Genomic DNA, 56,069 nt, shown 5'->3' with positions numbered 1-56,069 from the left:
TTAAAGAGCAGTGCAACATTCGCTGCCGTTTCCGGTCTTCTGCGTTGTTGCGAGGAGGCGTATATTACGTTATTCCTCTGAAGAGTCAAGAGTTTTTTCAAACTTTTTTCTTTTCTCTTTGCTGTCCTTCGTGGCTGTTGTCAGCTCATCGTCGGTCAGTGGATGCGCATTATAGGGAGATCTCGGATTAGCGCAAGTGTTTTTTTAAAATAATTTTCCGTTCGTTCAAAACACCAACAAGACGTATAAAAACCCAACAACCAAGGTGGAATATCACTCAATTTTGGCAAAATGAGAGGCAAATTCGCTTACTTTATTCCAATCCGTATATTCAATTTCTTTTGTAGGATCAGTTTCACCTTTAGTCATCTTCATAATTAGCTGGATCATGACTCTATCAATCCATTTATAGCGAGGATAAAAAAGTGCACCAGCAAATACACCCGTTAACGTTGGCTTCCATGGGGTCTTATCTAGAAACTTACGCATATAAGCATTCGTCTCAGGTGTGTTCTTTTCTTCTTTTCTGGCAGTAAGATTAACGCCAAAGAATGCGGTAGGCATACTATTCAATTGTGCAAGATGACGAGTGATAAATTTATCGAGAGCTTTATTAAAGTAACCATAACGAATAGAAGCACCCACTAAGACTTTATTATAAGCAGATAAATTTAAACTCTGCTGAACAGAAGTTAAATCTCTTACATCACATTCATAGCCGTGTTGTCTTAATTCATTCGCGATTTGTGTCATTATTTTTTTAGTTTGACCATCAGTACTACAATACAACAATAGCGCGCTCATACATCACTCCTTGTATTAGATTAATCACGCCAAAACGTTGGGGTAAATAACACTAATAATGTGAAAACTTCTAGTCGTCCAAATAACATTGTTACGACGAGTATCCATTTTGCAGCCGGATTCATTGTCGTAAAGTTATCAGCGACAATACCTAGTCCAGGTCCAAGATTATTTAATGTTGTTGCAATAGCAGAGAATGCAGAGAACTCATCAACCCCCGTTGCGATCAACAACATTAAGCTAATAATAAATACCAAAGCATAAGCGGAGAAAAATCCCCAGACGGCTTCAATAATACGTTCGGGTAATGCTCGATGGCCAAGTTTGATGGTATAAACTGCATTCGGGTGAACAAGACGTTTTAATTCACGATTCCCTTGTAGGAATAAAAGCAAGATACGAATGACTTTCAATCCCCCACCCGTTGATCCTGCACACCCACCAATAAAAGCAGAGCATAATAATAGAAGAGGTAGAAACGCTGGCCATTGTGCAAAACTGTCTGTTGCAAAACCAGCAGTTGTCGCCATAGAGACAACTTGGAAAAAGGCCTGGTTTATGGTTATCCATCCTGAATCATATACAGAATAAAGCCAAAGAATACCGCTGCAGATAATGACTAATCCCAATTGAATTGAGATAAACATACGAAATTCAGGATCACGCCAATAAATATTAAGGCTTCTTCCTGTTAATACAGCAAAGTGTAAGCCAAAGTTACAACCGGAAATTAAAAGGAATACACCAATAATGATGTTAATGGTTGGGCTATTAAAATAACCAATACTGGCATCGTGAGTAGAAAACCCACCAATTGCAATAGTTGAAAAGCTATGAGAAATAGCATCAAACACATCCATGCCGGCAATCCATAACGCTAAAGCACAAATGATTGTAAGTAAGACATAAATAAGCCACAGTGCTTTTGCTGTTTCTGCAATTCGAGGTCGCATTTTATTATCTTTCAATGGCCCTGGCATTTCTGCACGATAGAGCTGCATTCCCCCAACACCTAAAAGAGGAAGAATAGCGACAGCTAATACAATGATCCCCATTCCCCCTAACCATTGAAGCATTTGTCGATAAAACAAAATAGCTTTAGGTAAGGAATCTAGCCCTACTAAGGTTGTAGCCCCTGTCGTAGTAAGCCCAGAAAAAGATTCAAAAAATGCATCTGTAATAGAAAGGTGTGGTTGCTCAGAAAAAATAAAAGGTAATGCCCCTACACTGCCCAATACAGTCCAAAATAAAACCACAATAAGAAAGCCCTCTTTAGGCTTTAGCTCACTTTTCTTATGTCGGTTGGGGATCCACAGCATTAACCCAATGATTAATGCGACAATAAATGTTTGGCTAAATGCTCGTCCGGCACCATCTCGGTATATTAATGCGACAATACCAGGAATGATCATCGTGACAGAAAATAAGATAACGAGCAGTCCGACAATACGGGTTATTGAACGAAAATGCATTTAGCGATTTCCTTGGTAGCAAAGATTATTCATTTTTATCTAATGGGATTAATTGCATACTGCCACGACTCATATCGCGTAGTTTAATTTCCACTTCACCACTATGTACAGCTGGCAATGAAAGGGTAAATGTAACTTTATCAGTATATTCACTTGAGAGCACTTGCCCTTGATATTGTTCAACGACTTGTTCAAGTAATGAAACAAGTGAATATTCACACTCCACATTAAAGCGCAATTGTGGCACTTTTGTCTTTGTAGATAAGATTTTTAATGCCTGCTGAACACCACTACCATAAGCACGAACCAACCCGCCTGTTCCTAATTTGATCCCGCCAAAATACCGAACAACCACTGCGGTTACTTCCCCCATTCCACTTCCTAAGAGGGGAGCTAGAATAGGTTTTCCCGCAGTACCTGTTGGTTCACCATCATCAGAAAATCCTAATTGTTGCGAATCATCTGGCCTACCAGCAACAAAAGCCCAACAGTGATGTCGGGCATCAGGAAATTGCTCTTTGATAGACTGAATATAAGCTTTAGCTGCATCAATACCCTCAGTGTGAGCAATAAATGTAATAAAACGGCTTTTCTTTATTTCTTCACTGAATTCTACAGTTTCAGCGGGGATCAAATACGCTTTCATCAGGCTAAGTGTAAGTCTCTAGTCATATTTTCAATTTTGTTATCGTGGATAATAATATTATCTTCAATACGAATGCCACCAAAGGGTTTGAAGTGTTCAATTTGCTTCCAATTAAAATGAGTGCTGTATTTTCCTTCTTTCCAAGGCTCTAATAAAGAATCGATGAAGTAAAATCCAGGTTCAATTGTTAATACCATGCCTGGTTCAACAATACGGGTACAACGTAAGAATGGATACATAGCAGGAGCTGCTAAATGAGTTCCTTTATCATCTTGCATAAACCCAGCGGCATCATGAACTTGCAGACCTAAAGCATGTCCTAAACCATGAGGCAAAAATGGTGTCGTTAAGCCAGCACTCACCATCTCTTCTTCACTAACACCTTTCACAATACCGTATTTATTGAGTAATCCAGCAATACGTTGATGCATTTGAACATGATATTCCGTGTAACGCACACCCGCTTTCATCGTTGCGATCAACGCTTGTTGTGCATCATTCATATCTTTAACTAAAGATGTAAATTCATGATTTTCTTTTGCACTATAAGTACGAGTTATATCAGCAGCATAACCATTATATTCTGCGCCAGCATCAATAAGGAAACTACGATATTCATCTGGTGATTCATGATCTAATTTTGTGTAATGCAACACAGCCGCATGCTCATTTAATGCAACAATATTCCCATAAGGTACATCGGTATCACGATGACCTGTTGCCATTAAGTACGCCATATTAATATCAAATTCACTTAATCCCGCTTGGAAAGCTTCGCGTGCAGCAATATGTCCATTCACTGCCATTTTCTGCGCTTCACGCATACAGGCTAATTCATAACCTGTTTTATAGGCACGATAGTAATGATAATAATTAAGAAGAGATTGATTGTTAATATTATCAATACTCACACCTAATGATCCCGCTCGTTGCGAATTTGGGCCAATATAAGCAGTATTCTTATTGATATAAGGAGTAAGTTCTTTTTGAATATCATCAACATTTTTGAGATGAATTAATTCAATTTCATGCGTCCAATAGCTATTTGGTAGGGCTTCAACACTATGCCAATAATCAACTGGAGAATAAAACCATAATTTTGGTTTATTAACACCATCGACTAATAACCAGCAATGAGGTACATCAGTCACAGGTACCCATGCTTTAAAGTGTGCGTTAACTTTAAAAGGATAATCACTGTCATCAAGAAAAATACGAATAGGCTCACCAGAATGAATTAATACGGAATCAAGATGGTGTCTGGATAAAGCATCACGAGTACGATTTTGTAGAGTTTTGATATGTTCTTGGTACAGAGAGAGCAATTTTTCCATTATTAATTACCTTATCTTATTCATTGTTAATGATTCAGCTTAACACGCCAACTCTTTTAGTGGCTAACACCATAACAAAAATAGATTATTAGCGATTTATTTCACTTATTTTTATCAAATAGAGCAACAATATAAAATTCAATGAGTTAAATAATTTCACTGTGATCCCCCCTGCAGTTTTTTAATCAATTATTTGCATTTATTTAACATTGTATTCACACTCTTATTATCTGGTCATACCAGTCTATACTTTTAGGGAGAATACAAATGCTCTATCAAAGCGAAAATATTCAAGTCGATTGGGTGAAACAAGGTATTGTTGAACTCGTTTTTAACGCCAAAGGCTCTATTAATAAATTAGATACCAAAACAGTTGCGATGCTAAGCGAAGCTTTAACCGTATTAGAGGCAACACAAGATCTAAAAGGTGTTATTTTACGTTCTGAAAAACCTGCCTTTATTGTCGGTGCTGACATCACTGAGTTTCTATCCCTATTTGATGCCCCTGAAGAAGAATTGACTCAGTGGCTACACTTTTCTAATCAGATCTTTAGTCGACTCGAAGATTTACCCGTTCCCACCATCTCTGCTATCAATGGTTATGCACTTGGTGGCGGCTGCGAATGTGTACTTGCAACCGATTTCCGAATTGCATCCCCTGATTTACGTATTGGTCTCCCAGAAACCAAACTTGGGATCATGCCCGGTTTTGGAGGTTCAGTACGTCTTCCTCGTTTAATTGGTGTCGATAATGCATTAGAAATTATTACTGCGGGTAAAGATATTGATGCTCAAACTGCACTTCAAAATGGGTTGATCCAAGCTATTGTGCCACTGGAAAACTTAAAAGAGAGTGCACTTTCTCTAATAGAGCAAGCGATTGACGGTAAGATTGATTGGAAGGCCGCTCGTTATCCGAAAACAACGCCATTAAGATTGACAGAACTTGAACATAAGATGTCTTTTGGTGTGGCTAAAGGCATGGTGATGAAAGTAGCTGGCCCTCATTATCCGGCTCCGATCACCGCAGTAAAAACCATCGAAAAAGCGGCTTTCCTAAATAGAGATGAAGCACTCGCTCTTGAAACTGAAAATTTTGTCAAACTCACGCGCACTGATGTTGCTAAAGCCTTAGTTGGTATTTTTCTCAATGATCAGTATGTCAAAAATATCACGAAAAAACGGAATGCAGAATTACCTAAACAAGCAGCAGTATTAGGTGCGGGCATTATGGGCGGTGGAATTTCCTATCAATCAGCCTTAAAAGGTATTCCGGTTATTATGAAAGATATTAACCAAAAATCCCTTGAACTGGGTATGAATGAAGCGCTAAGCCTATTACAAAAACGCCAAGAAAAAGGTCGCATGACCGCTGTTGATATGGCCAAAACACTCGCCTCTATTCAACCAACACTAAATTATGCCTCTGTCAGCGATGTAGATATTGTGGTTGAAGCCGTTGTTGAAAATCCAAAAGTAAAAGCAGCTGTACTTGCAGAAACAGAAGCATTATTAGCAGATAACGCGATCCTTGCTTCCAATACCTCAACGATACCTATCTCATTGCTCGCAAGATCCTTAAAACGCCCAGAAAATTTCTGTGGTATGCATTTTTTTAATCCTGTCCATCGCATGCCTTTAGTGGAAATTATTAAAGGCGAAAAAACCAGTGAAGAGACCATTAACCGTATTGTTAGTTATGCAAGCAAAATGGGCAAAACACCTATTATTGTTAATGATTGCCCTGGCTTCTTTGTAAATCGAGTCCTCTTTCCTTATTTTGCAGGATTCTCTCTATTGCTAAGAGACGGTGCTGATTTTATTGCTGTTGATAAAGTGATGGAAAAAGTATTTGGTTGGCCAATGGGTCCAGCTTATTTACTTGATGTTGTGGGTATTGATACTGCTAATCATGCTCAAGCTGTTATGGCTCAAGGCTTCCCTGACAGAATGGGAACAATTGAACGAGATACTATTGCACTGTTATATGAACAACAGCGATATGGGCAAAAGAATAATCATGGTTTCTATAATTACACGGTTGATAAAAGAGGTAAAAAACAGAAATCCGTTGATGAACAAATTCAAACACTCATTCAACAAAATGTGGGTAAAGCACAAGAGTTTAGTCAAGACGCGATTATTGCTCGCATGATGATCCCAATGATCAATGAAGTTATTCGTTGTCTAGATGAAGGTATCATTGCTTCACCGGCCGAAGCTGATATCGCACTAGTATATGGCTTAGGCTTCCCTCCTTTCCGTGGTGGTGTATTCCGTTACCTCGATACTATTGGAACAGCGAAATTTGTTGCAGATGCACAACAATATGCGTCATTAGGGCCACTTTATCAAATCCCTGAAAGCTTAAAACAAAAAGCGCAACACAACGAAACCTATTATCCAAAACCCACAAAAGTAGATGTTAACATCAGAGAACTCGCTTAAGGAGAGATGAAATGGAAAAGGTTGTCATAATTGATGGTATTCGTACTCCTATGGGACGCTCTAAAGGTGGTGCTTTTCGCCATGTTAGAGCAGAAAATCTCTCTGCTCATCTGATGCAAGCACTACTAAAACGTAATCCTAATATTAATCCTAATGATATTGGCGATGTGATTTGGGGTTGCGTACAGCAAACCTTAGAACAAGGTTTCAATATTGCACGTAACGCTGCATTATTAGCCGAACTTCCTCATAAAGTGCCGGCGGTCACGGTTAATCGCTTATGTGGTTCATCAATGCAAGCATTACATGATGGCGCTCGCCAAATTATGCTTGGTGATAGCCAAGTGGCATTAATTGGTGGTGTTGAACATATGGGTCATGTGCCAATGACTTATAATGCAGATTTTAATCCATCACTTAATCTTTCTGTTGCTAAAGCCTCATTTTCCATGGGTTTAACGGCAGAAATGTTAGCTAAATCATTCCAAATTTCACGTGAAGAGCAAGATAAATTTGCTTATCGTTCTCACCATTTAGCGGCTCTTGCAACACAACAAGGCTATTTTGATAATGAGATAGTGGCTATCAATGGTCATGATGCAACGGGTAATTTCATCAATGTCAGAAATGATGAAGTTATACGTTATAACCCAAGTCTTGATGATTTAGCACAACTGAAACCTGTATTTGATCCCGCAACAGGCTCTGTAACAGCCGGAAATTCATCCGCAGTTTCGGATGGTGCATCAGCGATGTTTATTACCAGTGAACGTTATGCTAAAGAGCACAATTTAAAACCTCGGGCTGTTATTCGTGCTATGGCTGTTACAGGATGTGATCCCGCAATTATGGGTTATGGCCCTGTTCCTGCCACAGAAATTGCATTGAAAAAAGCAGGATTAGCACTCAGTGATATTGATATTTTTGAACTCAATGAAGCTTTTGCAGCACAATCATTAGCTTGTATGAAGAAAATGAATCTACTAAAGAGCCTAGATGACAAGATTAATTTAAACGGTGGTGCAATTGCCTTAGGACACCCTTTAGGCTGCTCCGGTTCACGTATAACAACCTCGTTACTCAATATTATGGAACGTAAAGATGCACAGTTTGGCTTAGCCACAATGTGTATTGGATTAGGGCAAGGTATTGCAACGATTATAGAACGTGTTTAATGCAATATTTTGTATATCCACGTTCTTATCGTTAGGAAAGTATTCTTTTCGATTGCATGGTTAGAAACCATTTTCCCGCCGTCAGGGGCGGGTTTTTTTTATGGTTTTAAAAACAAAATCGATAATAGCGCGGTAAAACGTTATCAAATAAATTCAAATGCATCACTAAATAAACGAGTCTTATCTGCATTACGTTCATTACAAAAGCGCTCTCTAGCTATTTTGGCCATTTCAAAACGCCCTGCAATGTAAATATCATATTCTGATAAATCACCGAAATCTTCGCTTATAGCGGTTAATACCGTACCTTTCCTACCTCGCCAAGTCTCATCTGGTTGTTCAACAACGGGGATAACGGTTAAAGAAGGATGCAACTCTGATAATTCTTGTAATTCATTGAGATCATAGAGGTGAACGCTTTCTCTTCCCCCCCAATAAATTGTAATAGGTCGCTGTGGATTTTCAGCTAATGCTGCCAGTAAAATTGAATGGGTATAAGAAAATCCCGTACCTCCAGCAATTAATAGTAGAGGACGCTGACTATCTTTTTTAAACCATGCATTTCCATGAGGAATATCAATGGTGAGTTGCTGTTTTTCTAAAATCACATCAAGCACAGCCATCGCATAAAGATTGAGTTCAGACGCACCAATATGAAGTTCAATAAAGTCTTTATTTTCAGGTATAGATGCAATAGAAAAAGGACGTTTATCACGTTCATCCATAACGGCTAAAAGATATTGCCCAGCCTGAAAATCAAATTCGCCATCGGGTAATAGTCTTACCCGATAAACCGTATCTGTCATCGGCTCAACAAGTGAGACTTTACAATTCAGTATTGCCATGTTGTTCCTCTGTTATTATTTAAGAATATCGAGCTTTTCCCAAATAGTATCGACTCGTTGCTTAACTTCATCAGACATCACAATAGGTCTACCCCATTCTCTATCTGTCTCACCAGGCCATTTGTTGGTTGCATCAAGGCCCATTTTTGATCCTAATCCTGAAACAGGTGAAGCGAAGTCTAGATAATCAATAGGCGTATTTTCCATCATAATGGTATCTCTTGCAGGGTCCATTCTGGTTGTAATTGCCCAAATCACATCTTTCCAATCTCTTGCATTGACATCATCATCGCAAACAATCACAAATTTGGTGTACATAAATTGCCGTAAATAAGACCAAACTCCCATCATTACGCGTTTAGCATGACCCGCATACTGTTTCTTCATAGTCACAACGGCTAAACGATAAGAACACCCTTCTGGAGGTAGATAAAAGTCTACAATTTCAGGAAATTGTTTTTGTAATATAGGAACAAGCACTTCATTAAGTGCAACACCTAATACTGCGGGTTCATCAGGTGGGCGCCCTGTATAGGTGGAGTGATAAATTGCATCTTTACGGCGCGTTAAATGCGTAATGGTAAACACAGGGAAAGAATCAATTTCATTATAATATCCTGTGTGATCGCCATATGGTCCTTCTGGTGCAAGCTCGCCCGGTTCAATATAGCCTTCAAGGATAATTTCAGCACTTGCAGGTACTTCAAGATCATTCGAAAGGCATTTTACAACTTCTGATTTATTTCCGCGTAATAAGCCTGCGAAAGCGTATTCCGATAATGTATCAGGTACTGGTGTTACAGCACCTAAAATAGTAGCGGGATCTGCCCCTAATGCCACGGAAACAGGGAATCGTTCACCTGGATGTTTTTGACACCATTCTTGAAAATCTAAAGCACCACCTCGATGCGATAACCAACGCATAATCACTTTGTTTTTACCCAGTACTTGCTGGCGATAAATACCCAGATTTTGACGCTCTTTAAATGGGCCACGAGTCACCGTTAACCCCCAAGTAATTAAAGGTGCTGCATCTTCAGGCCAACAATGCATAACTGGGATCTTTGTTAAATCAACATCATCACCAGTTAAAACTACTTCCTGACAAGGTGCTTTACTCAAGCGCTTCGTTGGCATATTTAAAACTTGCTTAAACTTGGGTAGCTTATCAAAAAGATCACGAAAGCCTTTCGGTGGATCGGGTTCTTTTAGAAATGCCAATAATTTGCCGACTTCATGCAAAGCTTTAACATCATCTTGTCCCATTCCCATTGCCACACGCTCTGGTGTACCGAATAAGTTACAAAGCACTGGCATATCAAACCCTTTGGGATTTTCAAACAACAGCGCTGGCCCACCGGCACGTAAAGTTCTGTCCGCTATTTCGGTCATTTCAAGGTAGGGATCTATTTCAAAGGTGATACGTTTTAATTCACCTTTTTCTTCTAATAATGAAAGGAAATCTCTTAAATCGCGGTATTTCATCATAATCTTACGAGCCAGTGAGTGAAAGAAAAGAGGGCAATGCCCTCTTTGAGACGCTATAAGCTAAACGCATAACTCACTAAAATGCAATGCTTTTTATTTGATAGCGTTTACTATACTTATAAACAACGGAATGGAACCCATTCCGAAAGTAATTTAGTATCAAACTGTTCAGGAAATGTTTTTCCATGTTGGAAGATTTTAAAACCTTCATTTTTAGCGCTGTAATAATGTAATTCTTCGCCTTGAATATATAAGTAACTTCCTTCACGGATAGCCACAACAATCTCTTCAGGGTTAATAGCACAAAATTCAGCAATACGCTCATCGCGTGTCTCACCCATATGACCACTAATAGATGCATCAATGTAATGTGGGTTAATTTGGACAGGGAATAAACCAAGCGATGGCATAATAACAGAGGAACGTACTGGCATATCATTAGTTGTACGAATTGTCGGAGTTGCAACGTTACAACCTGCGCTCCAACCAATATAAGGAATATTACGTTCACGGACAGCACGTTGAATAGGAACAACTAATCCTTTTTCATGCAACATTTGGTTTAATAACCAAGTATTACCACCGCTAACTAAAATGCATTCTGCATTATTGATTGCATCAACTTCTGAATCGAAATGCTCAATACAAGTCACTTCAATACCTAACACTTCTGATAAATCACGAGCACGTTGGTCATGATCAGAACGAATAACAGCATAGGCAATTAATACAGCAGAACGAATACCACGTTTTTTGATCATGCTATCGATATTATCTTTCGCATAACTTAACCATCGTGGATCCCCGGCAATTTTTCCGTTACTTAATAAAAAAACTTCCATGACAGAACCTCTTTATAATTATGAATAGAATTCTAAGATAATTATCTTGAAAGCTTTTTCTTGTTTTTACCATCACTTTTTTGTCAACTTGTTACCTCTATCTGAGATCCAACTGAAAGTAACAAAAACGACCTCTTTTATTGCGTATGAACACAGCTTTTCTGTTTTTTTTCCGGTATAAAATTGCGTTAGGCTATTTTTATTTAAACCCAATAGATAACTGTTACCTTAATTATAAATTTGCTATTATCACTTAAATTAAAATTAACTAACTTATTGTCTCTATTATGAAAAAATGGCACTTGCTGTATTGTAAGCGAGGACAAATTCCTCGCGCTATCGAACACTTAGAACGTCAGCAAGTGGGCTGTTTCACACCGATGGTTACCATAGAAAAAATAGTAAGAGGAAAACGCACAGCAGTAACCGAGCCTCTTTTTCCTAATTACCTTTTTATCGAGTTTGATCCTGAAGTGATCCATACCACGACCATTAACTCAACACGTGGAGTGAGCTCATTTGTTCGCTTTGGACAATATCCTGTCACCGTTCCCCAAGATGTGATTGACACATTACAAATACCCCAACTTTCATCACTCACTTATAGCGAAGAAAATGTACCTCATAGTGGAGATAGCGTATTAATTACAGAGGGTATTTTTCAAGGGATCCAAGCTATATATCAAGAGCCTGATGGTGAGGCTCGCTCAATTTTGCTTTTAAACATATTAAATAGCGAAGTGAAAAAATCAGTGAGTAATAAAGAATTTAAAAAAGAGTCTCCCTAAAAAAATTAACCCAGCTATTGCTGGGCTAATATCATATGATTTCAGGAAACTTGTTCCTAAAACTATTTTTGCTGTTCTGTTTCAGCTTCCGCCTCTGCTTCCTCAGCTTCTTCTTCAGGTGTTTTTCTTCGACCGTTACCCACATAAAAACGTGATACCATGACACCGATTTCAAACAGTAAGTACATAGGTATTGCTAATAAGGTTTGAGAGAAAACATCTGGTGGTGTCAATACCATACCAACGACAAAAGCACCCACAAGAATATAAGGACGTTTTTTCTTTAATGCTTCTGGAGTTGTTACACCACTCCAGCACAGTAAGATAATCGCAATAGGTACTTCAAATGCCGCACCAAACGCCATAAATAGCGTCATCACGAAGCTGAGATATTTACTGATATCTGGAATAAAGTTAACCCCTTCTGGGGTTGTATTAACAAAGAAGCCAAATGCAAGAGGGAACACAACAAAATAAGCAAACGCCATGCCGAGATAGAATAATACCGTACTTGAAACAAGTAACGGCAACATCAGGCGGCGTTCATGTTTATACAATGCTGGTGCGATAAAAGCCCATACCTGATAAAGGATAACAGGCACAGAAGCAAAAACGGATACCATGATTGTCAATTTAATCGGAGTCAAAAAAGTAGAGGCAACATCTGTCGCACTCATATTTGACCCTTGTGGCAACTTATCGAGTAATGGAGCCGAGACTAATTGATAGATATCGTTAGAAAAATAAACCAGCCCTAAAAAAACCACTAAAACAGAAACCAAGCTATACATTAAACGCTTGCGTAGTTCTATTAAATGGCTGATCAGCGGTTGGGTATCATTTACTGCCATGTTTTAATGCTCACCATTAACCTGATCAGTTGTTTTTTTCTCTATCGTTACTGTTTTAGTAACAGGAACTTCTGTTTTTGTAACACTTTCTGCCACAACAGGTTTATGGCTGTTAGCATCATCATTAACTTCATCAGCTTCAGCAAGCGCAGCAAGATCAGAAGGTGAAGGTTCCGTAGAGTCGGTTTTTACAGACTGCTCTGTTGTTGAGTCTGGCGTTGAAGGTGCTTGATAAGTCTGCTTTAAAGACTGTGCAGCCTCTTTTAACTCATCCATAGACGCTTTTAACTCTGGCGATAGCGTTTGTAAATTTGCTTTCTCTTCAACTTTCTTCAAACTCTCTTGGAGTTCTTGAAGCTTCAGTTCTTGAGTTAGCTCATTTTGTACATTCGCAGCCAAAGAGCGTAGCGCTCTTACCCAGCCAGCAATTGTTTTTACTGCTACGGGCAAACGTTCTGGCCCCAGAAAAACAAGACCAATCACCATGACCAATAGCAGCTGACTAAAACCAATGTCAAACACGGTTTACACCTGCTCTTTGTTTTTGCTCTCAGTTGTAGACTTCTCTTCTGTTGAAGTCTTCTGCGCTAAATTTTTAGTATCAAAATCTGCGTCGTTATTTGTTTTTTCAGCGTTGTTGGTGTCTTTATCTGCAGCTTCGTCACCAATCGCTTTTTTAAAGCCTTTTACTGATGCACCTAAATCTGAGCCCAATGTGCGCAGTTTATTTGTACCAAATAATAAGACAACGATGACAGCGATGATGAGTAATTGCCAAATGCTAATACCGCCCATTTTATGTTCCTCAACTATTTTCGGGGTTATACTTAATAACAGTGCCCATTATATACAACGAATTCAATTTTCGGGAATCTCGAATTCATCTTTTAACTTGCTCAAAGACAAACTTTGATGCGTTTTTATTGTGCATTACCAGATCTAAACCAACCCAAAATCCATGCAAGAAGACCTAAACTGATAAAAACACTGAATAATGTTTTAAAACCAGAAACGAAAAACAGGCTACCGCATAAAAACAGTGTCGTACCTATACCCAATAAAAATAGAGACTGTCTTTGTTTGACTCTTTGCGAACTTATTTGTTCCGTCAATTTGTCTAGTGTTAACTTCATATTTTTATGTTGTTTCAGACTATCATAAACCAGCTCTGGTATCTCTGGCATTTTTTCAATCCAGTAAGGTGCCTTACTCTTTATGCCATTCATTAACGCTGTTATACCAATTTGGCTATGCAACCAATCTTCTAAGAAAGGTTTTGCCGTTTTCCATAAATCTAATTGTGGATACAGTTGCCGTCCAAGTCCTTCAACATAAAGCAATGTTTTTTGAAGTAACACTAACTGAGGTTGTACTTCCATATTAAAACGCCGTGCAGTATTGAACAGATTAAGCAACACATGACCAAATGAAATCTCAGACAGAGGCTTTTCAAAAATTGGTTCGCACACAGTACGGATTGCAAATTCAAAGTCTTCCACATTGGTATCAGCTGGAACCCAACCCGAATCAACATGTAACTCTGCAACTTTTCGATAATCGCGATTAAAGAAAGCTAAGAAGTTTTCAGCTAAATAACGCTTATCTTCTTTATTTAATGAACCAACGATACCGCAATCAATGCCAATATAATATGGATTTTCAGGGTGATCATAACTAATAAACACATTACCAGGATGCATATCTGCATGGAAGAAACTGTCTCTAAACACCTGAGTGAAAAAAACTTTTACACCACGCTCTGCAAGAAGCTTCATATTCGTCTTTTGTGCATTCAACGCTTCAATATCAGAAACAGGAATACCATAAATACGTTCCATCACCATCACATTTTCATGGCAATAATCTGAATACACTTCAGGGATATAAAGCATTGAGCTATTTTCAAAATTACGACGAAGTTGAATAGCATTAGCAGCTTCGCGCAGTAAATTTAGCTCATCAAGTAATGTTTTTTCGTATTCGCGGATCACTTCTTTAGGTCGTAAACGACGACCATCAGGTAAAAACGGTAATAAGTTTGCCAAGCGATACATCAAACGGATATCCGCTTTGATCACAGGCTGAATATCGGGGCGAATAACTTTTAGCACAACTTCTTTGCCGTTTTCTTTTAATTTCGCTGTATGAACCTGAGCAATGGAAGCTGAAGCCAGAGGTGTTTCATCAAAATCATCAAACCATTGGTCGATAGGGCCACCGAATGAGTTTTCGATATATTGTCGTGCTTTTTTACCATCAAAAGGAGCAACTTTATCTTGCAATAGCGCAAGTTGATCAGCAATTTGAGGAGGAAAGAGATCACGTCGAGTTGATAACATTTGACCTAATTTAATCCAAACAGGCCCTAATGTTTGCAATGCGAGTCGTAAGCGTTCACCTAATGGTTTTTCTGGATGCTTATTTTTGATCCAAAAAAGTGCTCGGCATCCTAATCTTGCAGGTAAAGTAATTCGATGTTTAGGAATTAATTCATCAAGCCCATAAGATAAGAATACCTGAATAATATGATAGAGGCGCTTTAACTCACTAAGGAGCATTATTTTTTCTCCAATGTGCCTAACCGTTTTTCTAGTTCGGCTGTTTGCTGTGCAAGTTGTTCTATTTCATCATAAAAATGGACTGTTTCTAATGCACTAGGTGCGGTTTTCCACTCTTCAATTAACGCATCACGTAAATAACCTTTTTGGTGACTCAAGAGTGAAGAAAATAACTGAACGCCCTTTCCTGCAACAACAGTCAAACTTTGCGCTGCTATATCACCAATATAAGGCGCCAAATATTGCGCGGGTTCCCACTGCGCCATATCTAGCAATGCAGACCAATTTTGAACAACCTGCATATCACCATCAATAGTAATATCGCCACGATTGATCAGTTCTGACATTTTCTGGCGATCACGAAGCTTAATCAGTGTGAGTAATTTTGTTTTTATCAAACAATCAGTTTCATCATCCCACTGGCTTAATACATCAACTTGTTGTTCGCTAAAGACTAAGTAGATGGAACGAGGAAACTCATTGATAGAAAGCGCCAACACTTTGCCCGCAAGGCGATTGCGGGCAGGTTTAAGCACATTTTCCTGATATAAAACATGATTAAGAGCTGTCTCCATTGATGCTGTTAACAGCGGATACAGCACTTGAGAAGCAATATCATGAGAAAAAGTGGCTTTTTCCATCTCAGAATTTAAATCCTTTGTGTAGAGCAACTATACCGCCAGTCATGTTGGTATAGGTCACTTGGTCAAATCCCGCTTCTTCCATCATACCTTTTAAAGTTTCTTGGTCTGGATGCATACGAATTGATTCCGTTAAATAACGGTAACTTTCAGCATCATTTACAATCACTTGACCAATTTTAGGTAGGATATGGAAAGAGTAAGCATCATAAATCTTACTTAAGGGATCAAGAACCGGTTTAGAGAACTCCAGCACCAACAAACGTCCACCTGGTTTCAATACACGAAACATAGAACGTAATGCTTTCGCTTTATCGGTCACGTTACGTAAGCCAAAGGAGATAGTGATGCAGTCGAAATGGTTATCAGGGAAAGGTAACTCTTCAGCATTTGCTTGTACGTAGTTAACATTACCGACAATACCGTGATCGCGTAGCTTCTCACGCCCCATTTTCAGCATTGAATCATTAATATCAGCTAAAACAACTTCTCCATTTTCACCTACTAGGCGAGAGAATTTAGCTGTTAAATCACCAGTACCACCCGCAAGATCAAGAACTCGTTGGTTACGTCTTACACCACTTGCTTCAATGGTATAACGTTTCCAGATGCGGTGAACACCGAAAGACATCAAGTCATTCATTAAATCATATTTAGACGCGACAGAGTGAAAAACCCTTGCAACCATGGTTTGTTTATCATCTTTGTCAACGGTTTGGAAACCAAAATCTGTTGTTTCCTTAGTTTGTTGAGTCATATTATTTGCCCGCTAATTAATCAAAATTTAGTAAATTCAGTACTGGTCTTATTTCAGAAATCTTTGTCTCTTTATTTTTCAAATCAATCAGACGTCGATTTTTCAATGAGATCATTATCAATCGTTTTTTTTATCTCTACCCCTAGGGATTTAAAGCCTTCCGCTTGACTGATAAGATTTCCGCGACCTTCAGAGAGTTTTTTCATCGCCAATAAATAGCCAGACTGCGCTTTTTGAATACTATTTCCTAGCCCTTGCATATCATCAACGAAAAGTCTTAATTTGTCATACATTTTAGCCGCTCTATCCGCAATTTCTTGCGCATTTTGGCTTTGATATTCATATCGCCACAATGCGGCTATTGTACGCAAAGCAACAAGTAAAGTAGATGGCCCAACTAACATTATATTGTTTTTCAATGCTTCTTCTAACAAGTCAGGAGAATGACCAATTGCAACAAGATAAGCTGGCTCTATGGGTATAAACATCAAAACATAGTCTAAAGACGTAACACCCGGTAGTTTATGATAATCTTTTACACTCAATCCTTTAATATGCGTTCTAATTGAGTTCACATGTGCATAAAGCGCCTGTTTACGTTCATTATCATCATGGCTACTAAAATACTTTTCATATGCCACCAGCGACATTTTAGCGTCGATAATGACATCCCTACCATGGGGTAAGTGCACAATAACGTCAGGTTGATAGCGACCGCCATTTTCATGGCGAATACTCACCTGCGTTTCAAATTCATGGCCTTCACGTAATCCTGAAGACTCTAATATACGCGCTAATACCGTTTCACCCCAATTACCTTGGACTTTATTGTCCCCTTTTAAGGCATTTGTTAGATTCACCGCTTCTTGTGCCATTTTGACATTTAATTGTTGAAGCTGGCGAATTTCATGAACTAAGGTATGTCGCTCTCTGGCTTCTTGCCCAAAACCATCTTGAACTTGGCGTCGAAAACTTTCCAATTGTTCACGAAAAGGTGACAGCAAATGCGTTAGTCCTTGTCGATTTAACTCTTCGGCTTTACGCCCACTTTGTTCAAAAATACGATTAGCCAGATTTTCAAACTGTGTCGCAAGCCGTTGCTCACTATTGACTAATAGTCGCTGTTTTTCTTCAGCAGATAAACGACTCTCTTCCCACCGCGTTGTTACTTCTCTTAATTCTGCTTCTTGAGAGGTAATAATTTCTCGTTGAGCGCGCAATTCTTGCTCTAGTTGTTCTATATGCTGTTGTAAAGAAGGGATAATTGCTGATTTTTCTTGGGCAACGGCAAGCTGTGTGTAGTTTTCACGCAGCATGGCTTCTTTATCAGCTAAACGTTGTTGGATAGACCACCAAACAAGCGCACCACCGACGAGCACACCGCCTAATAAACCAATGATCCCATATAACAACTGAATATCCACTAAAGTGACCTTTTTACTTTCCAGCGGGCTAAGTTAAAACGCATAGGTAATATTGTCTAGCAACAATTTACATCGTGACTTGATTTGCGATAAAGGACGCAGTTATCCCACCCATTTCGCAAGCCATTGCAAACCAAAGGCACCGGGCGCCAAAATACCAAATGCCCAGATCATGGCTGATGTTAAATTAGCAATTTGAAAATAACGCTGTGGCATTGCACAAATACCCGCAACTAATGGAACAATCGCACGAAAAGGTCCAAAAAAACGCCCAATAAATACGCCCCAGATCCCCCAACGATTAAAAAATTGATGGCCTCTAACAAGCGTTTGTGGTGAGCGCGAAATTGGCCATAAGTTTCTCACGCCCTCTTTATAGTGAAAACCTACCCAGTATGAGACCCAATCTCCGAAAAAAGCGCCTAATGCAGCAGCAAGCCAAATCGGCCAAAAAAATAAGCCACTTTCACCAATTAAAGCCCCTAATCCCAATAAAATAACCGTTGCGGGGATCAGCAAAGAGATAAAAGCAAGTGATTCACCAAAAGCAAGAAAGAACACGATAGGAATAGCCCAAATTTCGTGCTCTTTTACAAAGAGAGTGATGGTATGAATGATATCTTGTACTGTCAAAATAGAGGCCTTAAATCGGTTAACCTAAGTGAAATAAAACAGACTGATTAACCGAATATAAATCACTTTATTATTCAAGAAAATAATTTTGTAAGGCATCTCGGCTAGAAGCATCTAAACCGATATCTTTCTCTAGCCAAGTATCCACATTACCGTAATGCTGATTAATACTGGTTAACGCCGTTTGTAGAAATTCTTCTTGTACGGAATAAACATAAGCAAATTTATCAACAATATTTTCACTCATGGTCTTGGCATGTTCTTCTAGAAGGTAAGCACGATAAGGTGCCAATGTTTCATTAGTCAGTAGATAGTCTTCCATCACCACATCTAAAGAAGCACCTAATGCAAACAAAACTAATGCAGAACCAACGCCTGTTCTATCTTTACCTACTGCACAATGTTGCACTACGCCCCCTTTTTCAGGTTGCTTTAATAGCGTAGCCAGTTGTTTATATGCGGGATTATTGATAGGTAATAATTTATATAGCTGAAACATAAATGCTTTGGCATCAAATTGCTCTAATATTTCAGGTGTCAATTTTTCAAGATTAGCGGAGACTTCTTTTGATAATGGATTTGCAGGTGCGTGATAATATTGAGCACCTTCCCAAACCCGATCTGGTTTATCAATAATTTCGCCTGCGTCACGATAATCAATGATTTGAAAAAGATTTCTATCGATGAGAAGAGATTGATCTGTATGGGTTAATCTATCCAGTGATCCTGAGCGAAAGAGCATTCCAGGTTTAATAACACCACCATTACTTAATTTTTTTCCACCTAAATCACGAAAGTTGATCCCACCAACTAAAGGCAATACCGAAGGATGTGTTTGTAAGATATCAGTCATAACGCCTCTTCTCATTATTATGTTGTTAAATTCTTAAAGACCTTAACAGAAATCATCTTCTGTTGTCATGTCATATTAACGTGATGAATTACCATACAAAAAAAGCCCTTAATACTTTTGTATTAAGGGCTTTAGCATTCAATTGAAAACGCTTACTTCATTAAAATACGAGCTGCTTCAATAACGATACCAAGTGCATTATTTTCTGTTTTCTTCAGTAATTCTGCATCTGGAATTTCTTGCTGAGTACGGTTTACGATAACACCCGCAACCATACCTGCACGTAAACCTTGGCTTGCACACATTGTTAGTAATGTTGCAGATTCCATTTCATAGTTCATTACACCCATTTCTTGCCACTCTTTCATAGAGCCTTTGAAACGGCGAACAACACGGCCTGTATAAGTGTCGTAACGTTCTTGTCCTGGATAGAATGTATCAGAAGACGCAGTTACACCTACGTGTACAGTTGAGCCATTGTCTTTAGCAGCTTTGTACAGTGCATTCATACATTCAAAATCAGAAACAGCAGGGAATTCCATTGGTGCGAAATGTAAGCTTGCGCCATCTAAACGAACCGCAGCAGTCGTCACAAGAATATCACCTACGTTGATATGTTCTTGAATTGCACCTGTTGTACCAATACGCAAGAAAGTACGAATACCTAATTGTGCTAATTCTTCAACTGCGATAGAGGTAGATGGGCCACCGATACCTGTTGAGCAAACAATGACAGCTTTGCCATCAATTTCACCACGCCATGACGTGTATTCACGTAAAGAAGCCAGATGGACAGGGTTATCCATTAATTTTGCAATTTTTTCAACACGCTTAGGATCACCTGGAACAATTGCTAAAGTGGCACCCTGTAGGTCATTTTTGGTTAAACCTAAGTGAAATACATCAGACATATCGGACTCCTCAATGGGACAAAACCAATGATCATTAAATTAAGACTTACTTTATCAGCTTTACAGACCTTTTTAGTGACAAACATCACTTACAAGGCACCAAATAAAGCAACAATTTCATAAAATTGTGACCATAATCACTAAAAATGGCATTCGAAATACATTTTCAGCGAATACATCACCCATATTCGCTTACTAGTATAGATGCAATAAAAACCCTAGCGAATATAAATACCCAAATACATACATACTCTAAATAGTTTAAGATATAGCTAGAAGTCAACAACGCTACGACTTGAAGTATGACGAGTAAATACTCTAAATAGTTCAAGATGTAGCTAGGCGACAAATGAACGAGTCGCTAGGAGCATACAATAGTATGTGACTAGCGCGAGAGAATGAAGTCAACAACGCTACGACTTGAAGTATGACGAGTAGCTTGAAGTATAACGAGTAGCTTGAAGTATAACGAACATAACGCGTACACTACCCGCCCTTAAAACAAACATCTTAATGTGACAAACACCTTGTCACAGGAGTAAACATGAGCTTATTTAACCAAATTGCAAGCCTATTGGGTGGCGAAAAAATCAATCAATATAAAACTGTCCTCGACTGGGTTGAGTCTCAAGGTGGCATTGAAGGCTTAATAAAGCAATTTGATACAGCGGGTTTAAGTGAGCTGATCCAATCTTGGATAAGTACAAATACAAATTTACCTATCAGTGCTGAACAAATCGTAACTGTTTTCTCATCACCTGTTATTAATGAACTTGCGTCAAAGATTAATTTAAGTGCAACTGAAGCCTCTGAAATGGCAGCACAATATCTCCCTAAATTAATTAATAAAGTGACACCAGATGGTGTGGTACCTAAAGATTTAGATTTAGTCAGTGCGGGGATGGATATTCTAAAAGCGAAGATTTTTGGTGGTTAAATAAACAAACTGTTTTAATCGTACTTATTTAATGCGTTTTCCCTTACACCCCATAAGAGAAAACGCATCACATTCTTAATAATCAAAATTGATTACAGCAAACCTTCTTCAATTAACGCGTCATGAAAACGTTGCTTCTCTTCTGGCGTTGCTTGAATACGCTCTAAAGGCACATCCAAAGCATAAGGGATATTCTGTTGTGGCGAATAAACGGCTAATACATAAGTATTTCCATTTCTTTCAATTACAATAGGCGGTGTTTTTTTATTTCCTGAATAAGCAATACGAATATCTTTACCGTCTAAATTAAGATGATAAGTTGCAATAAATTGCTTATTACTCACAACCATTTTTGCTGGGATCGCTATTAATTTTAGCGGTTGAGTTCCCACTGATAATAAGGCTTTCCTCACTTTACTCGTCAATATTTGACGATAAATAAAAAAGATCACACTAATCCCAAATAAGCCGATAAAAATAACCGTACTAATTAGGCGAAGCCAAATATTATCTATCGCTACATCAACGGTCATTTTGCTAAGATCATTTGCATCAGCAACGGGTTCAACAAGTACATCCTTTGAACCTAAATCTAAAAAGGTAAAATTACGTGAAACCTCATTACCTTTATAACGCAAATCAACACTACAGTTAGTTAAAACAAAGAGTTGTGATCGACAAGAGCCTTTTACTGTAGCATTAATAGGAATCGCATTCTCACTGATTTTATAATCATAAAGAATATTAGGGATTTGATATGCACTAAATACAGTCAATGCTAACATCACAACCACTAGAAATAAGGTGCGAAATAGTCCACCATCTCCTCTTAGTGGAACCAATGCCAAAGGTCGAGTTGGAAAAGCATCTAATACTTTATCCGAAAGTTTAATGCTAGTTTGCACAATAATTATATCCATAAAATTAGCGAGTTCTCGCAGTATAACAACTCTCTAGAATATCAATAATAAGATTTGCTCCGAGTTTTAATTAATGCTCTTTTTTATTTATATAAAATTAGCCTGCTATTTTAATGATGTGACTTTTTATCAAAGTAACCATTCAAAAATAGCAGGCTAACAAGTAATTATTTTATTATACGTTCTGGCGTAAATATTTAGCGGCTTCCACCATATTCGCTAATGCTGCGCGTGTTTCAGTCCAGCCTCGTGTTTTTAATCCACAATCTGGGTTCACCCATAAACGCTCTGCTGGAATACGTGATTGCGCTTTTCTTAATAATCCCACAATCCATTCTACATTTGGCACGTTAGGCGAGTGAATATCATAAACACCAGGCCCAATTTCATTTGGGTAATCAAAGTGTTCAAAGGCTTCTAAAAGCTCCATATCTGAACGTGAAGTTTCGATAGTAATCACATCAGCATCCAGTGCTGCAATAGAATCCATGATGTCGTTAAACTCGCAATAACACATATGCGTGTGAATTTGCGTTTCATCATCAGCGACAGCGGCACTTAATTTAAAGGCATCAACGGCCCAATCAAGATAAGTTTGCCATTCATCACGACGCAGTGGTAATCCTTCACGTAAGGCTGGTTCATCTATTTGGATGATACCTATACCCGCTTTTTGTAAATCATTCACTTCATCACGCAGTGCTAACGCAATCTGTTTTGCAATGGTTTCACGCGTCACATCTTCACGAGGGAACGACCAACATAAAATTGTCACTGGCCCTGTTAACATTCCTTTAACTGGCTTTTCAGTTAATGATTGTGCGTAAGTTGCCCAATCCACAGTAATCGCTTTTGGACGACTAATATCGCCAATAATCACTGGTGGTTTTACACAACGTGAGCCATAACTTTGTACCCACCCATTCTGTGTAAAGACATAGCCATCAAAGTGCTCACCGAAATACTCCACCATGTCGTTACGTTCAGCTTCACCATGCACTAATACATCAAGTCCTAGGTTTTCTTGCTCCGTTATCGCTTGCTTAATATGTTCACTAATGTTTTTGCGATAAGCTACTGTATCAATATTTCCTTTTTTGAAATCAAGGCGTACAGTACGAATTTCAGTGGTTTGAGGAAATGAGCCAATGGTCGTGGTTGGCCATAGTGGCAGATTAAACCGAGCACGTTGAACTTCTGCACGTTGGGTATAAGGTGAATTTCTTTCACTGTCTTGCGCTTTAATCGCCTCTAAACGAGCTGCCACTTTAGCATTATGCACACGTGTAGAATGTTGGCGTTGGCGAATTGGGGCACTGTATTGTGCCAATTGATCATCATACTCGCCTTCGGACGCATTTAGTGCCTGAGTCAACAAAGCCACTTCTTCACATTTTTGAACAGCAAAAGCAAACCAACTTTTTACTTCATCATCAAGTTTAGTTTCTGCCTTTAAATCAATTGGGCTATGCAGTAATGAACATGAAGTTCCGATCCATAATGGACGTTTACCTTTTAGCGCAATGACTTGCTGATAACGAGTGCTCAAATCAGCTTTCCAAACATTACGGCCATTAATAACACCTAATGACAGCACCCAATCTTTAGGTAATGTTTGATGTAAATGTTGCAAATCATCCTGACCTGCTGAAAGATCAACATGAAGCCCATTAATAGGTAAGTTCTTAATAATATCAAGATGATGAGAAATACTATCAAAATAAGTTGTCAGCAGTAATTTAACCTGCCCCGCTAATGTTTGATAAGCAGTTTGGTATGCGTTTTGCCATTCAATTGGTAAATCCAATACCAATGCAGGCTCATCAATTTGTACCCACTCAATACCTTTCTCTTTTAATGCATTAATAACTTGTTGATAGATAGGGAGAATTTCTTTTAAAAGCGTTAATCGATCAAATTCAGGCCCTTTCACTTTTCCTAACCAAAGATAAGTCACCGGACCCAGTAACACTGGTTTTATTTTATGACCAAGAGCTAATGCTTCATCTACTTCATCTAATAACTCTTTCCATGCAAAGGTAAATGATTGACCTTGTTGGAATTCCGGTACGATATAGTGATAGTTAGTATTAAACCATTTCGTCATTTCAGATGCAGCGGCAGGCTTACCCGTTGGCGCTCTACCACGCGCAACTCTAAATAATGTATCAAGATCTAATGAGCCATCTTCATTACGATGACGAGGTGGCACGTTACCTAACAATAAACTTGTTCCTAATACTTGGTCATACCAAGCAAAATCACCAACAGGTAATAATTCCACACCTGCATCTGCTTGTTGTTGCCAGTGACGAGCACGGAGTTCTTTACCCACTGCAATAAGTTCTTTTTGTGAAATCTTACCTGCCCAATAATTTTCTTGTGCCTTTTTTAGCTCTCTATCTAAGCCAATACGAGGGAAACCCAGTGTGTGATTGCGAATTGTCATAATTAAAATCCTGTTTTTAGCCGTCTAGATGTTTACACATCCATAATCTACAGGTAGTGTATAAATCACAAGCGCAAATTTTTCATCAACAACATGAAGGTTTCTCATGATAGAAATAAAACACTTAAAAACGATATTGGCACTAAAGCACACTGGATCTCTTGCTAACGCAGCAAATCAACTACATCAAACACAGTCGGCTCTTTCACATCAATTTAGTGAATTAGAACATCGTCTAGGTTATCGAATTTTTGTGCGTAAAAGCCAACCACTGCGTTTTACCTCACAAGGTGAAGTGTTGGTCAAATTAGCCGAAGAAGTTCTGCCTCTCGTACGCAGAGCGATTGAAGCATGTAATGAGCCAGGGAGTTCAAATTTGAATATTGCGATTGAATGCCATAGTTGTATTCAATGGTTAACACCCGCATTACAGCAATATCGCCAAACATGGCCTGAAGTCAATGTCGATTTCCATTCGGGGGTTACGTTTGATCCACAACCTGCATTACTACAACGTGAATTAGATGTAGTGCTAACCTCTGATATTTTAGATGATGCACGTTTACATTATACCCCGCTGTTTGACTATGAAGTTAAACTAGTTTTATCGCCTGAACACCCTCTCGCGAATCGATTACATATTCAGCCACAAGATTTAATTGCAGAAACCTTATTTATTTATCCTGTGCAAAGAGAGCGTTTTGATGTGTGGCGCCATTTTTTACAACCCGCAGGAATAACACCACATTTTAAACATGTCGATAATACATTGTTGTTAATTCAAATGGTTGCAGCTGGCATGGGGATCGCAGCTCTACCTCATTGGGCAGTAGAAAATTTTGAAAAACAAGGATTAGTGGTGACAAAAACATTAGGCGAAGGATTATGGAGCCGGTTATATGCAGCCAACCGTAATGGGGAGCAACATCAACCGGCAATTCGTGAATTTATTCGTTTATCAGGTCAGCACGCTGTTAACAATCTTCCTTTTGTAAAACAGGTCGGTGTATCCAGCGTCGATGGAACCAAAGTGATGCAACAATCAGGCTCGCGCCTATGATGAAACTTGGCCAATTTGGATGTTGTTGCCAAATAGAGAAATTAACTAATAATCCAGCTGGAACCATCATGTTATTCATAATAGCTAAGGTTCCAGCATCAACTTGTGTGGCACCATAGTTCCACATGAAATAACCTATTCCAGAAGCCCCTATTCCTAACCAGAATAAAACACCCCATTGCAGCGATGTTGTTGGCATTTTTTGCCAATCAGCAAAACACAACGCACCAACCAGTGAAACGGCAACTGCACCAAGATAAAACCAAGAAAACGCATGATGTTGTGGAATTGGATGTACTTCCATTAATCGCTTATAACCCACCTGACCGATAGCAAAGAAAATATTAGCAAGTTGCACTAATAACAATCCATACCAAAAATCATCACTTAAATGGTCATAACGAATAATAGCGGCCCCTAACACGGCTAATAAGGAGCTGAATGCATAACCCCAGCGTAATTTTTGGCGTTCTAATAGATCATAAATTAACGTGACATAAAGCGGTGTTAATACGGTAAATAGTAAGAATTCTGCGACAGTCAAATAGTTATAAGCATGGAAGACAAACAGATACATAATACCAAGTTGGCAAGCTCCCACACTCATATAAAGCAAAATCACCTTAAAACGAATTCCCTTCCAACGTAAGAAAGGTAAAAAGACCAAAGCCGCTAAAGAAACACGGATCAAAACAGAGAGCCAACTATCAACCTGACCCGCAAGATACTCGCCGATCAGGCTAAAAGAGGCTGCCCATAACAGTGTTGTAATAATGAGCAACCACATAATTAACTATCTTTCTCAACTAACAGTGCTTCCATTAAATCCAATTCATGTAGCAACAATTGGAGTGTTTCATTACTGATTTTTCGCGTAGCCCTTAAATGGTAAAGCTCACCACGTTCAGCACGTAATGCAGTTAGGCGAAAACGTCTTTCAAGATCTTCTTCTAACATGTTATGAACCATTTCATCTTGGTTTGCAGTACGACGTCGTAAATAGCCTGTTACCCGGGAAGCAACTTCATTAATTTCTTCTGCATCAAGTTGCTCTTCTGTACTAGCAGCTAAACGCTCTTCCATTTTATTCAAGCTGACAATCGCCACTTCTGCCATAATTTTTCGCGCATAACGAACTTCATTTTTATCGGCTTCTTTATCCGTAGTTTTCACGCCTTTCAACAGGAAAGGAAGCGAAATAATACCGACAAGGATTGACAGTAAAATAACACCCGCTGCGATAAAGATGATTTGATAACGACCAGGGAAAGTACTGCCATCAGTTAAAAAGAGTGGAATAGAGAGCGCACCTGCTAGTGTAATCGCACCACGAACACCAGCAAATGACGAAAGCCACAGTTCACGCGTTGTATAATTGGCAAAATCAAGTGGGTGTTTTCTCATAAAGATACGGCTAATTTTTTTCATCAGCCATAACCATGTAAAACGTAAAATAAGTAATGCAAAATAGATGACAAATACGGCAGCAAACAACATCCACACTTCGACTTCTGGATCAAGATCGGCCTGAATAACAGAGCTTGTCCAAATAATCGGAAGTTGTAAGCCGAGCATAATAAAGACAAGGCCGTTAAAGACAAATTCAAGCATTGACCACACGCTATCAGCACGTAAACGCATTGCGAGTGGTGCATTACGAATTACACCGGATTTACTGATAGTCATACCTGCAGCAACAGCAGCTAAAATTCCTGAAAAACCAATATGCTCTGCAATTAAGTAGGACGCAAAAGGTAGCAATAACATAAAGACGATTTGTGTAGCAGGATCATCACCACTCCAGCGACTCATTAATCGCAGAGATTTACTGTAAATCAAGGTGACGCCAATACCGGCCAATAATCCGCCGACAGCGACTTTAAAGAACTCAAGTGTCGCGCCCCCCACAGTAAACACCATAGTGCCCATTGCTACAGCAACCGCAAATTTCAAGGCAACCAGACCTGAAGCATCATTCATTAATGCTTCACCCTCTAAAATACCCATTATTCGCTTAGGTATTCGCCCTTTACCAACGATGGAAGAAAGAGCTACCGCATCCGTTGGTGAAAGCACCGCCGCTAATGCGAATGCAGAAATCAGAGGGATACTTGGCATCATCCAATAAATTAAATAACCAATACCAACAACAGTTACCATCACTAAAACAAGCACAAGAATAAAAATCTCACGCCCATTTTGAATAAATTCTCGTGTCGGCGTTTTCCAACCATCAACAAACAACAAAGGAGGGATCAATAGGACGAGGAATAATTCAGGATCAAAAGTGACATGTAAACCAAATTGAGGCCATGCCAATAAAGCCCCTATCACAATCTGTATTAATGGTAACGGAACACGAAAGGGAATTAGTTTTGTAATAACCCCCGAAACTGAAACCACCAGTATTAAAATCAAAATAGTAAAGAAAATTTCCATGTTACCCTTACATGCCTATTTTTATCCCAAAAACTTGTTATCTTTTCCTTAAAAAAGAAAACCCTACTGAATGATAAAAAAACACACCCTGCAAAAATTTATGCGCCATGCCTTTCTTTACCTTTCCTTATTTTAAACAGATCCCACACAGACTCATGTGTAATTATTTAAAATTAAGATTAATCGTATCTAACGCTACAAATTGCGCACTTCTCATTACTCTTTATTTATTAACGGCATTAAACATCGAAAGCATACGTTTTTATTTCTCTTTTTCCGTCTAAACGATGTAATTACTCGTATACAAACGTAAAACATTAAGAAATTAAATAAAAATAACAAATAAAAGACAATATCGATTAATTTTTAGAGCAATGTCGCTTATTCACATGATTATTCAATCGTTCTTAACATCGACATCATGACGACATCACAATACTTTCCATCTCTAAACGCCGCTTTACGGCGTATACCTTCAACTTCAAAGCCTAATTTTTTATATAAATGTAAGCCTTTTTCATTATCTGAATACACTTCCAACTCTAAACGCGTTGCGGCTAACCAATTGAATGCATAATCAATTGCTGTATTGATAAGTAACTTACCGACACCTTTTCCAGAATACTCTGCACCAACACCAATACCGAAACTGACAATGTGGCGACGACGAGGATGATTATCAATTATCAGAGCTAAATGCCCCGCAACTTGACCATCAATAGTTGCTACAAAATTAGGAATATTTTGTTCTGCAAATTCGAGTAATCTTTTTTTCCACATCGTCACAGAAGGGTAAGGAAATTGGCAAGTACAAATATATAAATCAGGATGAGTATATAACTGTTGAATTGCGGTTGCGTCGTCTGGCTCGCCATGGCGTATTTTTATTTCTTGCATATATTCTACCAATTATTTAAAAACTAAGCTTAATTTCGACAATAGCGAATTAAAGTAGATAAATAAATAGCAAAAAAGCGGAATATAGATATATTCCGCTTTTTGTCTTTAAAACCGATGATTCGAATTAAATCGCCCACTCGCCCGCATAAAATGCCACTAAAGCAATAGTAATTAATACTGTACCAATATTGAGTTTACGCCACTCGCCAGCAAATACTCGACCAATCACTAAACAGCCAAAACCTAACATAATGCCTGTGACGATATTGCATGTTAAAACAATAAATACAGCACACACCATGCCAGACATAGCATCAACAAAATCACTGAAATCTAATTTAGTGACATTACCTAGCATCAATAAACCTACATACATTAACGCAGGTGCTGTTGCATAAGCTGGAACTAAATAAGAGAGAGGCGATAAGAAAAGGATCAGTAAAAATAAAATACCCACCACTGTTGCGGTTAATCCTGTTTTACCACCAGCGGCGGTTCCTGCGGCTGATTCAACATAAACTGCAGCTGGGGCTGCACCAATCACACCCGCAAAAATACTACTGACGGAGTCAGAAGTTAGTGCTTTTCCGCCATTAATAATTTGTCCGCGTTTATCTAATAAATTGGCTTGCCCTGCCACCGCACGGATAGTTCCAGTTGCATCAAAAATCGCAGTCATTACTAATGCAAGTACACTTGGTAAAACTAAAGGTTGTAATGCTCCTTTAATATCCATTGCGAATAATAAAGAAAGCCCTTCTTCACCTAATTGAGGCATTTTAAAAACACCTTGGTATTTTACATTAGGATCGAAAATCAGACCAATAATCGAAATGGCAACAATCACTAATAGCACGCCACCCGGTACTTTACGCTTTTCTAATCCGAAAATAGCGGCTAATCCAGCAAGTGACATCAGAACAGAAAATGAAGTGAATTTCCCCATTGCAACAGGTAAACCATCAAATGGGTTTTTCACCACTAATCCAACACTGTTTGCTGCGATTAAAAGTAGAAATAGCCCTATCCCTATTCCTGCGCCATGAGCAATACCTGTCGGAATATTTTTTAATATCCAAGTGCGAATGCCAGTTAATGAGAATACGGTGAATAAACACCCCATTAAAAACACAGCACCTAAAGCAACAGGTACAGAGATGTTTTGTCCTAAGACCAAGCTGAAAGCGGTAAATGCTGTTAATGAAATAGCACAACCAATTGCCATAGGAAGATTTGCCCACAATCCCATTAGAAGAGAGCCCAATCCCGCGACTAAACAGGTTGCGATAAAAACCGCTGTATGTGGAAAACCGGCTTGCCCTAACATGCTAGGAACAACAATCACGGAATACACCATCGCCAAAAATGTCGTCAAACCGGCGATCATTTCTTTGCGAACAGTTGTACCGCGAGCTGTAAGTTTAAAATAGCTATCCAGTTTACCTGTGGTTGCTGATTGATTAGCAGACATTACATTCCTCTGACATAAAAACGGTTCACTCTCCAAAAAACGAAAACGATTACGTATAAATTAAAATAACCTCTTACCGATAAAAATCTTAAGAGGGAGTCAAAAGCAAACGTTTGGTTTTTCGTGTGGATTAAGTGAGAGAATTTGACGCAAACGATTATCTGGTGCTTTTAGGGTAAGAATCAAGCGAAAAAATACATTTTTAATAAAAATGTCATAAAAAGATAATTTCAAGTCAGAAAAAAAGAAAAAGAGGAAAAGAAGGGTGCCGTTACCACTTTTTAGTTCGCTAACTAACTCGCCCGTTTAACATAAAAGGGATTATTTGTAGTGATCTGGCTTCCAACGCGCTTCTAAATCTTCTAATAGTTCAAAGGTGATTTTTTTAGCAAAGCCTTTCATTTCGGGGTGATAGCTAACCAAAAGAGAGACTTTTTGGTTTAAGTGAGTCTGCTCTTTTAATATAAATACCTCTGCTTTACCATAGGGAGTCCCTAGGAGAACCTTTTCTGGTGCTCGTCTAATCGGGTTACCCATATGCTGATAAAGCCATTGGTCAGTCATAACCTGTTCTAGCCCAAATGGAATATTGTTGGGAAATACCCAACCATTTTTCATATTATCGGGAATTAATGTCAGTGTAATTTGAGAGAGTGTTTTTAATGGATTTTTAAAAGCTAAAAAAACATATTCTTTGCTCATCCGTAACTTTAAAGAATTATCACCTGAATTACCTTGTGGTTTGGTTTTATAGGGAATAAGCCCATCATCATAAAGCTCATTATAGGTATCCCCTAATCGCCACACTAAGGCTTCAATATTTACACTCATTGATATAATCCTCTTGCTCTATTTAATCAGTGTATTTCTGCCAAGATTTCATCCAATTATATTTGATAGGGTGATCATGCCTTAAAATCGTTTTGAACGACGTGAGTATGGATAAACGGACGACTTTAACTAACTCGCCCGTTTAACATAAAAGGGATTATTTGTAGTGATCTGGCTTCCAACGCGCTTCTAAATCTTCTAATAGTTCAAATGTAATTTTTTTAGCAAAGCCTTTCATTTCAGGGTGATAGTTAACCAAAAGAGAGACTTTTTGATTTGAGTGAGTCCTCTCTTTTAATATAAAGACTTCTGATTTACCAAGAAAATTATTCAGTACTGTTTTTTCAGGAGCTCGCCTAATTGGATTACCCATATGCTGATAAAGCCATTGGTCTGTCATAACCTGTTCTAGCCCAAAGGGGATTTTATTGGGAAATACCCAGCCATTTTTCATATTATCGGGAATTAATGTCAGTGTAATTTGCTCTAATTTTTTTGATGGATTTTTAAAGGATAAAAAAACATATTCTTTGGACATTCTGAGAGTCACTTCATCATCACCCGAATTGCCTTGCGGTTTAGTTTTGTAAGGGATTAACCCATCGTCATAAAGTTCATTATAGGTATCCCCTAATCGCAGTACTAAGGCTTCAATATTCACACTCATTGATATAATCCTTCCTCTCTATTTAATCGGTGTAATTCTGCCAAGATTTCATCCAATTATATTTGATAGGGTGATCATGCCTTAAAATCGTTTTGAACGACGTGAGTATGGATAAACGGACGACTTTAACTAACTCGCCCGTTTAACATAAAAGGGATTATTTGTAGTGATCGGTTTTCTACCTTTCTTCTAATAATTCAAATCCTATTTTTTTAACAAAATTTTTCAGGGTAGGATGAAAACTTGCTATTAAAGCAACTTTTTGATTTGAGTTTGTCTTCTCTTTTAATATAAACACTTCTGTCTTACCATAGAGAGTCCCTAAGATAATTCTTTCCAGTGTTCTCCTAATCGGATTGCCAATATGTTGATAAAGCCATTGGTCAGTCATAACCTGTTCTAACCCAAACGGGATTTTATTGGGGAATACCCAGCCATTTTTCATATCATCGGGGATTAATGTCAGTGACATTTGAGCGAGTTTTTTTGATGGATTTTCAAAAGCTAAAAAAACATACTCTTTACTCATTCGTAATATTAAAACATCATCACCCGAATTACCTTGCGGTTTAGTTTTATAAGGGATTAATCCGTCGCTATAAAGTTCATCATAGGTATCCCCTAATCGCAGCACTAAGGCTTCAATATTCACACTCATTGATATAATCCTCTTGCCCTATTTAATCGGTGTATTTCTGCCAAGACTTTATCCAGCTTTTCATCCGATACATTATATTCCGCTTTTAAACATCGTCGATCGGCTTCCCAATTTCGCTCAACCGCTGCTTTTAAATCCTGACCGTCATACTCTTTTCGACGTAGTTTGATATCATCGTCTAATTCAACCCAGCTATTATTTCTGCCACCGTAGGTTTCACTGCATTCTTGGTGTACGGATCTCGGGATAGCGACGGATGCCACTTTATCTAATTCTGCAACTAAATCATCTTCTAACATATCAGAGTCTATTGATTTTAAATAAAGTCTAACTGCGGCTTGTGAGGGAAAATGGTCAATCTCATAGAGTTTTTGTCTAGAACGTCCTTTAAAATTTCCGTAATAATCGACTTCTAAAAATTTCACTGGTGCCTTTTGAAAATAGACATAAATGGCGGGCACTTCCCCCCAAGGGTCGACAATAATAAAATCATTAAAATCGTCTTCTTCCAAGGGAAAGGTTTCGACCCAACCTTCTTGTCGTTCTTCAGGAAAACCAGGAGGCGCATTCAGCGATTGTTCAGGAATAGGGTTCGGTAAGCGCCAAATTTCTTGAGGTTCAGGTAACGGGAGTGGGGGCGTTGTATAGCCAAACTCACCCCCATCATGAATAAGCGTTTCTTGTCGCCCATTATCCAAACTAAACTTAACGGCATGAAAAGCATCACTGGTGTTTGAGGGGATATATTCTGCGGTATTCCCTACCATGTCCCAATGAAATGTTCCTTCAATATCAGGATCTAAGAATGTGGCTGTGCCATCTTCATGACGCTCAGCAAATCGGACTCTGACATGATTGAGTCCGCTGGCTTCATTGACAACATACCCAGCGACCTTGGTGGCATATCCTGTACTTTCATCATCAACAATCCTGAATCGAACGCCCGTGATGACGGTGCTTTTTTTATGAGCAAGCTGCCGTAAAGTGGCTTCTTCCGTATAATTTTGTCCTTTGACTGTCTGAGGTGATCGAGAAAAACCGCCGACTAAAAGGGGCGAATTTATCATTCTACTGATGAATAGTTGGTCTTCGTTTGGATCTCCAGCAGGCTCAGAGTGAAAAAGTAAGCCTAAAACCCCCCATCGAGAGGCAATCGCAATATCTTTAACGGCATTGAGGACACCTTGATAAGGCACGGGGGTAGGTTTAAAGATAGGCTTAGGTAATATGATGGATTTAGGCGACGCATAGGATAGTGAACGCGCTTCCATGAAAAGTTTAGCTGACGCTATGGAAACAGAAACAGGAGTTACCTGACCTCCTGCTGTCGTTTTTCCTTTATCTTCATCTCTTCGTCTATGAATAAAATATTCCGGCATTCATTACTTCCTAAAACAATAGTATTAAGTGAAATGAAAATATCTTAATTAATTGTTTTTATTGAATTCACTTCAAATAAGATAATAAATAGGTATATTTATCCATTATTAATCAGTTAATTAGATAAATAATACCGCTCGTTCCCTATGTGTGGCGATCAATGGTTTGCAGTATTCGTTATTTTTATCTGAAGATAATGTCGTCTTCTACTTCTAACGTTAGATGAATAAGTGTTGTTTTAGCAAACGACTTTCTGTTCAATATAGGCATTTCTAGATTATTCTTAATAAATTTTAAAATAAGTACAATTACGAAATATAATTATAATCATTTATAAAAAACAATAAGATAAAGTTAAATATTTAGAAATGAAGAAAAAAGAGATTTCCTCTATCGCACTCCTAACACCCTAAATGGAATACGATAGAAGAGGAATGATATTAAGATGAGCTACTACTACTATTGAGTGCTTCAACGCCTAGATTCCAACGTTCCATCGTTGATATTAAGAATAAGCCAGTCATGGCAACCAATAAAAATGGTAGTGAAGATGAAGAAATTTCTGACAACGCGCCAGCCAGCAAAGGCCCAGACAAATTACCAATTCCCCATAACATCGCCGCAGACGCATTTGCAACCATCAGATCATTACCTGAGAAATATTGCCCTATTTGTACTAATGCAATGGTGTATATCGCACCCGCTGTTGCCCCCAGCACCAGTAATAGAGGCCAAATCAAAAATGTATGAGACATCGTGATCGGTAATAATAAGCTTGCGAGTAAAGTCACCACACCACAAATTCGATATAACCGCGTTCTGTTCATATGATCAGCAAGCCAGCCAAATGGCATTTGCATAATGGCGTCACCGGCTAAAATAGCACTTATCATCATGGCTGCAATAGCTTCAGTATGTCCCATACTTAGGCCATAAATAGGAAACATAGAAAGTACGGTACCATCAAAAAAAGCAAAGAAAACAATACCGCCGCAGATTGCGGGTGCAACTTTAACAAAACGAATAATAGAAAAATTCGGCTCTTGCGTATCTTTTGGTAATTTATCTCCTGTTTTCTGATCCATCATTAAAAACAGGGCAATAGAGATAATATGAATAAAGACACTAATTAAAATAGGTGTTTTATCTGCGACGCCATAAAGCGCAATAATTGAAGGCCCTAATAACTGGCTGATAGTAAATACCGTAGTATATACCGCTAAAATTCGCCCACGTTTATTATCTGGTGAAAGCTCATTAATCCATGTCTCTCCTAAACAAATCATCACACCACTGGCAATACCAGTGATAAGTCGTAAAGAAAATAACAACTCTAGCGGTAAGCTTCCCATTAAGGGTAATAAACTGATTGCAGAAATAATGGTTGCTAAAAGCATCGCAAAGCGTTTACCAATCCATTGCACAATACGCCGAGCAAAAGGTGAAATAATTAACATCCCAATAGCTGGTGCGGCAGAAATAAGTCCGATGATAGATTCACTAATACCCGCTAAATTAAGACGTAGTGCAACCATGGGAATAGTTAATCCGATAACAATCCCGATAACGCCAATGCTTACCGTGATAGTTGTTATCGCAAAAATTTCAGATTGGCGATAATTTTGATGTGACATGTTATTTTGTTTCTGTGAATAACAGAAACCTCTGTAATAAAAGAAAGGGGGTTAAATAAAATATTGTTGTATTATAGGGGATAAGAAATAGATAAACATGCTTAAAAAACAACATTAATCAGAGAAAGATCTCCATTTGACTCACGAAGATCTTTGCCTTTCACAATATTCTCACTTCGCCGTCATTTATCTTACAACACTTAAGAAAAATAACGGTAAATAAGCACAGCACCAGATATCAATACAATAGTATAAATCACACTCATAAATCGTGCTTTCGACATACGTAATGTTAAATTTCGCCCTAACCAAACACCTGCAAACATGGCTGGTAAGAAAATAACAGCTAATTTAAGAATATCTAATTGCCAATAAATTCCTGCAAATAAAAAAATCACCACTCGAGTTAATGTGCTAAAACCGATCAACGTTGTTTGTGTAATGCGAAACTTATTTTTGTCTGCAATTCTGCCTGACAAGTAAATCGCATATAAAAATCCCCCACTACCAAACAACGCGCTAAATACACCGCCGATTAATCCAAAAGGATAAACTAAGCGTTGAGAAAATTGGCTTTCTTGTTTTTTCCAAAACAGTGCATAAATTGCATAACAAGCAGCAAATAGACCTAAAAGAAGAGAGAGTAAATCAGGACGTGTGGTTAATAAAATTGTTGCCCCAACAAGGCTACCAATAATAATAAGCGGGATAAGATAACGGATCTCTTTAAAATCAGCCTGCTTACCATCCCTTGCTACATTCACTATAGCTGCGCTTAAATCGATTAGTGCCAATAAAGGAACTATCATTGGCAATGGTAAATAAAGCGCCAAGACTGGCCCTGCAATTAATGCTGATCCAAATCCTGCCATACCAAAAATCACGTAAGCAAAAAATAAGGTGAATAGACAAATAAAAATATCAGCCCAACTGAGCAATTCCATCATAAAAAACCTTGAATAGTTATCATTTATGCAAAGATATTAGCGTAACTAGTAAAAATCGAACAGTGATCGTAAGACTATTCACAAAATACAGCAGAAACAGAACCTCATTTTTCCGAATACGGTTAATTAGTGTTATTATCTAATCGGAATGACACTTTTAAACTAACGATATTTTAAATTGGCAATGAACCCACAACCTCCTAAAAAAACAAATGAATACCTTGGTAATAAAGTTAAACAATTAAGACAATCTCGAAACTTGTCACTTAATGAGTTATCAAGAAAGTCAGGAATATCCAAGGCAGCATTGTCAAAATTAGAATCCGGTGATTCTAATCCTAGAATCGATACCTTAGAGGCTATCGCGATAGCCCTTGGCTTTCCTTTGGGAGATTTATTTAGTTTTACACGCGAAGAGTACCCTCGCTTAGAACGACATAAACCTATCGTGGGTGATTATGCCCAAGAGTTTAAATTCCGTATTGGTATCGGCAATATTACTGAGATTTGGCATATCGAGATGAAGCATGGCGCGATTATTAATAGCCCTGCTCACGCTGATGGTACTCAAGAACACATCATGGTCTATTCTGGTAAATTAATGATGCGTTTTGATAACGACGAAACGGTTTTATTAGAAACTGGTGATTTTTATGCTTTTCATGGTAATGCGCCCCACTCTTATATTTGTGTAGAAGGCCATTTGCGCGCCTCTGTAATTATGTCTAGCCCAAATCAACAGCATTACCATCATCGCCCTTAAGCACTATATTGGCTCGCTCTTAATGATAAAGAGAGAGCCAATCTACATTAATTTAAATAACTTTCCATTTGCTCAAAAACACGTAAGTCATCGCTGAATCTCACTTCTTTTACGTCTTCAAGCTTTTCTACCTGACTCACCATCTGCATTAGGCGATCATCTTTTTGCACTAATAGCCAAATCCGGCTTTTATCGCTATTTTTCATTGGTAAACACAAAATGCCATCGACGTTAAATGCGCGACGAGCAAATAGACCACAAATATGGGTCATAACACCGGGATGGTTGCGAACAATCAATTCCAGCGCGATAGGTTGTGATTGGTTTGACATAAATTAAGCTCCTATCATCTCAATATTTGCAGCCCCAGGTGGAACCATCGGGAATACTTTTTCGTGGATATCAATCATAACGTGAATTAAGCAAGGGCCTGGTTTTTCAATAGCAGCTTGCAATGCACTGGCGGGATCTGCTTCTTGATTTAAGTCACAGGTATCTAAACCAAAACCTTGTGCAATACGGATAAAATCTGTTTGGTAAGGGTAAGCCGCCGCATAAATGCGCTCTTCAAAAAACAGTGTTTGTTGCTGATGCACTAATCCTAATGCCTGATTATTAATCAAAATAATTTTGATATCTAATTGGTGTTCAGCCGCAGTGGCAAGTTCTTGAATATTCATCATAATACTGCCATCCCCTGAGAAGCAGAGGATTTTCTTATCTGGCTCAGCTAATGCGGCACCAATTGCAGCAGGTAAACCGAAGCCCATCGTACCTAAACCACCAGACGTTAACCATTGTCGAGGTCGATTTAACGGATACGCTTGCGCTACCCACATTTGGTGTTGCCCTACGTCAGTCGTAATAATCGCATCATCATCTACGCAATTTGCGGCCGCCAATACAATACCGTAACCACTCAGAATATTTTCAGAGTTTTTCATTTCTAATGGATATTCTTGTTTCAGTGTCGTAACACGTTCTATCCATTCATTACGCTTGTTTGTATTAATCAATGGTAATAACAGTGATAATACGGATTTCGCATCGGCGTGGATCGCAATATCAGGGCGTTTGATCTTACTAATTTCAGCGCGATCGATATCAACATGAATAATTTTAGCATTAGGGCAAAACTTCTCGGCTTTACCAATGGCACGATCGTCAAATCTAGCCCCTAATACAATCAACAGATCCGCTTCTTCCAAAATAAAATTGGTACTACGAGTCGCATGCATACCCAACATTCCCAAATACAGTGGATGCGAAGGTGGCATTAATCCTAACCCCATTAAGGTCATGGTTGTTGGCAGATTATTTTTCTCTGCTAATTCAATTGCTTCTTTACATGCTTCAGAGCTAATGATCCCCCCACCTAAATATAAAACAGGGTTTTTAGCCTGATTAATCATTTGCGCCGCTTGTATCACTAAATCAGTATTAAACGCGGGAACAGGATCTTTTTGTGGAATAGGCGGTAACGCTTCTAATGTAATTTTGGCTTGTTGAATATCTTTTGGTACGTCAACCCAAACAGGCCCCGGTCTTCCTGACATTGCTAAACGAAACGCATCACAAATAATTTCAGGTAACTCAGCAATATCACGAACTAAATAGTTATGTTTAGTAATGGGAATAGACATGCCGTAAGTATCAACTTCTTGGAAAGCATCAGTTCCAATCATCGCTGAAGATACCTGACCTGTAATACAAACTAAAGGAATAGAATCAAGCTTAGCATCGGCAATTGCTGTTACTAAATTTGTCGCACCCGGCCCACTCGAAGCAATACAAACAGCAGGTTTACCATTTGCACGGGCAATCCCTTGAGCAATAAAACCAGCACCTTGTTCATGGCGAGTTAAGATATGTCGAATAGATTTACTTTGGCTCAATGCGTCATACAACGGAAGCGCAGCCCCACCAGGAATACCCGCAACGGTCGTAATGCCTTGTCGTTCCAGTAAATAAACGATTAATTGTGCGCCAGTAAACGTTCTACTTGTTGTGGCGTTTTCTTGTTGATCACCCATTTTTATCTGTCCTTTGTTTTAAGCCGGACTTGATGGGCAGGTAGAAATGAAAAACCCCGCCCGGTTAGTGCGCCGGCGGGGTTTCGAAACTGTGTTGATTCGGACCCGTTACGGCGCTTTGCCGACGACCACCACCACACGCACGACAACCACAGCCGCGATGTGCGCTGTTAGTCGTAGGCTTTGTAGTAGAGTAGTGATGATCATGGGTTACCTATCAATTAATTTAATGATGTGTTTACGTGTTATCTGTATTTAAAAAAACATAACTTCTACAAATTAACAACCTTTTTTTTCGGTTTATTTTTTATCACCACTAAAAACGAGAGCTAGATCACTTCTAATGAAAATCAAAAAATAATGACGATAACAGCACAAAAAACCAGATTAATTTCATATTACAGAATAACCAAAAATCCTTTTATCTGCGTAAACACACCCACTCAATTTTATAAAAACGCAACTTGAACCAAGAGTAATGTTGCCGAAAGTACAAACATAAATACCACCATCGGCATAATAAATTTAAGCCATTTGTTATAGGAGATATCTAACATTTGCAAGGTCGCTAACACCAGTCCGGTAGGAGCTAAGAACAACATAATATATTGCCCCCAGTTATATGCTGACACCACCATATAACGAGGAACACCGACTGCATCTGCTAATGGTGCCATAATTGGCATCGCTAAAACCGCAAGGCCAGAAGAGGAAGGAACAATAAAACCTAAACAAATAAAAACAACGAGCTGTGCTAATAAGAACAAGCTTGGTGGCATTCCTGCAACCATATGAGACATAAACTCAAGGATAGTATCGGCAATTTTACCTTGTTCCATCACAAGGTTAACACCTCGCGCTAAACCAATAATTAATGAAACGCCTACTAACTCAGATGCCCCATGAATAAATCCATCAATGGCCGTTTTTTCTTTTAATCCAGAGAGAAAAATAATGATGATGGCAATGGCTAAAAAGAGAGCAGCCATTTGTGGAAACCACCAGCCCATATCCATGACGCCCCAAACCATAATAGGAAAAGCGGCAACAAATAAGCAGAGGATCACTTTACGACGCCATGAAAATTCTAATATTTCGTTTGGATCGTAATTACTTAAAAAACGTTGTTTAAAACTTTCGGCATTCTCATAATTATAAGAAAAAGCAGGATCTTTTTTAATTTTTTTACAATACCAGTATAAATAAACCAAAACGCCAATCGTACCAATCACTAAGCCAATAGTACGAAAGCCGATCCCTTCAATAAAACTTATTCCTGATGCATTTGAGGCAATGACCACAGAGAATGGATTAACTGTTGAAAACCCAGCCCCCATTGACGAAGCTAGAAAAATAGCCCCGACACACACAATAGCGTCATAACCCAATATTAAGAATATAGGGACTAATATGGGATAAAAGGCAACGGCTTCTTCTTCAATCCCACAACTTGTCCCGCCTATGGATAATATAATCGTGACACCAAATACCACTAAAAACTCTTTACCTTTGGTTCGATTTGCCAGTGCTGTTAAGCCCGCATTGAATGCACCAGTTTTATTAACAACCCCAATAAGCCCCCCCAAAACAAGAATGAAAACAATAACATCAGCCCCCTCTATCGTCCCTTTCACCATACTTTCGGTAATATCCATTATCCCTTTGGGTTGCTGTGCTACGCGTTCATAGGTTCCAGGTATCGCTATCGGTTTTTTAATTGTTCCATCAGTAAATTTATTAATTTCAATAGAGACATTTAAATCATTTAATGTCGCTTGAGTTGCAGGTAATACTTCATGAGAACCATCTATTTTCGCAACCACTAATGATGGCTCCGCAGAGTTATAACTTAATCGTTGATATTCGCCAGCTGGAATAATCCACGTTAAGCCAACCACAATTACTGTAATTGCAAATAAAATAGTAAATGCGGTCGGAAACGCAAACTTTTTAAGTTTCATAAGCGCCCTCGACTTAAATAAGAGGTAACTCTGCCAGTAGAAATAATATCTAACTGGCAGTGTTTATTTTTAGAATTAAATTTGGAATAATAAAAACAATATTAATTAGAGATAATTGTTGTGCCTGTTTTTCCTTCTAAAGCAGATAATGCATTATCTAAAGAAGTAATAATTGCTTGAGCATCCTTGTGACTTTCTTTTAGAAAATTAAGACAAGCTTCAACTTTAGGTAACATACTTCCTTTAGCAAATTGTTCTTGAGAAATATATTCTTGTGCTTGAGAGAGTGTTAATTTATCTAAATTCATTTGCTCTGGTTTATTAAAATTAATTGCCACTTTATCAACAGCCGTTAATATTAATAAAATATCTGCTTTTAATTCGACAGCTAATTTAGCACTGGAGTTATCTTTATCAATAACAGCATCAATACCTTCTAATAACTCTCCTTTTCGAATAACGGGAATACCACCTCCGCCAACCGTGATCACCACAATATTGCGTTCAACTAACTGTTTAATAATCGGTGATTCTACAATTTCTAACGGTTTGGGTGATGGAATAACTCGACGATATCCACGCCCTGCATCTTCCATAAAGTGGAAACCATGCTCTTTTTGGATAGCCTCAGCTTGCTGTTGAGTATAAAACGCGCCAATGGGTTTTGTGGGTGATAAAAAAGCAGGATCGTTTTTATCAACAACTACTTGCGTCACAATGGTCGCACAGCCATGATCTTTATTCAGATTTCTCGTACATAACTCGTCATTAATCGCCTGTTGTAGATGATAGCCGATATAGCCTTGGCTCATGGCACCACATTCAGCAAATGGCATATAAGGCGTGCCAATATTCTGTTGCGATGCATAATCCATAGCTAAATTGATCATCCCAACTTGCGGACCATTTCCATGACCAATAATGACTTGGTAGCCTTTCTCAACCAAATCTACAATCGGCTTTGCGGTTTTTCGTACTATCTGTTTTTGCTCTAGTGGCGTACTGCCCAGTGCATTTCCCCCTAAAGCAATAAATACCTTTTTAGGCATTGTTAACTCCTTGCTTTAGCTCAAAGTCGCGAACATAACGGCTTTAATGGTATGCATACGGTTTTCAGCTTGATCGAAAACTTTTGATTGGCGAGACTCAAAAACATCGTCTGCCACTTCCATTTCACTCAAGCCAAATTTCTGATAAATATCTTCACCAATAGTTGTTAAGCGGTCATGGAATGAAGGTAAACAGTGTAAGAAAATAGCGTGAGGATTTGCCATTTTCATCATAGATCCATTAACTTGATAAGATTTTAATAAACGAATACGCTCATCCCATACACTATCTGGCTCACCCATTGAAACCCAAATATCGGTATAGAGAACATCCGCGTCTTTTGCTCCTTTTTCAATATCTTCGGTTAACGTGATAGAACCTTCGTTTTCTGCCGCGATTGCACGACATTCTTTCACTAGTTGCTCTTCTGGCATTAAAGATGCTGGCCCACACGCTGTAAAATGTAAGCCTAATTTCGCACAGACTACCATTAAAGAGTTAGCAACGTTATTGCGAGCATCACCAAAGAAAGTCAGTTTAAGCCCTTTTAAATGACCAAAATTTTCTTCAACTGTTAGCATATCCGCCAACATTTGAGTTGGATGGAATTTATCGGTAAGGCCATTCCATACAGGTACTCCTGATTTCGCTGCCAATTCTTCAACTAATGACTGATCAAATCCACGATATTCAATACCATCATAGAAACGCCCTAACACACGCGCAGTATCTTCAATAGACTCTTTTTTCCCCATTTGTGATGAGCCAGGATCAAGGTAAGTCACCCCCATTCCTAAATCATAACCCGCCACTTCAAAGGCACAACGTGTGCGTGTTGAGGTTTTTTCAAATAATAAAACGATATTTTTACCTTCTAAAGAGCGATGAGGCATACCCGCCATTTTTAATGATTTAAAATGTTTAGAAAGCTTTAATAAATATTGAATTTCAGCTGATGAAAAGTCGAGTAATTTTAAAAAACTTCTACCTTTAATATTAATAGACATAATAATCCTATCTCCTAATTATTCTGATAATAATAGAGTTAAAAATGATTTGTTATTTATAAAAAATAGAGGCTTCCCCAATAACACCCGTTATTAGGAAATATGCTTTATATTTTAATTGTATGAATAGAGGGCTTACCCGTTAAAAACGGAGAAATGAAAACATTGACGTTGTTTATACATCATAATGTGGGCAATACGTCTAATATGAGGTGTTTTCCTATTATTATTTTCCATAATACTAGTACCTTCATCTATAGGTATTAAATGAGGGTTACAGTGAAACATATAGGAATTAACATTAATGTGATTATCATCTCAATTATCTATTTATGACTAAAATCATATCTCATTAAAAACAAATAATAAATCAAACATTTCATTAACACACATATATTACATGGAGAATAAAATTTATATTAGAAGACTATCTTAATTAAATTAGCAAGATAATATAAAATAAACCAAGAAAAACCATTAGACTTTATTTAGTTATTATTTATTATATTTTATAAATGTTAATATTATTGATGTGATTTAACATTAAAATAATTTAGCTAGCATCATTACAGCACTACAAATAATTAAAATTAAAGTCGCATACTGAAACACTCTATCAGGCATTCTTATCAGCAACCATTTAGACAGCGGAATAGAGATCAACGAGCCTAAAAATAACAAAAGCGCTAAATGAATATCCGTATGCCCGTCTTGCATATAAGCCAGTGCAGAAGATCCCGATAACAATGTTGTGGTAAATATAGAAGTACCAATGGCCTGCTTAATAGAGAGATTTGCATAACGTAGCAATAACGGTAATACAACTACACCGCCCCCTACACCAGTTGCACCTAAAATAACCCCAGCCATAACCGCAGGAAGTAAAAGTGCTTTAATATTTAAAGGCGCTAGCTTTGTATTTTCAACCACAACGGGAGGTAATGAGAAAAACATTCTCTGTACAAAGAGAAAGAGAGAAAAAACAATCGCACCCACCACAAGCGCATTAATTCCCCACTCTACTTGTTGCTGATACTGCTCTAATGAACCTAAATAATTAACCAAAACACTAGCCAAAAAGGTACTTGGTAGCATTATTCCTAATACAATCATTGCTCTTTTTAAAGGAATATTACCAAGGCGAAAATGCATATAAGACGAGGTGACTTTCATCAACATAGATAATAAATTTGCAGTCGCCACAGCCATTAATGCATTCATACCAAAAAAATACGTCAATACAGGTAAAACAATAACACCGCCACCCACGCCCGTTGTGCTAATAATTAAACCAATAGCAGCACCTACCGCTAATGTGGTGATAAGTAACATTATTGATTTCCTTGCATGACAGCTTTTCGTCCTTTTAATAAGGCTTTTTCTGCTGACTCACTCGCCAGTGTCATATATTTAAAAAATAACACATCAAAAACCACCATTTGTAAAACTTGTGGCGTGATGACACCCAATTGAGAGTGCTGTTCGTCATAGAAATAAGGCAACGTATAATCAGATAATCGCGTCGCTTCATCTTGCCCAAAACGGGTTAATGCCACCGTTAAACAGCCTTCATTCTTTGCCGATTTCAACATACGATTAATATCAGCAGTATTGCCTCGTGCGGTAACCGCGATAGCAAAGTCATCAACTGATAAATTGGCAGAATAAGCCAATTGAGCATGAAGATCCGAACTAAATAAAGCGTTTTTATTCACGCGAATAAGCTTATGAAAAATATCACTTGCTACGACCGCAGAGGCGCCAATACCAAACAGGACAATGCGTTTAGCTGAGACCATTTTTTCAGCCAGCAGATCAATACAATTAGGATCTAACAAAGCCAATGAGTCCTGAATAGCACTAGTAAATAGATGGCCTGTTTTTGAAATAATTAATTCTGTTGGATCTGTTTTCGCTAAATTACCATAAAGAATATCGCCACTGCTTTTTTGTTGCTTTTCTTCTGAAAGGTAATCAATTTTAAATTCAGGATAACCACGATATCCCATTTGACGAGAGAAACGGATAACAGAAGCACTGCTTACACCGGCTTTAAGTGCCAATTCAGCCGCATTCATACTGGCAATATTCTCACTATTTTCTAATAGATAATGAGCAATACGTTGTTCTGTACCTTTGCCCTGTATTAGCAAACTTTCAAGCTTTTTGGTCAGTGTCGACATTCTGTTATCCTTTTTATTTCTGACTTATTTCTCTGGATCAGTAAATCCCATTAGCATACTGGCAATAAAACCGACAATCCATGCACCTAATACTGCAATCAAGAACTTAATAATTTGACCATCACCGACTAACGGAATTAATGATAACCCAGCTGTACCAAATGGAATAATGATCCCAACTTGGAAATATGCCATTAATGCGCCACCCGCAGCACCACCAATACATCCCGCCACAAAAGGTTTTCCTAATGGAAGAGAAACACCAAATAATAGCGGCTCACCGACACCAAAAATACCCACAGGTAATGCACCCATTAATGTTTTCTTTAAACGCTGATTTTTAGTACGTAGATAAACCCAAAAACAAGAGCCTACTTGTCCCATTCCGCCCATCGCTAAAATAGGGAACAGGTAATTTAAACCAAAAGTATTTAAGATTTCGGTATGAATAGGAATTAACCCTTGATGTAATCCTGTTAAGAGTAAAAATAAGAAACTTCCTCCTAAGGCAGCCCCAGTAACTACCGCACCACCACCTTGATTTAATAGTGATAATGATACACCTTGCGCTAATAACTGATTAAGATAATGGCCAATAGGTTGGAATATCATAATCGCCACCAATGAAGAGACTAAAATCGTCACAAACGGCGTTAAGATAAGATCAAGACTCTCTTTAACGATGCTACGAAACCATAATTCTAGTTTTGAAGAGAACACCACCACCATTAATACCGCAAAAATACCGCCGCTGTTTGGCTGTAATTTCTCGCCAAATAAAGTGATATCAGCAAGCCCCGGCATAGCTAATAACCCCGCCATTACCGCACCAATCGAAGTTGACGCTCCCAACTCTTTAGCTGTATTTATCCCAATCATAATAGAAAGATAGGCAAATACCGTACTACCAATTAATTTGAATAATTTAAATAGCTCGGGGAATTGCTCAACTAAGCCCGGTGCGACTAAACGGATAATATTAATTAGCCCCATAATCAAACCGCAGCCAATTAAAGCAGGAATTGTCGGAACAAAAATAGCCGCTAATGTATTTAACATGCGGCGAATGGAGAAGCCTTTTTTCACTGGTGTTGACGCAGGCTTATCTTCACTACTTGCTGAACTATTTTGCATACGTTTATTCATAATAGAATAAACTTTTGCGGCGGTTCCCATTCCGACAATCACTTGATGCTGTTCGCCATTAAATACAACACCTTTAACGCCTTCGACTTGTTTTAAAGCATCAGCATTAAATAGTGAACTATCTTTTAAAATCAATCGAATGCGAGTCATACAATGTGTTAGGGTTGCCACATTTTGAAACCCACCAGCGTGTTTTTCTATTTCTATTGCTAACGTGTCGAGGTGTTCTATTTTATTAGCCATATGTGTGCCTGCTAAAGTTCAGAGTATTTACTCATATTGTTATTAATTAAATAAGGCAAGTTGCTGTTGTAGCGAACGATAAGGATATTGCTGTGTAATTTGATCAACTTTCTCCACACTCAAGTGAAGTTCATACATTAAAATGGCTTTTCTAGGATGATAATTAACCATTTGTAACAGCGTTCTGGCTCTTTCATTAGAAATTCCGCACACTTCGCTGACAATACCTTCAGCACGACGTTGTAATTTCTCATTACTCGCGATCACATCCACCATCAGGTTTTTATGCACTTTTCCAAGCTTAGTCATTACGCTGGTGCTTAACATACCCAAAATCATTTTTTGAGCCGTGCCGCTTTTCATTCTTGTAGAGCCTGTTAATACCTCTGCGCCCACATCTGGCGCAATAGATAAGTCAGCAATTTCACTCATCATACTTTTGCCACGCGTGGTAATAGAGATAGTCAACGCCTTTAGTTTCTTACCATATTGCAACGCTGCAACCGTAAAGGGAGTTCGACCGCTTGCGGCAATACCAATAACAACATCTTTATCACAGGCATGACGACGTTGAAGCTCTTCAATTGCCGCTTCTTGGCTATCTTCAATATTTTCAACCGCTTTTAACATTGCATCATGACCACCTGCAATAATTGCCTGTACTAATGTAGAAGGTACACCAAAAGTTGGCGGACATTCGGCACTGTCTAATACAGCTAATCGGCCACTCGTTCCTGCACCGACATAAAATATACGCCCACCTTTTTGTAAACGTTCAGTGATTTTTTCTACCGCATTGGCAATAGCGGGTAATTCTTTTTTGACTGCATTTGCAACCGTCATATCTGCACTATTGATTAATGTGACCAATTCCAATGCACTTAACTCTGAAAATTGGGTTGTTTCTTGGTTACTTTCATTTTTAAGACATTGGCTCAATGCATCTTCTTTCATCACAACAACCTTATGAAACTAAATTTCAATTAAAATTACATTCAATGAAATTATATTTCAATCCTATTTGTCATGATGGTGTGAAATGAATCACATTATAAAAAAGCCATAACGGATCTGTTTGAAATCTGATTAATGAAATTGTGAATAACATCACGTCGACTTTGGTTATTCTGCCAACTTTTCAGTTTATTGGCAGAATGTTTAACGCATCATTTTTGCCCGCTTCTTAAGATAGTTTCAATTTCTATATCACAGGAATTTAGACTATGAGTATCTGCTACACCGTTGCTATCGATCTTGGTGCTTCAAGTGGTCGCGTCATGTTAGCCAGTTTTGATAAAGTCCATCAGCAATTATCACTGACTGAAATTCACCGCTTTACTAATCGTTTTGCTATGAATGAAAGTCATACTTGTTGGGATCTGGATTTATTAGAGCATCATATCCGTACAGGCTTATCTTTAATAGAACAGCAAAATATTGTTATAAGCAGCATTGGTATTGATACTTGGGGCGTTGATTATGTGCTACTAAACGCACAAGGAGAGCGTATTGGTCTAAGTTATTCTTATCGTGATAAACGCACTGAAAATGTGATGCAACAAGTGCAAAGCGATCTCAGTGCTGAATGGATCTATCAACAAACTGGTATTCAATTCCTTCCTTTTAATACTCTCTATCAACTGAAAGCGATGCAACTTGAAACCCCGCCATGGCTAGAGAGTGTGGCTCATTTTGTGATGATCCCCGATTACCTGGCTTACCGTTTAACTGGCAAGCTTAATTGTGAATATACAAATGCCACCACATCACAATTAATCGATATAAACACAGGAGATTGGAATAAAGCACTGCTTGATTATCTGCAACTTCCTCATCATTGGTTTATGCCCATTAAACAACCCGGAAATACGATTGGTTATTGGAAAAATAGTAAAAACGAGGCAATTCCTGTTATTTCCGTTGCCAGTCATGATACGGCGAGTGCAGTAATTGCTACACCGTTAAAAAATCAACAGTGCGCTTATTTAAGTTCAGGAACATGGTCTCTAATGGGAATTGAACACTTCACACCTTGTGTTTCAACCCAATCATTGCATGCAAATATCACTAATGAAGGGGGTGTTGAAGGTCGTTATCGTGTTCTTAAAAATATTATGGGGCTGTGGTTATTTCAGTCTATTTGTAAAGAACACAACATTACTGATATTGCTGCATTAATTAATGATGTCGAACACATCACACCTTTTACTTACTTAATTAATCCCAATGATGAATGCTTTCTCAATCCAGATTCAATGAGTAAAGCAATCCAAGACTATTGCCAACAACAGGGAAAATCTGTTCCTAACACACCAGCACAATTGTCACGCTGTATTTTTGACAGCTTAGCGCTACTTTATCGCTATGTTTTCCTTGAATTACAATCACTTAACTTCACACAACTAACACAATTACATATCGTTGGGGGCGGTAGTCAAAATGCGCTGCTTAACCAACTTTGCGCCAACACCTGTGGAATTCCCGTTATTACGGGCCCTATCGAAGCATCAACATTAGGTAATGTGGGCTTACAACTCATTGCGCTAAATGAGATTGAAGATATCAGCCATTTTCGCCACTTAATAAGCCAAAACACCACTCACACCACGTTTATGCCCCAAGCGCCACTAAACAAAAATACGTGGCAATCATTTTTACAACTCATTGAAATTAAACACTAAATATTTTTATACGCGATTGACGGATAAGGAAAGTGCCATGTCTAACATTAAAGAGAGCTATCAACTTGCCAAACAACGTTTTTCACAGATAGGTGTTGATACAGAAAAAGCTATTCAGGCAATGGATGTATTACCTGTGTCTATTCATTGCTGGCAAGGTGATGACGTCTCAGGATTTGAACCTTCAAATACCGCATTAACTGGCGGCATTCAAGCAACGGGGAACTATCCGGGTAAAGCGCGTAATGCTACGGAACTACGTGCGGATATGGAAAAAGCAATGAGCCTTATTCCTGGCTCAAAAAGAGTTAATCTTCATGCCCTTTATTTAGAATCCGATACACCTGTTGAACGCAATGAAATCAAACCTGTGCATTTTGCTAATTGGGTTGAATGGGCAAAACAACAAAACATTGGGCTCGACTTTAATCCTTCGTTTTTCTCTCATCCTTTAAGCCTTGAAGCTACATTAACGCACGCCAATAAAGAGATCCGCGATTACTGGATTGGTCATACCAAAGCATGCCGTCGCATATCAGCCTATTTTGGCGAGTCACTAAATACGGCTTCGGTGATGAACATCTGGATACCTGATGGTATGAAAGACACTCCTATCGATCGCTACGCCCCAAGACAACGTCTTGTTGAAGCGCTTGATGAAGCGATTAGCGAGAAACTCTCCACTAAACATCATATTGATGCTGTCGAAAGTAAATTATTTGGTATTGGCGCTGAATCTTATACCGCAGGCTCTAGTGAGTTTTACCTTGGCTACGCCATTACTCGTCAAACCGCACTTTGTTTAGATGCAGGGCATTTTCACCCAACAGAAGTTATTTCAGACAAAATTTCTGCGGTGATGCCTTACGTTGAACGCTTACTTCTCCATGTGAGTCGCCCTGTTCGTTGGGATAGCGACCACGTTATTTTACTTGATGATGAAACTCAGGCGATCGCAAATGAAATCATCAGACATAACTTACAAAACCGTGTTCATATCGGTCTCGATTTCTTTGATGCTTCTATTAACCGTATCGCTGCTTGGGTTATTGGTACACGTAATATGAAAAAAGCATTGTTACGAGCTTTACTCGAACCAACGCCAATGTTACGACAATTAGAAATTGATGGTGATTTCACAGCTCGCCTAGCCTTATTGGAAGAACAAAAAGCACTGCCTTGGCAAGCGGTTTGGGACGAATATTGTGAACGCCAAAATGTTCCTGTTGGTGATAAGTGGTTACAAGAAGTTCGTCATTATGAAAATAGTGTTTTATCAAAAAGATAAGGTGATCACCATGCAAAAAATTCTCACATCTTGTTTTGTGCAAGGCATGATCAAAGCGACCAGTGATATGTGGTTAAAAGGCTGGGATGAACGTAATGGCGGGAATATCAGCTTACGTTTAACACCTGAGGAAGTTTTACCTTATCAAGGAGACTTTTATTCAACACCACGTTATATCGAAGTCACAGAACCCGTTAAAGAATTAGCAAATCAATATTTTATCGTAACGGGATCAGGTAAGTTTTTTCGCAACGTAGCACTAGATCCCGAAGATACCTTGGGATTAGTAAAAATTGATGAAGAAGGTCAGGGTTATCACATTATTTGGGGATTGATTAATGGTGGCGTTCCTACTTCTGAATTTGCAGCCCATTTTCAGTCACATATTACACGCTTAAAAGTTACTCAAGGGCAAAATCGCGTCATTATGCATTGCCATGCGACAAACTTAATTGCCCTTAGCTACGTACTACCGCTCGATAGTGCCACGATCACACGTCAACTTTGGGAAATGAGCACCGAATGTTTAGTTGTATTCCCAGATGGTATTGGCGTTTTCCCTTGGATGGTACCCGGAACAGATGGCATTGGGCTTGAAACAGCACGACAAATGGAAAAACATGGGCTGGTTTTATGGCCATTTCATGGCATTTTTGGCTCAGGCCCGACCCTTGATGATGCATTTGGCTTAATTGATACAGCTGAAAAATCAGCTGAAATTCTGGTTAAAGTGCTCTCTATGGGGGGAAAAAAGCAGACTATCTCTACCGAAAATCTCATTGCATTAGCTAAACGTTTTAATGTTTCTCCAATGCGCGAAGCACTGAAATAACACCTATTTCTTTGTGACAGAGTCGTTCCTTTGTCACAAAGAAAAACACAATAATAATGGTATGAGGAAAAACTCATGGGTAGTGGAATTATATTAGGCATTTTCTGGCACTTTGTCGGTGCCGCCTCCGCTGCATGTTTTTATGCTCCACTGAAAAAAGTTAAAAGATGGTCATGGGAAACCATGTGGTCTGTGGCTGGAATATTTTCTTGGATAATTTTACCTTGGACAATCAGCTACTTATTGCTCCCTGATTTTTGGTCATATTACGCGTCTTTTGGTAGTGAGATCCTATTACCTGTCTTTTTATTCGGTGCAATGTGGGGAGTGGGAAATATTGGTTACGGTCTGACAATGCGCTATTTGGGAATGTCGATGGGAATTGGTATTGCCATTGGGATCACATTAATTGTTGGCACATTAATGACACCAATTATTCAAGGTAAATTCGGCGAGCTTGTTGCTTCAACGGGAGGAAAACTGACTTTAGCTGGAGTAGCTATTGCCCTAATTGGTGTGGCTATAGTCTCTTATGCGGGACTTTTAAAAGAGCGAGCAACTGGTGTTCAAGCTGAAGAGTTTGATCTGAAAAAAGGCTTATTGTTAGCTGTGATGTGCGGTATTTTTTCTGCTGGTATGTCATTTGCGATGAGCGCAGCAGTTCCTATGCATGAAGTTGCATCACAATTAGGCGTTTCATCTCTTTATGTGGCTTTACCAAGCTATGTAGTGATTATGGGTGGCGGTGCATTAATTAACTTAGGTTACTGTTTTAGTCGCTTAATGTGTAAAAAAGATCTCTCTTTCAAACTTGATATTTCTGTCCCTAAAGCGCTCCTGATTAGTAATATCTTATTTGCCATCTTAGGTGGTGGTATGTGGTATTTCCAATTCTTCTTTTATGCGTGGGGACATGCCAATATCCCAACAGAATACGGCTTTATGAGCTGGATGCTACACATGAGTTTCTATGTTTTATGTGGTGGTATCGTCGGTTTAATATTAAAAGAGTGGAAAGATACTGGAAGAAAACCTGTACGTATTTTATCGCTAGGTTGTTTAGTGATCATTCTTGCTGCCAATATTGTGGGTTTAGGCATGGCTGCATAAACCCATTATCAGGGTTAATGTACATTAGCCCTGATATTTCCTGATAAAAATCTTATCTTAATTAAGAGGTGAACCATGATAAGAAAAGCCTTTGTGATGCAAGTTAATGCTAATTCTCATCAAGAGTATCAACAACGACATAACCCGATTTGGCAAGAACTTGAAGCAACGTTAAAAGCTCATGGTGCACATAATTATTCCATCTTTCTTGATAAAAAAAGAAACCTACTTTTTGGTTATGTGCAAATTGAGTCAGAAGTGCAATGGAATGCTGTCGCTAATACAGAAATTTGCCAAAAATGGTGGAAATACATGTCAGATGTTATGCCATCCAATCCAGATAACAGCCCTATCAGTGATAATTTACACGAAGTATTCTTTCTTAAATAACCTGTTTATTTTTGGGTGATATTTGAATAATATCGCCCATCTAATTTATTTCTTGTTATGAAAATTTTGCCGGTAATCTCTCGCAGTAATATTCATTTTTTTATGAAAGACAGATGAAAAATAATTACTATCTTCATAACCGCATTGTGCAGCAATATCACTAATTAATAAATCCGTTGTTCTTAATAACGTTGCAGCATGACATAAACGCAATTGTTGTAAATAACCGGTGACTGTCATTCCCGTATTTGATTTAAATAATCGGTATAATGAACGAGAGGCAACATGATGTTCCTGTGCAAATTCATTTAAAGAAAATGGCATTGATATGCTTTGATTTAGTCTTGTAATTAAAATATCAATCAAATGTACAGAACTTACCGGTGAATTATTGGGTTGATAGCGATAACGAGAAATCAGTAAGATAAATTGCAAGAAAAGTGATTCACATAAGTGAATTGAAATACTGTCCGGCTTACGACACTCTTTATCTATTTGTTCGATAATAGGAATAAATTGAGACAAACAAGAAGGCGGCAATTTCCATTGGCGCATTTCTTTTATTTCTGTTACTAAAGGAAGATATTTTGATATTTCTTTATTAAACAGAAGCTTTTCAGGCTTATACAATATATTAACTAATTTTAACTGATTAACTGAATAATAACCGTGCCTATCATTCGCGTTAATATAAAAAAAGTCACCACAAGTAATAGGGTAATCGTCCCCATTCCATGTATGAATGCCATTTCCAGAGAAAACTATAACTAATTCATTAAAATCATGATCATGAATAACAAAACTCTCTTGCGATTTTCTTTTTTCTATTGTGATCGTATTCTCATCACAAATAAAATAATTATTACTTTTTAGGGATAAAATAGTGTTATTCATGAGCACTCCCAAATACGTAAAAAAACATCATTGCTAGATAGTATTTTATGTGCAATAACGTAACGCTCTGGGTGTGACATTGTACTCATTTTTAAAACAGGTAGAGAAATAGGCACTATCATTAAAACCACAATTCAAGGCAATATCAGTAATACGTTCATCCGAAAAACGAATTTTATAATAAGCATCTGATAGCCTTAATTTCATTAGATAATTCTGAGGGGATAGCCCTAAATGATTTTTAATATGCCGATGGAGTGTTCGTAATGAAATATCGTACTTCTCAGCAAGAACAGCCCAATCAACAACTTCTAGATAATTCATATTTAACCAGCGTAATACTTGCATCATTTTTTGCTCATTACTTCCATCCGTTATAGTATTATATTTTCCTTCTTGTAACGTCACTAACAATTGAAAAAATAGACTTTCTTCTTCAGCAATGTCATTTCCTGTCACTTTACTTAATTTATCTATTATTTTTTGTGATTTTATAAAATTAGTTTTATTTAATAACCAATGTGAACCTTTATCTTTATTATTTACAGGAAGAAATTGATTAATATTATTTAAATATTTAAACTCTGATATAGAGCGATATAGAACATTCGTTAAATTCAAACCTGAAACATTATCAAATAAATGGTAATCCTCAGATTTAATATAACAAACAGTTCCTGGACATAATGTATAAGGTCGGCCATTAAGGACATGTAATCCAATACCTTGAGTAACAATAAATATTTCACTGAAATCATGAGTATGTTCAGGAAATATCGGTTGTGGCATCCTAGGCTCTACAGCTATAGGTTGATTTGGTGCTGAAAAATAATCTTCACTGTATAATTTCATTTAGCCCCCTTAGCATAATTATTATTTACTTTCTCAAATAATTCTTTTATTAAGAAATACTTTTGAAAAATCCGGTTGAAAAATAAAAATATAAAATAAAGTGGACTACTAGGTAAAATAATAAGAACAACTAATTCTAAGCAGTAAAAATAAAAATCACCTTTAACATTCAGACAAGAAGCATTTATTTTTGGCAAAAAATCAAAGAATAGCCTCATAAATTAATAAATTTGTGAAGTCACAGACAATTAATAATGTATTAAATCTTATTTTCTCACTTAATTAGTGCTCGATTTAACCGATATTCCCTCACCTGTATAGATGAGGGAAATGATAACAATGTGGCTTAAACGATTAAATAATCAGAATAAGATAACATCCAAGATAAAATTAACCGTTATTTTTTATTTCCTAAAAACTGCCCAAATTCTTCAATACTCGGATAAGAAGATTGTGTACCTTTTCCGGCAACACTTAAACCTGAAAACATCACCGCTTTATTTAATGCTTCTTCAATATTATTAGTGTGAACATAATAATGGGAAAAACAACCAATAAAAGCATCGCCTGCCCCACTGGTATCTATCGCATCAACTTCAATAGCAGGAATGTATTTTTCAATGTCACCATTCATCCATAATGCGCCCTTTTCACCTAATGTGACAATGACATTCTTAAAGCCTTTTTGTAGTAAAGAACAAGCGGCTTCGCGAATTTCATCCATTGTCGTGATTGGCATACCTGTCAAAATTTCAAGCTCTGTTTCATTCGGAACAAAAAAATCACAACGGGCAGCAATATCAAGATCTAATGCTTTTGAAGCAGGTGCGGGGTTAAATAACACAGGAATATGGTGTTTGTTACCAAACTCAA

At 38.1% G+C, this 56,069-nt stretch carries 54 protein-coding genes (1 of these 54 only partly in view); 12 read left to right on the top strand and 42 right to left on the bottom strand.

What is annotated here, in order from left to right:
* Positions 1 to 273 precede the first annotated feature (273 nt).
* From hemG to pepQ, 4 genes are read right to left on the bottom strand one after another with little or no spacing between them, the layout of a single operon-like run.
* Positions 274 to 804, bottom strand: a complete 531-nt coding sequence (gene hemG / locus DK866_RS08925) for a menaquinone-dependent protoporphyrinogen IX dehydrogenase (protein WP_109408608.1) — start codon at positions 802 to 804, stop codon at positions 274 to 276.
* A 20-nt stretch (positions 805 to 824) separates the two neighbouring features.
* Entirely contained in the window at positions 825 to 2,276 is a 1,452-nt protein-coding gene (gene trkH / locus DK866_RS08920; protein WP_072064491.1) for a Trk system potassium transporter TrkH, read from the bottom strand.
* A gap of 25 nt (positions 2,277 to 2,301) precedes the next feature.
* Positions 2,302 to 2,922, bottom strand: coding sequence for an IMPACT family protein (locus tag DK866_RS08915; RefSeq protein WP_109408607.1), 621 nt, complete (start codon positions 2,920 to 2,922; stop codon positions 2,302 to 2,304).
* The gene (pepQ, locus tag DK866_RS08910; RefSeq protein WP_109408606.1) at positions 2,922 to 4,256 is read right to left on the bottom strand and encodes a Xaa-Pro dipeptidase; all 1,335 of its coding nucleotides are present in this window, start codon (positions 4,254 to 4,256) and stop codon (positions 2,922 to 2,924) included. The genes DK866_RS08915 and pepQ overlap by 1 nt, the downstream gene beginning before the upstream one ends.
* Positions 4,257 to 4,523: 267 nt before the next feature.
* On the opposite strand from pepQ, the gene fadB reads away from it, so the two are divergent.
* On the top strand, positions 4,524 to 6,704 hold the full coding sequence (gene fadB, locus DK866_RS08905; protein WP_109408605.1) for a fatty acid oxidation complex subunit alpha FadB: 2,181 nt from the start codon (positions 4,524 to 4,526) through the stop codon (positions 6,702 to 6,704).
* 11 nt (positions 6,705 to 6,715) lie between these two features.
* Positions 6,716 to 7,879 (top strand): acetyl-CoA C-acyltransferase FadA, encoded by a 1,164-nt coding sequence (gene fadA, locus DK866_RS08900; protein WP_109408604.1) that lies wholly within the window; start codon positions 6,716 to 6,718, stop codon positions 7,877 to 7,879.
* 143 nt (positions 7,880 to 8,022) lie between these two features.
* On the opposite strand, the gene fre is transcribed toward fadA, so the two are convergent.
* The 3 genes from fre to pepE all read right to left on the bottom strand — a co-directional run bounded on the left by fre (position 8,023) and on the right by pepE (position 11,054).
* Positions 8,023 to 8,724: an NAD(P)H-flavin reductase gene (gene fre, locus DK866_RS08895; protein ID WP_109408603.1), complete on the bottom strand. Its 702-nt coding sequence runs from the start codon at positions 8,722 to 8,724 to the stop codon at positions 8,023 to 8,025.
* Positions 8,725 to 8,739: 15 nt separating this feature from the next.
* Positions 8,740 to 10,209, bottom strand: a complete 1,470-nt coding sequence (gene ubiD, locus DK866_RS08890; RefSeq protein WP_109408602.1) for a 4-hydroxy-3-polyprenylbenzoate decarboxylase — start codon at positions 10,207 to 10,209, stop codon at positions 8,740 to 8,742.
* A 119-nt stretch (positions 10,210 to 10,328) separates the two neighbouring features.
* Complete coding sequence (pepE, locus tag DK866_RS08885) at positions 10,329 to 11,054, bottom strand: dipeptidase PepE (RefSeq protein WP_023583493.1); 726 nt, start codon at positions 11,052 to 11,054, stop codon at positions 10,329 to 10,331.
* A gap of 287 nt (positions 11,055 to 11,341) precedes the next feature.
* Between pepE and rfaH the strand changes: the two genes are divergently transcribed.
* Positions 11,342 to 11,842 (top strand): transcription/translation regulatory transformer protein RfaH, encoded by a 501-nt coding sequence (gene rfaH / locus DK866_RS08880; RefSeq protein ID WP_109408601.1) that lies wholly within the window; start codon positions 11,342 to 11,344, stop codon positions 11,840 to 11,842.
* Positions 11,843 to 11,904: 62 nt separating this feature from the next.
* Here rfaH and tatC read toward each other — a convergent pair whose 3' ends face one another.
* From tatC to udp, 10 genes are all read right to left on the bottom strand, one after another.
* Positions 11,905 to 12,693: a Sec-independent protein translocase subunit TatC gene (gene tatC, locus DK866_RS08875; RefSeq protein ID WP_109408600.1), complete on the bottom strand. Its 789-nt coding sequence runs from the start codon at positions 12,691 to 12,693 to the stop codon at positions 11,905 to 11,907.
* Between the two features lie 3 nt (positions 12,694 to 12,696).
* Complete coding sequence (gene tatB / locus DK866_RS08870; RefSeq protein ID WP_072069491.1) at positions 12,697 to 13,215, bottom strand: Sec-independent protein translocase protein TatB; 519 nt, start codon at positions 13,213 to 13,215, stop codon at positions 12,697 to 12,699.
* Positions 13,216 to 13,218: 3 nt separating this feature from the next.
* Entirely contained in the window at positions 13,219 to 13,488 is a 270-nt protein-coding gene (gene tatA / locus DK866_RS08865) for a twin-arginine translocase TatA/TatE family subunit (RefSeq protein ID WP_006535549.1), read from the bottom strand.
* A 125-nt stretch (positions 13,489 to 13,613) separates the two neighbouring features.
* A complete protein-coding gene (ubiB, locus tag DK866_RS08860; protein WP_072069492.1) occupies positions 13,614 to 15,251 on the bottom strand; it encodes a ubiquinone biosynthesis regulatory protein kinase UbiB in 1,638 nt (545 codons plus the stop codon).
* The gene (locus DK866_RS08855) at positions 15,251 to 15,892 is read right to left on the bottom strand and encodes a ubiquinone biosynthesis accessory factor UbiJ (RefSeq protein ID WP_109408599.1); all 642 of its coding nucleotides are present in this window, start codon (positions 15,890 to 15,892) and stop codon (positions 15,251 to 15,253) included. The genes ubiB and DK866_RS08855 overlap by 1 nt, the downstream gene beginning before the upstream one ends.
* 1 nt (position 15,893) lies before the next feature.
* The gene (gene ubiE, locus DK866_RS08850) at positions 15,894 to 16,649 is read right to left on the bottom strand and encodes a bifunctional demethylmenaquinone methyltransferase/2-methoxy-6-polyprenyl-1,4-benzoquinol methylase UbiE (protein ID WP_075672293.1); all 756 of its coding nucleotides are present in this window, start codon (positions 16,647 to 16,649) and stop codon (positions 15,894 to 15,896) included.
* Between the two features lie 83 nt (positions 16,650 to 16,732).
* A complete protein-coding gene (gene rmuC, locus DK866_RS08845) occupies positions 16,733 to 18,073 on the bottom strand; it encodes a DNA recombination protein RmuC (RefSeq protein ID WP_109408598.1) in 1,341 nt (446 codons plus the stop codon).
* A gap of 102 nt (positions 18,074 to 18,175) precedes the next feature.
* Positions 18,176 to 18,706 carry a DedA family protein gene (locus tag DK866_RS08840; protein WP_109408597.1) on the bottom strand — a complete coding sequence of 177 codons (531 nt, stop codon included), beginning with the start codon at positions 18,704 to 18,706 and terminating at the stop codon, positions 18,176 to 18,178.
* Between the two features lie 70 nt (positions 18,707 to 18,776).
* Complete coding sequence (locus tag DK866_RS08835; protein ID WP_109408596.1) at positions 18,777 to 19,559, bottom strand: tyrosine-protein phosphatase; 783 nt, start codon at positions 19,557 to 19,559, stop codon at positions 18,777 to 18,779.
* A 152-nt stretch (positions 19,560 to 19,711) separates the two neighbouring features.
* Positions 19,712 to 20,470 (bottom strand): uridine phosphorylase, encoded by a 759-nt coding sequence (gene udp / locus DK866_RS08830; protein ID WP_023583501.1) that lies wholly within the window; start codon positions 20,468 to 20,470, stop codon positions 19,712 to 19,714.
* 544 nt (positions 20,471 to 21,014) lie between these two features.
* Here udp and DK866_RS08825 point away from each other — a divergent pair.
* The gene (locus tag DK866_RS08825; protein ID WP_109408595.1) at positions 21,015 to 21,407 is read left to right on the top strand and encodes a YidB family protein; all 393 of its coding nucleotides are present in this window, start codon (positions 21,015 to 21,017) and stop codon (positions 21,405 to 21,407) included.
* A 92-nt stretch (positions 21,408 to 21,499) separates the two neighbouring features.
* On the opposite strand, the gene DK866_RS08820 is transcribed toward DK866_RS08825, so the two are convergent.
* Positions 21,500 to 22,327, bottom strand: coding sequence for a hypothetical protein (locus DK866_RS08820; RefSeq protein WP_109408594.1), 828 nt, complete (start codon positions 22,325 to 22,327; stop codon positions 21,500 to 21,502).
* A 175-nt stretch (positions 22,328 to 22,502) separates the two neighbouring features.
* Entirely contained in the window at positions 22,503 to 24,776 is a 2,274-nt protein-coding gene (gene metE / locus DK866_RS08815) for a 5-methyltetrahydropteroyltriglutamate--homocysteine S-methyltransferase (protein ID WP_109408593.1), read from the bottom strand.
* A gap of 106 nt (positions 24,777 to 24,882) precedes the next feature.
* Between metE and metR the strand changes: the two genes are divergently transcribed.
* Positions 24,883 to 25,836 carry an HTH-type transcriptional regulator MetR gene (gene metR / locus DK866_RS08810; RefSeq protein ID WP_109408592.1) on the top strand — a complete coding sequence of 318 codons (954 nt, stop codon included), beginning with the start codon at positions 24,883 to 24,885 and terminating at the stop codon, positions 25,834 to 25,836.
* Here the strand turns inward: metR and DK866_RS08805 are convergent.
* The 10 genes from DK866_RS08805 to DK866_RS08760 form a co-directional block, all read right to left on the bottom strand.
* Positions 25,751 to 26,623: a carboxylate/amino acid/amine transporter gene (locus DK866_RS08805; protein WP_109408591.1), complete on the bottom strand. Its 873-nt coding sequence runs from the start codon at positions 26,621 to 26,623 to the stop codon at positions 25,751 to 25,753. The two genes, metR and DK866_RS08805, sit on opposite strands and share 86 nt — an antisense overlap.
* A 2-nt stretch (positions 26,624 to 26,625) precedes the next feature.
* Positions 26,626 to 28,275, bottom strand: a complete 1,650-nt coding sequence (locus DK866_RS08800) for a Na+/H+ antiporter (protein WP_109408590.1) — start codon at positions 28,273 to 28,275, stop codon at positions 26,626 to 26,628.
* A gap of 393 nt (positions 28,276 to 28,668) precedes the next feature.
* Positions 28,669 to 29,172 (bottom strand): GNAT family N-acetyltransferase, encoded by a 504-nt coding sequence (locus tag DK866_RS08795; protein WP_109408589.1) that lies wholly within the window; start codon positions 29,170 to 29,172, stop codon positions 28,669 to 28,671.
* A gap of 127 nt (positions 29,173 to 29,299) precedes the next feature.
* On the bottom strand, positions 29,300 to 30,646 hold the full coding sequence (locus DK866_RS08790; protein ID WP_109408588.1) for an NCS2 family permease: 1,347 nt from the start codon (positions 30,644 to 30,646) through the stop codon (positions 29,300 to 29,302).
* A gap of 321 nt (positions 30,647 to 30,967) precedes the next feature.
* Positions 30,968 to 31,477 carry a DUF6392 family protein gene (locus tag DK866_RS08785; RefSeq protein ID WP_109408587.1) on the bottom strand — a complete coding sequence of 170 codons (510 nt, stop codon included), beginning with the start codon at positions 31,475 to 31,477 and terminating at the stop codon, positions 30,968 to 30,970.
* A 157-nt stretch (positions 31,478 to 31,634) separates the two neighbouring features.
* Positions 31,635 to 32,144 (bottom strand): DUF6392 family protein, encoded by a 510-nt coding sequence (locus DK866_RS08780; RefSeq protein ID WP_109408586.1) that lies wholly within the window; start codon positions 32,142 to 32,144, stop codon positions 31,635 to 31,637.
* Between the two features lie 178 nt (positions 32,145 to 32,322).
* The gene (locus DK866_RS08775; protein WP_109408585.1) at positions 32,323 to 32,802 is read right to left on the bottom strand and encodes a DUF6392 family protein; all 480 of its coding nucleotides are present in this window, start codon (positions 32,800 to 32,802) and stop codon (positions 32,323 to 32,325) included.
* The gene (locus DK866_RS08770) at positions 32,799 to 34,181 is read right to left on the bottom strand and encodes an S-type pyocin domain-containing protein (RefSeq protein WP_162556996.1); all 1,383 of its coding nucleotides are present in this window, start codon (positions 34,179 to 34,181) and stop codon (positions 32,799 to 32,801) included. Before DK866_RS08770 ends, DK866_RS08775 begins: the two co-directional genes overlap by 4 nt.
* Before the next feature lie 441 nt (positions 34,182 to 34,622).
* Positions 34,623 to 35,816: an MFS transporter gene (locus tag DK866_RS08765; RefSeq protein WP_109408584.1), complete on the bottom strand. Its 1,194-nt coding sequence runs from the start codon at positions 35,814 to 35,816 to the stop codon at positions 34,623 to 34,625.
* A 200-nt stretch (positions 35,817 to 36,016) separates the two neighbouring features.
* The gene (locus DK866_RS08760) at positions 36,017 to 36,763 is read right to left on the bottom strand and encodes a sulfite exporter TauE/SafE family protein (RefSeq protein WP_109408583.1); all 747 of its coding nucleotides are present in this window, start codon (positions 36,761 to 36,763) and stop codon (positions 36,017 to 36,019) included.
* A gap of 184 nt (positions 36,764 to 36,947) precedes the next feature.
* Between DK866_RS08760 and DK866_RS08755 the strand changes: the two genes are divergently transcribed.
* Positions 36,948 to 37,526: a helix-turn-helix domain-containing protein gene (locus DK866_RS08755; RefSeq protein ID WP_069368071.1), complete on the top strand. Its 579-nt coding sequence runs from the start codon at positions 36,948 to 36,950 to the stop codon at positions 37,524 to 37,526.
* Positions 37,527 to 37,573: 47 nt separating this feature from the next.
* On the opposite strand, the gene ilvN is transcribed toward DK866_RS08755, so the two are convergent.
* Complete coding sequence (gene ilvN, locus DK866_RS08750) at positions 37,574 to 37,858, bottom strand: acetolactate synthase small subunit (RefSeq protein WP_006535577.1); 285 nt, start codon at positions 37,856 to 37,858, stop codon at positions 37,574 to 37,576.
* A 3-nt stretch (positions 37,859 to 37,861) separates the two neighbouring features.
* Entirely contained in the window at positions 37,862 to 39,559 is a 1,698-nt protein-coding gene (gene ilvB, locus DK866_RS08745; protein WP_109408582.1) for an acetolactate synthase large subunit, read from the bottom strand.
* A 91-nt stretch (positions 39,560 to 39,650) separates the two neighbouring features.
* Between ilvB and DK866_RS20310 the strand changes: the two genes are divergently transcribed.
* Complete coding sequence (locus tag DK866_RS20310; RefSeq protein WP_420902346.1) at positions 39,651 to 39,818, top strand: hypothetical protein; 168 nt, start codon at positions 39,651 to 39,653, stop codon at positions 39,816 to 39,818.
* 190 nt (positions 39,819 to 40,008) lie between these two features.
* Here the strand turns inward: DK866_RS20310 and DK866_RS08735 are convergent, their stop codons facing one another.
* From DK866_RS08735 to murQ, 8 genes are all read right to left on the bottom strand, one after another.
* Positions 40,009 to 41,520, bottom strand: coding sequence for a YfcC family protein (locus tag DK866_RS08735; protein WP_109408581.1), 1,512 nt, complete (start codon positions 41,518 to 41,520; stop codon positions 40,009 to 40,011).
* Positions 41,521 to 41,621: 101 nt separating this feature from the next.
* On the bottom strand, positions 41,622 to 42,569 hold the full coding sequence (arcC, locus tag DK866_RS08730; protein WP_109408580.1) for a carbamate kinase: 948 nt from the start codon (positions 42,567 to 42,569) through the stop codon (positions 41,622 to 41,624).
* Between the two features lie 15 nt (positions 42,570 to 42,584).
* Entirely contained in the window at positions 42,585 to 43,577 is a 993-nt protein-coding gene (gene argF / locus DK866_RS08725; RefSeq protein WP_109408579.1) for an ornithine carbamoyltransferase, read from the bottom strand.
* Between the two features lie 135 nt (positions 43,578 to 43,712).
* Positions 43,713 to 43,814: a leader peptide SpeFL gene (speFL, locus tag DK866_RS20260; protein ID WP_109372621.1), complete on the bottom strand. Its 102-nt coding sequence runs from the start codon at positions 43,812 to 43,814 to the stop codon at positions 43,713 to 43,715.
* A 306-nt stretch (positions 43,815 to 44,120) separates the two neighbouring features.
* Entirely contained in the window at positions 44,121 to 44,909 is a 789-nt protein-coding gene (locus DK866_RS08715) for a sulfite exporter TauE/SafE family protein (protein ID WP_109408578.1), read from the bottom strand.
* Positions 44,909 to 45,760 carry a MurR/RpiR family transcriptional regulator gene (locus DK866_RS08710; protein WP_109408577.1) on the bottom strand — a complete coding sequence of 284 codons (852 nt, stop codon included), beginning with the start codon at positions 45,758 to 45,760 and terminating at the stop codon, positions 44,909 to 44,911. The genes DK866_RS08715 and DK866_RS08710 overlap by 1 nt, the downstream gene beginning before the upstream one ends.
* 24 nt (positions 45,761 to 45,784) lie before the next feature.
* Complete coding sequence (locus DK866_RS08705) at positions 45,785 to 47,149, bottom strand: PTS transporter subunit EIIC (protein WP_109408576.1); 1,365 nt, start codon at positions 47,147 to 47,149, stop codon at positions 45,785 to 45,787.
* A 42-nt stretch (positions 47,150 to 47,191) separates the two neighbouring features.
* The gene (gene murQ, locus DK866_RS08700; protein ID WP_109408575.1) at positions 47,192 to 48,103 is read right to left on the bottom strand and encodes an N-acetylmuramic acid 6-phosphate etherase; all 912 of its coding nucleotides are present in this window, start codon (positions 48,101 to 48,103) and stop codon (positions 47,192 to 47,194) included.
* Between the two features lie 269 nt (positions 48,104 to 48,372).
* Between murQ and rhaB the strand changes: the two genes are divergently transcribed.
* From rhaB to rhaM, 5 genes are all read left to right on the top strand, one after another.
* Positions 48,373 to 49,830, top strand: a complete 1,458-nt coding sequence (gene rhaB / locus DK866_RS08695; protein WP_109408574.1) for a rhamnulokinase — start codon at positions 48,373 to 48,375, stop codon at positions 49,828 to 49,830.
* A 37-nt stretch (positions 49,831 to 49,867) separates the two neighbouring features.
* Entirely contained in the window at positions 49,868 to 51,118 is a 1,251-nt protein-coding gene (locus DK866_RS08690) for an L-rhamnose isomerase (protein ID WP_109408573.1), read from the top strand.
* A 10-nt stretch (positions 51,119 to 51,128) separates the two neighbouring features.
* A complete protein-coding gene (rhaD, locus tag DK866_RS08685) occupies positions 51,129 to 51,950 on the top strand; it encodes a rhamnulose-1-phosphate aldolase (protein WP_109408613.1) in 822 nt (273 codons plus the stop codon).
* Positions 51,951 to 52,025: 75 nt separating this feature from the next.
* A complete protein-coding gene (gene rhaT, locus DK866_RS08680; RefSeq protein WP_109408572.1) occupies positions 52,026 to 53,060 on the top strand; it encodes an L-rhamnose/proton symporter RhaT in 1,035 nt (344 codons plus the stop codon).
* A gap of 75 nt (positions 53,061 to 53,135) precedes the next feature.
* Entirely contained in the window at positions 53,136 to 53,450 is a 315-nt protein-coding gene (rhaM, locus tag DK866_RS08675; RefSeq protein ID WP_109408571.1) for an L-rhamnose mutarotase, read from the top strand.
* Between the two features lie 45 nt (positions 53,451 to 53,495).
* Here the strand turns inward: rhaM and DK866_RS08670 are convergent, their stop codons facing one another.
* The 3 genes from DK866_RS08670 to rbsK form a co-directional block, all read right to left on the bottom strand.
* Positions 53,496 to 54,344: a helix-turn-helix domain-containing protein gene (locus tag DK866_RS08670; protein WP_109408570.1), complete on the bottom strand. Its 849-nt coding sequence runs from the start codon at positions 54,342 to 54,344 to the stop codon at positions 53,496 to 53,498.
* A gap of 45 nt (positions 54,345 to 54,389) precedes the next feature.
* Positions 54,390 to 55,196, bottom strand: coding sequence for an HTH-type transcriptional activator RhaS (gene rhaS, locus DK866_RS08665; RefSeq protein ID WP_109408569.1), 807 nt, complete (start codon positions 55,194 to 55,196; stop codon positions 54,390 to 54,392).
* A gap of 397 nt (positions 55,197 to 55,593) precedes the next feature.
* Positions 55,594 to 56,069: the 3' portion of a ribokinase gene (gene rbsK, locus DK866_RS08660; RefSeq protein WP_109408568.1), read on the bottom strand. It continues 445 nt past the right edge of the window; only the last 476 of its 921 coding nucleotides appear in the window; its start codon lies beyond the right edge, outside the window; the stop codon is at positions 55,594 to 55,596.

It is taken from the genome of Proteus genomosp. 4 str. ATCC 51469, assembly GCF_003144375.1.
Lineage (GTDB): Bacteria > Pseudomonadota > Gammaproteobacteria > Enterobacterales > Enterobacteriaceae > Proteus.
This window is presented reverse-complemented; position numbering and strand designations above follow the sequence as displayed.

Coding starts and splice junctions, on each gene's coding strand:
- DK866_RS08780 (WP_109408586.1), bottom strand. CDS start 32,144: ATGAGTGTGAATATTGAAGCCTTAGTACTGCGATTAGGGGATACCTAT.
- DK866_RS08855 (WP_109408599.1), bottom strand. CDS start 15,892: ATGGAAAAAGCCACTTTTTCTCATGATATTGCTTCTCAAGTGCTGTAT.
- rfaH (WP_109408601.1), top strand. CDS start 11,342: ATGAAAAAATGGCACTTGCTGTATTGTAAGCGAGGACAAATTCCTCGC.
- tatC (WP_109408600.1), bottom strand. CDS start 12,693: ATGGCAGTAAATGATACCCAACCGCTGATCAGCCATTTAATAGAACTA.
- DK866_RS08785 (WP_109408587.1), bottom strand. CDS start 31,477: ATGAGTGTAAATATTGAAGCCTTAGTGTGGCGATTAGGGGATACCTAT.
- pepE (WP_023583493.1), bottom strand. CDS start 11,054: ATGGAAGTTTTTTTATTAAGTAACGGAAAAATTGCCGGGGATCCACGA.
- pepQ (WP_109408606.1), bottom strand. CDS start 4,256: ATGGAAAAATTGCTCTCTCTGTACCAAGAACATATCAAAACTCTACAA.
- fadB (WP_109408605.1), top strand. CDS start 4,524: ATGCTCTATCAAAGCGAAAATATTCAAGTCGATTGGGTGAAACAAGGT.
- tatA (WP_006535549.1), bottom strand. CDS start 13,488: ATGGGCGGTATTAGCATTTGGCAATTACTCATCATCGCTGTCATCGTT.
- DK866_RS08765 (WP_109408584.1), bottom strand. CDS start 35,816: ATGTCACATCAAAATTATCGCCAATCTGAAATTTTTGCGATAACAACT.
- DK866_RS08670 (WP_109408570.1), bottom strand. CDS start 54,344: ATGAATAACACTATTTTATCCCTAAAAAGTAATAATTATTTTATTTGT.
- metE (WP_109408593.1), bottom strand. CDS start 24,776: ATGACAATTCGCAATCACACACTGGGTTTCCCTCGTATTGGCTTAGAT.
- ubiE (WP_075672293.1), bottom strand. CDS start 16,649: ATGACTCAACAAACTAAGGAAACAACAGATTTTGGTTTCCAAACCGTT.
- DK866_RS08715 (WP_109408578.1), bottom strand. CDS start 44,909: ATGTTACTTATCACCACATTAGCGGTAGGTGCTGCTATTGGTTTAATT.
- ubiD (WP_109408602.1), bottom strand. CDS start 10,209: ATGAAATACCGCGATTTAAGAGATTTCCTTTCATTATTAGAAGAAAAA.
- DK866_RS08705 (WP_109408576.1), bottom strand. CDS start 47,149: ATGGCTAATAAAATAGAACACCTCGACACGTTAGCAATAGAAATAGAA.
- arcC (WP_109408580.1), bottom strand. CDS start 42,569: ATGCCTAAAAAGGTATTTATTGCTTTAGGGGGAAATGCACTGGGCAGT.
- fre (WP_109408603.1), bottom strand. CDS start 8,724: ATGGCAATACTGAATTGTAAAGTCTCACTTGTTGAGCCGATGACAGAT.
- udp (WP_023583501.1), bottom strand. CDS start 20,470: ATGTCTGATGTATTTCACTTAGGTTTAACCAAAAATGACCTACAGGGT.
- speFL (WP_109372621.1), bottom strand. CDS start 43,814: ATGGAAAATAATAATAGGAAAACACCTCATATTAGACGTATTGCCCAC.
- rhaB (WP_109408574.1), top strand. CDS start 48,373: ATGAGTATCTGCTACACCGTTGCTATCGATCTTGGTGCTTCAAGTGGT.
- DK866_RS08835 (WP_109408596.1), bottom strand. CDS start 19,559: ATGACTGATATCTTACAAACACATCCTTCGGTATTGCCTTTAGTTGGT.
- rhaT (WP_109408572.1), top strand. CDS start 52,026: ATGGGTAGTGGAATTATATTAGGCATTTTCTGGCACTTTGTCGGTGCC.
- rhaS (WP_109408569.1), bottom strand. CDS start 55,196: ATGAAATTATACAGTGAAGATTATTTTTCAGCACCAAATCAACCTATA.
- DK866_RS08735 (WP_109408581.1), bottom strand. CDS start 41,520: ATGAAACTTAAAAAGTTTGCGTTTCCGACCGCATTTACTATTTTATTT.
- trkH (WP_072064491.1), bottom strand. CDS start 2,276: ATGCATTTTCGTTCAATAACCCGTATTGTCGGACTGCTCGTTATCTTA.
- DK866_RS08775 (WP_109408585.1), bottom strand. CDS start 32,802: ATGAGTGTGAATATTGAAGCCTTAGTGCTGCGATTAGGGGATACCTAT.
- rhaD (WP_109408613.1), top strand. CDS start 51,129: ATGCAAAAAATTCTCACATCTTGTTTTGTGCAAGGCATGATCAAAGCG.
- DK866_RS08710 (WP_109408577.1), bottom strand. CDS start 45,760: ATGTCGACACTGACCAAAAAGCTTGAAAGTTTGCTAATACAGGGCAAA.
- DK866_RS08790 (WP_109408588.1), bottom strand. CDS start 30,646: ATGTCTGCTAATCAATCAGCAACCACAGGTAAACTGGATAGCTATTTT.
- DK866_RS08690 (WP_109408573.1), top strand. CDS start 49,868: ATGTCTAACATTAAAGAGAGCTATCAACTTGCCAAACAACGTTTTTCA.
- hemG (WP_109408608.1), bottom strand. CDS start 804: ATGAGCGCGCTATTGTTGTATTGTAGTACTGATGGTCAAACTAAAAAA.
- ilvB (WP_109408582.1), bottom strand. CDS start 39,559: ATGGGTGATCAACAAGAAAACGCCACAACAAGTAGAACGTTTACTGGC.
- fadA (WP_109408604.1), top strand. CDS start 6,716: ATGGAAAAGGTTGTCATAATTGATGGTATTCGTACTCCTATGGGACGC.
- DK866_RS08795 (WP_109408589.1), bottom strand. CDS start 29,172: ATGCAAGAAATAAAAATACGCCATGGCGAGCCAGACGACGCAACCGCA.
- rhaM (WP_109408571.1), top strand. CDS start 53,136: ATGATAAGAAAAGCCTTTGTGATGCAAGTTAATGCTAATTCTCATCAA.
- DK866_RS08820 (WP_109408594.1), bottom strand. CDS start 22,327: ATGGATATAATTATTGTGCAAACTAGCATTAAACTTTCGGATAAAGTA.
- DK866_RS08760 (WP_109408583.1), bottom strand. CDS start 36,763: ATGATGGAATTGCTCAGTTGGGCTGATATTTTTATTTGTCTATTCACC.
- DK866_RS08825 (WP_109408595.1), top strand. CDS start 21,015: ATGAGCTTATTTAACCAAATTGCAAGCCTATTGGGTGGCGAAAAAATC.
- DK866_RS08915 (WP_109408607.1), bottom strand. CDS start 2,922: ATGAAAGCGTATTTGATCCCCGCTGAAACTGTAGAATTCAGTGAAGAA.
- ubiB (WP_072069492.1), bottom strand. CDS start 15,251: ATGCTCCTTAGTGAGTTAAAGCGCCTCTATCATATTATTCAGGTATTC.
- DK866_RS08805 (WP_109408591.1), bottom strand. CDS start 26,623: ATGTGGTTGCTCATTATTACAACACTGTTATGGGCAGCCTCTTTTAGC.
- murQ (WP_109408575.1), bottom strand. CDS start 48,103: ATGAAAGAAGATGCATTGAGCCAATGTCTTAAAAATGAAAGTAACCAA.
- metR (WP_109408592.1), top strand. CDS start 24,883: ATGATAGAAATAAAACACTTAAAAACGATATTGGCACTAAAGCACACT.
- argF (WP_109408579.1), bottom strand. CDS start 43,577: ATGTCTATTAATATTAAAGGTAGAAGTTTTTTAAAATTACTCGACTTT.
- DK866_RS08800 (WP_109408590.1), bottom strand. CDS start 28,275: ATGGAAATTTTCTTTACTATTTTGATTTTAATACTGGTGGTTTCAGTT.
- DK866_RS08755 (WP_069368071.1), top strand. CDS start 36,948: ATGAACCCACAACCTCCTAAAAAAACAAATGAATACCTTGGTAATAAA.
- ilvN (WP_006535577.1), bottom strand. CDS start 37,858: ATGTCAAACCAATCACAACCTATCGCGCTGGAATTGATTGTTCGCAAC.
- DK866_RS08770 (WP_162556996.1), bottom strand. CDS start 34,181: ATGCCGGAATATTTTATTCATAGACGAAGAGATGAAGATAAAGGAAAA.